General features: G+C 63.6%; 54 protein-coding genes (2 of these 54 cut by a window edge). 25 read left to right on the top strand and 29 right to left on the bottom strand.

What is annotated here, in order from left to right:
* On the bottom strand, positions 1 to 187 hold the 5' end (the start) of the coding sequence (locus APH28_RS02460; protein WP_060507457.1) for a UDP-glucose/GDP-mannose dehydrogenase family protein. It extends 1,151 nt beyond the left edge of the window; the window shows 187 of its 1,338 coding nt (coding positions 1-187); the start codon lies at positions 185 to 187; the stop codon falls past the left edge of the window.
* A 285-nt stretch (positions 188 to 472) separates the two neighbouring features.
* On the opposite strand from APH28_RS02460, the gene APH28_RS02455 reads away from it, so the two are divergent.
* Positions 473 to 1,519: a class I SAM-dependent methyltransferase gene (locus APH28_RS02455; RefSeq protein WP_060507456.1), complete on the top strand. Its 1,047-nt coding sequence runs from the start codon at positions 473 to 475 to the stop codon at positions 1,517 to 1,519.
* Between the two features lie 161 nt (positions 1,520 to 1,680).
* Here APH28_RS02455 and APH28_RS02450 read toward each other — a convergent pair whose 3' ends face one another.
* The 8 genes from APH28_RS02450 to APH28_RS02415 all read right to left on the bottom strand — a co-directional run bounded on the left by APH28_RS02450 (position 1,681) and on the right by APH28_RS02415 (position 11,376).
* Positions 1,681 to 2,925, bottom strand: coding sequence for a saccharopine dehydrogenase family protein (locus tag APH28_RS02450; protein WP_054887353.1), 1,245 nt, complete (start codon positions 2,923 to 2,925; stop codon positions 1,681 to 1,683).
* A gap of 33 nt (positions 2,926 to 2,958) precedes the next feature.
* Positions 2,959 to 4,056, bottom strand: coding sequence for a carboxynorspermidine decarboxylase (locus tag APH28_RS02445; protein ID WP_060507455.1), 1,098 nt, complete (start codon positions 4,054 to 4,056; stop codon positions 2,959 to 2,961).
* A 178-nt stretch (positions 4,057 to 4,234) separates the two neighbouring features.
* Positions 4,235 to 5,152 (bottom strand): pyridoxal-phosphate dependent enzyme, encoded by a 918-nt coding sequence (locus APH28_RS02440; protein ID WP_060507454.1) that lies wholly within the window; start codon positions 5,150 to 5,152, stop codon positions 4,235 to 4,237.
* Complete coding sequence (locus tag APH28_RS02435) at positions 5,149 to 5,820, bottom strand: transcriptional regulator (protein WP_060507453.1); 672 nt, start codon at positions 5,818 to 5,820, stop codon at positions 5,149 to 5,151. The genes APH28_RS02440 and APH28_RS02435 overlap by 4 nt, the downstream gene beginning before the upstream one ends.
* Before the next feature lie 104 nt (positions 5,821 to 5,924).
* Positions 5,925 to 7,628, bottom strand: a complete 1,704-nt coding sequence (locus tag APH28_RS02430) for an amidase (protein ID WP_060507452.1) — start codon at positions 7,626 to 7,628, stop codon at positions 5,925 to 5,927.
* A 137-nt stretch (positions 7,629 to 7,765) separates the two neighbouring features.
* Positions 7,766 to 8,605 (bottom strand): glutathione-dependent disulfide-bond oxidoreductase, encoded by an 840-nt coding sequence (gene yghU / locus APH28_RS02425; RefSeq protein WP_060507451.1) that lies wholly within the window; start codon positions 8,603 to 8,605, stop codon positions 7,766 to 7,768.
* Positions 8,606 to 8,781: 176 nt separating this feature from the next.
* On the bottom strand, positions 8,782 to 9,384 hold the full coding sequence (locus tag APH28_RS02420; protein ID WP_060507450.1) for a helix-turn-helix domain-containing protein: 603 nt from the start codon (positions 9,382 to 9,384) through the stop codon (positions 8,782 to 8,784).
* Positions 9,385 to 9,423: 39 nt separating this feature from the next.
* Positions 9,424 to 11,376 (bottom strand): FAD-dependent oxidoreductase, encoded by a 1,953-nt coding sequence (locus APH28_RS02415; RefSeq protein ID WP_060507449.1) that lies wholly within the window; start codon positions 11,374 to 11,376, stop codon positions 9,424 to 9,426.
* Positions 11,377 to 11,563: 187 nt separating this feature from the next.
* Between APH28_RS02415 and APH28_RS02410 the strand changes: the two genes are divergently transcribed.
* Together APH28_RS02410 and APH28_RS02405 are read left to right on the top strand one after the other, a co-directional pair.
* Positions 11,564 to 12,607, top strand: a complete 1,044-nt coding sequence (locus tag APH28_RS02410; RefSeq protein WP_060507448.1) for an ABC transporter substrate-binding protein — start codon at positions 11,564 to 11,566, stop codon at positions 12,605 to 12,607.
* 52 nt (positions 12,608 to 12,659) lie between these two features.
* Positions 12,660 to 13,415 (top strand): class II aldolase/adducin family protein, encoded by a 756-nt coding sequence (locus APH28_RS02405; protein WP_060507447.1) that lies wholly within the window; start codon positions 12,660 to 12,662, stop codon positions 13,413 to 13,415.
* 65 nt (positions 13,416 to 13,480) lie between these two features.
* Here the strand turns inward: APH28_RS02405 and APH28_RS02400 are convergent, their stop codons facing one another.
* Positions 13,481 to 14,878, bottom strand: coding sequence for a cytosine permease (locus tag APH28_RS02400; protein WP_060507446.1), 1,398 nt, complete (start codon positions 14,876 to 14,878; stop codon positions 13,481 to 13,483).
* Between the two features lie 234 nt (positions 14,879 to 15,112).
* Here APH28_RS02400 and APH28_RS02395 point away from each other — a divergent pair, with 234 nt between their 5' ends.
* From APH28_RS02395 to APH28_RS02380, 4 genes are all read left to right on the top strand, one after another.
* A complete protein-coding gene (locus tag APH28_RS02395; protein WP_060507445.1) occupies positions 15,113 to 16,000 on the top strand; it encodes an EamA family transporter in 888 nt (295 codons plus the stop codon).
* Positions 16,001 to 16,058: 58 nt separating this feature from the next.
* The gene (locus APH28_RS02390; protein ID WP_060507444.1) at positions 16,059 to 16,379 is read left to right on the top strand and encodes a YbjQ family protein; all 321 of its coding nucleotides are present in this window, start codon (positions 16,059 to 16,061) and stop codon (positions 16,377 to 16,379) included.
* 136 nt (positions 16,380 to 16,515) lie between these two features.
* Entirely contained in the window at positions 16,516 to 16,704 is a 189-nt protein-coding gene (locus tag APH28_RS02385) for a hypothetical protein (protein WP_060507443.1), read from the top strand.
* Between the two features lie 160 nt (positions 16,705 to 16,864).
* Positions 16,865 to 17,161: a hypothetical protein gene (locus tag APH28_RS02380; protein ID WP_060507442.1), complete on the top strand. Its 297-nt coding sequence runs from the start codon at positions 16,865 to 16,867 to the stop codon at positions 17,159 to 17,161.
* 47 nt (positions 17,162 to 17,208) lie between these two features.
* Here the strand turns inward: APH28_RS02380 and APH28_RS02375 are convergent, their stop codons facing one another.
* Positions 17,209 to 17,541: a hypothetical protein gene (locus APH28_RS02375; RefSeq protein WP_027916800.1), complete on the bottom strand. Its 333-nt coding sequence runs from the start codon at positions 17,539 to 17,541 to the stop codon at positions 17,209 to 17,211.
* Positions 17,542 to 17,836: 295 nt separating this feature from the next.
* A complete protein-coding gene (gene ampC, locus APH28_RS02370; RefSeq protein WP_060507441.1) occupies positions 17,837 to 18,973 on the bottom strand; it encodes a class C beta-lactamase in 1,137 nt (378 codons plus the stop codon).
* A gap of 118 nt (positions 18,974 to 19,091) precedes the next feature.
* Between ampC and APH28_RS02365 the strand changes: the two genes are divergently transcribed.
* Entirely contained in the window at positions 19,092 to 20,084 is a 993-nt protein-coding gene (locus APH28_RS02365) for a bile acid:sodium symporter family protein (protein ID WP_371263059.1), read from the top strand.
* An 80-nt stretch (positions 20,085 to 20,164) separates the two neighbouring features.
* Here the strand turns inward: APH28_RS02365 and APH28_RS02360 are convergent, their stop codons facing one another.
* The gene (locus tag APH28_RS02360; protein WP_060507440.1) at positions 20,165 to 20,758 is read right to left on the bottom strand and encodes a DUF4157 domain-containing protein; all 594 of its coding nucleotides are present in this window, start codon (positions 20,756 to 20,758) and stop codon (positions 20,165 to 20,167) included.
* Positions 20,745 to 21,308, bottom strand: coding sequence for a TetR/AcrR family transcriptional regulator (locus tag APH28_RS02355; RefSeq protein WP_060507439.1), 564 nt, complete (start codon positions 21,306 to 21,308; stop codon positions 20,745 to 20,747). Before APH28_RS02355 ends, APH28_RS02360 begins: the two co-directional genes overlap by 14 nt.
* Before the next feature lie 87 nt (positions 21,309 to 21,395).
* Here APH28_RS02355 and APH28_RS02350 point away from each other — a divergent pair, with 87 nt between their 5' ends.
* Entirely contained in the window at positions 21,396 to 22,127 is a 732-nt protein-coding gene (locus APH28_RS02350; protein ID WP_060507438.1) for an SDR family oxidoreductase, read from the top strand.
* 26 nt (positions 22,128 to 22,153) lie between these two features.
* Entirely contained in the window at positions 22,154 to 22,747 is a 594-nt protein-coding gene (locus APH28_RS02345; protein ID WP_060507437.1) for a 2-hydroxychromene-2-carboxylate isomerase, read from the top strand.
* A gap of 37 nt (positions 22,748 to 22,784) precedes the next feature.
* On the opposite strand, the gene APH28_RS02340 is transcribed toward APH28_RS02345, so the two are convergent.
* From APH28_RS02340 to APH28_RS02325, 4 genes are all read right to left on the bottom strand, one after another.
* Positions 22,785 to 23,330, bottom strand: coding sequence for a cupin domain-containing protein (locus APH28_RS02340; protein ID WP_060507436.1), 546 nt, complete (start codon positions 23,328 to 23,330; stop codon positions 22,785 to 22,787).
* Between the two features lie 79 nt (positions 23,331 to 23,409).
* Positions 23,410 to 24,615: an MFS transporter gene (locus APH28_RS02335; RefSeq protein ID WP_060507435.1), complete on the bottom strand. Its 1,206-nt coding sequence runs from the start codon at positions 24,613 to 24,615 to the stop codon at positions 23,410 to 23,412.
* Positions 24,616 to 24,729: 114 nt separating this feature from the next.
* Positions 24,730 to 25,236, bottom strand: coding sequence for a cytochrome b (locus APH28_RS02330; RefSeq protein WP_060507434.1), 507 nt, complete (start codon positions 25,234 to 25,236; stop codon positions 24,730 to 24,732).
* Positions 25,233 to 26,279, bottom strand: a complete 1,047-nt coding sequence (locus APH28_RS02325; protein WP_060507433.1) for a catalase family peroxidase — start codon at positions 26,277 to 26,279, stop codon at positions 25,233 to 25,235. The genes APH28_RS02330 and APH28_RS02325 overlap by 4 nt, the downstream gene beginning before the upstream one ends.
* Positions 26,280 to 26,409: 130 nt before the next feature.
* On the opposite strand from APH28_RS02325, the gene APH28_RS02320 reads away from it, so the two are divergent.
* Positions 26,410 to 26,931, top strand: a complete 522-nt coding sequence (locus tag APH28_RS02320; RefSeq protein ID WP_060507432.1) for a sigma-70 family RNA polymerase sigma factor — start codon at positions 26,410 to 26,412, stop codon at positions 26,929 to 26,931.
* Complete coding sequence (locus tag APH28_RS02315; RefSeq protein ID WP_060507431.1) at positions 26,928 to 27,680, top strand: anti-sigma factor; 753 nt, start codon at positions 26,928 to 26,930, stop codon at positions 27,678 to 27,680. The genes APH28_RS02320 and APH28_RS02315 overlap by 4 nt, the downstream gene beginning before the upstream one ends.
* Before the next feature lie 75 nt (positions 27,681 to 27,755).
* On the opposite strand, the gene xthA is transcribed toward APH28_RS02315, so the two are convergent.
* Positions 27,756 to 28,568 carry an exodeoxyribonuclease III gene (gene xthA / locus APH28_RS02310; RefSeq protein WP_060507430.1) on the bottom strand — a complete coding sequence of 271 codons (813 nt, stop codon included), beginning with the start codon at positions 28,566 to 28,568 and terminating at the stop codon, positions 27,756 to 27,758.
* A gap of 164 nt (positions 28,569 to 28,732) precedes the next feature.
* Here xthA and APH28_RS02305 point away from each other — a divergent pair, with 164 nt between their 5' ends.
* Genes APH28_RS02305 through APH28_RS02295 form a run of 3 tightly spaced genes read left to right on the top strand, consistent with a single transcriptional unit; the run spans position 28,733 to position 34,849 of the window.
* Entirely contained in the window at positions 28,733 to 29,383 is a 651-nt protein-coding gene (locus APH28_RS02305) for an N-acetyltransferase (RefSeq protein ID WP_060507429.1), read from the top strand.
* 52 nt (positions 29,384 to 29,435) lie between these two features.
* The gene (locus APH28_RS02300) at positions 29,436 to 31,178 is read left to right on the top strand and encodes an autotransporter assembly complex family protein (protein WP_060507516.1); all 1,743 of its coding nucleotides are present in this window, start codon (positions 29,436 to 29,438) and stop codon (positions 31,176 to 31,178) included.
* Positions 31,175 to 34,849 (top strand): translocation/assembly module TamB domain-containing protein, encoded by a 3,675-nt coding sequence (locus tag APH28_RS02295; protein ID WP_060507428.1) that lies wholly within the window; start codon positions 31,175 to 31,177, stop codon positions 34,847 to 34,849. The genes APH28_RS02300 and APH28_RS02295 overlap by 4 nt, the downstream gene beginning before the upstream one ends.
* Positions 34,850 to 34,856: 7 nt before the next feature.
* Here the strand turns inward: APH28_RS02295 and APH28_RS02290 are convergent, their stop codons facing one another.
* From APH28_RS02290 to APH28_RS02275, 4 genes are all read right to left on the bottom strand, one after another.
* Entirely contained in the window at positions 34,857 to 35,414 is a 558-nt protein-coding gene (locus APH28_RS02290) for a DUF2589 domain-containing protein (RefSeq protein ID WP_256248342.1), read from the bottom strand.
* A 74-nt stretch (positions 35,415 to 35,488) separates the two neighbouring features.
* Positions 35,489 to 36,145, bottom strand: a complete 657-nt coding sequence (locus APH28_RS02285) for a DUF2589 domain-containing protein (RefSeq protein ID WP_060507426.1) — start codon at positions 36,143 to 36,145, stop codon at positions 35,489 to 35,491.
* Positions 36,146 to 36,209: 64 nt separating this feature from the next.
* Positions 36,210 to 36,590 carry a Mor transcription activator family protein gene (locus APH28_RS02280; protein ID WP_060507425.1) on the bottom strand — a complete coding sequence of 127 codons (381 nt, stop codon included), beginning with the start codon at positions 36,588 to 36,590 and terminating at the stop codon, positions 36,210 to 36,212.
* 232 nt (positions 36,591 to 36,822) lie between these two features.
* On the bottom strand, positions 36,823 to 37,281 hold the full coding sequence (locus APH28_RS02275) for a hypothetical protein (RefSeq protein ID WP_060507424.1): 459 nt from the start codon (positions 37,279 to 37,281) through the stop codon (positions 36,823 to 36,825).
* 149 nt (positions 37,282 to 37,430) lie between these two features.
* On the opposite strand from APH28_RS02275, the gene APH28_RS02270 reads away from it, so the two are divergent.
* On the top strand, positions 37,431 to 37,619 hold the full coding sequence (locus APH28_RS02270) for a hypothetical protein (protein ID WP_003248064.1): 189 nt from the start codon (positions 37,431 to 37,433) through the stop codon (positions 37,617 to 37,619).
* Positions 37,620 to 37,663: 44 nt separating this feature from the next.
* Here APH28_RS02270 and APH28_RS02265 read toward each other — a convergent pair whose 3' ends face one another.
* Positions 37,664 to 38,029, bottom strand: coding sequence for a hypothetical protein (locus APH28_RS02265; RefSeq protein WP_060507423.1), 366 nt, complete (start codon positions 38,027 to 38,029; stop codon positions 37,664 to 37,666).
* 203 nt (positions 38,030 to 38,232) lie between these two features.
* Between APH28_RS02265 and APH28_RS02260 the strand changes: the two genes are divergently transcribed.
* Positions 38,233 to 40,548 (top strand): acylase, encoded by a 2,316-nt coding sequence (locus APH28_RS02260; RefSeq protein ID WP_060507422.1) that lies wholly within the window; start codon positions 38,233 to 38,235, stop codon positions 40,546 to 40,548.
* Positions 40,549 to 40,603: 55 nt separating this feature from the next.
* Here APH28_RS02260 and lpxH read toward each other — a convergent pair whose 3' ends face one another.
* Together lpxH and APH28_RS02250 are read right to left on the bottom strand one after the other, a co-directional pair.
* Complete coding sequence (lpxH, locus tag APH28_RS02255) at positions 40,604 to 41,326, bottom strand: UDP-2,3-diacylglucosamine diphosphatase (protein WP_060507421.1); 723 nt, start codon at positions 41,324 to 41,326, stop codon at positions 40,604 to 40,606.
* Positions 41,323 to 41,826 carry a peptidylprolyl isomerase gene (locus tag APH28_RS02250; RefSeq protein ID WP_060507420.1) on the bottom strand — a complete coding sequence of 168 codons (504 nt, stop codon included), beginning with the start codon at positions 41,824 to 41,826 and terminating at the stop codon, positions 41,323 to 41,325. Before APH28_RS02250 ends, lpxH begins: the two co-directional genes overlap by 4 nt.
* Before the next feature lie 248 nt (positions 41,827 to 42,074).
* Between APH28_RS02250 and APH28_RS02245 the strand changes: the two genes are divergently transcribed.
* Both APH28_RS02245 and cysS read left to right on the top strand, forming a co-directional pair.
* Positions 42,075 to 43,778 (top strand): glutamine--tRNA ligase/YqeY domain fusion protein, encoded by a 1,704-nt coding sequence (locus APH28_RS02245; protein WP_060507419.1) that lies wholly within the window; start codon positions 42,075 to 42,077, stop codon positions 43,776 to 43,778.
* 9 nt (positions 43,779 to 43,787) lie between these two features.
* Complete coding sequence (gene cysS / locus APH28_RS02240) at positions 43,788 to 45,170, top strand: cysteine--tRNA ligase (RefSeq protein ID WP_060507418.1); 1,383 nt, start codon at positions 43,788 to 43,790, stop codon at positions 45,168 to 45,170.
* 119 nt (positions 45,171 to 45,289) lie between these two features.
* On the opposite strand, the gene APH28_RS02235 is transcribed toward cysS, so the two are convergent.
* The 3 genes from APH28_RS02235 to APH28_RS02225 form a co-directional block, all read right to left on the bottom strand.
* Positions 45,290 to 46,681: a HAMP domain-containing sensor histidine kinase gene (locus APH28_RS02235; RefSeq protein WP_060507417.1), complete on the bottom strand. Its 1,392-nt coding sequence runs from the start codon at positions 46,679 to 46,681 to the stop codon at positions 45,290 to 45,292.
* The gene (locus APH28_RS02230; RefSeq protein WP_060507416.1) at positions 46,659 to 47,339 is read right to left on the bottom strand and encodes a response regulator transcription factor; all 681 of its coding nucleotides are present in this window, start codon (positions 47,337 to 47,339) and stop codon (positions 46,659 to 46,661) included. Before APH28_RS02230 ends, APH28_RS02235 begins: the two co-directional genes overlap by 23 nt.
* A 146-nt stretch (positions 47,340 to 47,485) precedes the next feature.
* Positions 47,486 to 48,505 (bottom strand): branched-chain amino acid aminotransferase, encoded by a 1,020-nt coding sequence (locus APH28_RS02225; RefSeq protein ID WP_060507415.1) that lies wholly within the window; start codon positions 48,503 to 48,505, stop codon positions 47,486 to 47,488.
* Between the two features lie 236 nt (positions 48,506 to 48,741).
* Between APH28_RS02225 and APH28_RS02220 the strand changes: the two genes are divergently transcribed.
* From APH28_RS02220 to ureE, 6 genes are all read left to right on the top strand, one after another.
* Positions 48,742 to 51,666: an RHS repeat-associated core domain-containing protein gene (locus APH28_RS02220; RefSeq protein WP_177334209.1), complete on the top strand. Its 2,925-nt coding sequence runs from the start codon at positions 48,742 to 48,744 to the stop codon at positions 51,664 to 51,666.
* A 221-nt stretch (positions 51,667 to 51,887) separates the two neighbouring features.
* The gene (locus APH28_RS02215; RefSeq protein ID WP_060507413.1) at positions 51,888 to 52,721 is read left to right on the top strand and encodes an urease accessory protein UreD; all 834 of its coding nucleotides are present in this window, start codon (positions 51,888 to 51,890) and stop codon (positions 52,719 to 52,721) included.
* A 9-nt stretch (positions 52,722 to 52,730) separates the two neighbouring features.
* A complete protein-coding gene (locus tag APH28_RS02210) occupies positions 52,731 to 53,033 on the top strand; it encodes an urease subunit gamma (RefSeq protein WP_060507412.1) in 303 nt (100 codons plus the stop codon).
* Positions 53,034 to 53,052: 19 nt separating this feature from the next.
* On the top strand, positions 53,053 to 53,370 hold the full coding sequence (locus APH28_RS02205; protein ID WP_060507411.1) for an urease subunit beta: 318 nt from the start codon (positions 53,053 to 53,055) through the stop codon (positions 53,368 to 53,370).
* Positions 53,367 to 55,070, top strand: coding sequence for an urease subunit alpha (gene ureC, locus APH28_RS02200; protein ID WP_060507410.1), 1,704 nt, complete (start codon positions 53,367 to 53,369; stop codon positions 55,068 to 55,070). Before APH28_RS02205 ends, ureC begins: the two co-directional genes overlap by 4 nt.
* Before the next feature lie 10 nt (positions 55,071 to 55,080).
* Positions 55,081 to 55,466 carry the 5' portion of an urease accessory protein UreE gene (gene ureE, locus APH28_RS02195; RefSeq protein ID WP_060507409.1) on the top strand. 106 nt of this gene lie beyond the right edge of the window, so the window shows 386 of its 492 coding nt (coding positions 1-386); its start codon is at positions 55,081 to 55,083; its stop codon lies off the right edge, out of view.

Genomic DNA, 55,466 nt, shown 5'->3' with positions numbered 1-55,466 from the left:
GGCCGCAGGCCAGGCTCTTTTCCAACAGCGGCGCAAGGCCAGGCTCGAAGATCGGGCAATGTCCCGCGCTGAGCGCTGCGACCCGTTCGGCATTGATATCCATGCACAACACCGAGTGCCCCACCTGGGCCAGGCAGACTGCCTGGGTCAGGCCGACATAGCCGGTACCGAAAACCGTAACCTTCATTCAACAGCCCCATGGTTTGAATCTGGACAGGCAGAAACCAACACGCCAGGAGATGTACGGGGATCCCGACCTATCCTTGGCAAGAAAGCTGAAAAAAAATGTCACATTGTTGTTTAGGAATTGTTACTTGAACGTCTGCCCGCAGGTACTCGGTCAGGTGGGGCTTTTGCTTCTAAACTTACTGGCGGGTTCGATGTTGCGAGCCGACACCATTCAATCGACCACCGCCTCCCCGGAGCGGATGTCCCTCGCTGGCGATGGCCTTCTTCCAGAGGAGGGCAGGTCATGGACGAGGCAAGGCTTCATGAATTCATGGGCAAGCTGGTGGGTGACATGGGCGCTGCGGCGACCCTGGCCAATGTGATTCTTGGCGACGAACTGGGGCTGTACCGGGCCATGGCCGACAGCCAGCCGACCAGCCCCGAGGCGCTGGCGGCGAAGACCGGTTGCCACCCGCGGCTGGTGCGCGAGTGGCTCAACGCCCAGGCGGCTTCCGGCTACATGGTGCATGACAACGGCACCTTCGTATTGCCTGAGGAACAGGCCATGACCCTGGCGCTGGAAGACTCGCCGGCCTACATGGCCGGCGGAGCGGCGGTGATCGCGGCGCTGTTCCATGACAAGGACAAACTGGTGGCGGCCATGCGCGGCGACGGCGGGCTGGCCTGGGGGGACCACCATCCGTGCATGTTCAGTGGCACCGAGCGCTTCTTCCGGCCTGGCTACCGCACCTTTCTGGTCGCGCAGTGGCTGCCGGCGCTCGAGGGTGTGGTGACCAAGCTGCAGGCCGGGGCCAAGGTGGCCGATGTCGGTTGCGGCCATGGCGCCTCGACCCTGGTCATGGCCCAGGCGTTTCCGGCTTCTACCTTCTCGGGCTACGACTACCATGCACCGTCCATTGCCACGGCCAGCGAACGGGCACGCGAGGCCGGGCTGACGGAGCGCGTGAGCTTCAAGCAGGCCTCGGCCAAGGACTACCCAGGCCATGACCACGACCTGGTGTGCTTCTTCGATTGCCTGCACGACATGGGCGACCCCGTGGGCGCGGCGAAGCATGCCTACCGGGCATTGAAGGCTGACGGTACGGTGATGCTGGTGGAGCCGTATGCCGAGGACTCGCTGGAGGGCAACCTGACGCCGGTCGGGCGCTTGTTCTATGCGGCGTCGACGTTTATCTGCACACCTAATTCGTTGTCCCAGGAAGTGGGGCTGGGGTTGGGTGCGCAGGCTGGGGAGGCGCGGTTGCGGGCAGTGTTCGAGGAGGCGGGGTTCAGGCAGTTCCGGCGGGCGACGCAGACACCGTTCAACCTGATCCTGGAGGCCCGGAAATAGGTGGCAGCTTGTGCCGGCCTCTTCGCGGGCTCGCCCGCTCCCACAGGTAATGCATAGTGTTCGAGGCCTGTGCGGTACCTGTGGGAGCGGGCGAGCCCGCGAAGAGGCAGGGCCTGGAAAAGCAGAAGGGGCGCCCTGTTGGCGCCCCTTCTGTTTACGGCTTAAGCTTCAGCGTCCCACGGACGATCGCCATTTTCATCTTTCACGCGGGTCGGCAGGCCCATCACGTCCAGCGCCTTGAGGAACGGCTCGGCTGGCAGCTCCTCGACGTTGACCATGCGCTTGGCATCCCACTCCCCACGGGCGACCAGCAGGGCTGCGGCCACTGGCGGTACGCCGGCAGTGTAGGAAATGCCCTGGCTGTCGGTCTCGGCGTAGGCTTCTTCGTGGTCGGCCACGTTGTAGATGAAGACTTCGCGCGGCTTGCCGTCCTTGGTGCCCTTGACCAGGTCACCGATGCAGGTCTTGCCCGTGTAGCCCGGGGCCAGCGAGGCCGGGTCTGGCAGCACGGCCTTGACCACTTTCAGTGGCACCACTTCCAGGCCTTCGGCAGTCTTCACCGGTTGCTCGGAGAGCAGGCCAAGGTTCTTCAGCACGGTGAACACATTGATGTAGTGTTCGCCGAAGCTCATCCAGAAACGCACGTTCGGCACGTTGAGGTTCTTCGAGATCGAATGAACTTCGTCGTGGCCGGTCAGGTACAGGTTCTGCGAACCCACCACTGGCAGGTCGTCGGTACGCTTGACTTCGAACATGGTGTTGCTGGTCCACTGGCTGTTCTGCCAGCTCCACACTTGCCCGGTAAACTCGCGGAAGTTGATTTCCGGGTCGAAGTTGGTGGCAAAGTACTTGCCGTGCGAACCGGCATTGACGTCGAGAATGTCGATCGAATCAATGCTGTCGAAGTATTGCTGCTGCGCAAGTTTTGCGTAGCTGTTCACCACACCCGGGTCGAAACCGACGCCGAGAATGGCGGTAATGTTCTTTTGTTGGCACTCTTCGAGGTGTTTCCACTCGTAGTTGCCGTACCACGGCGGGGTCTCGCAGATCTTGCCCGGCTCTTCGTGGATGGCGGTGTCCAGGTAGGCGACACCGGTATCGATGCAGGCACGCAGCACCGACATGTTGAGGAAGGCGGAACCGACGTTGATCACGATCTGCGATTCGGTCTCGCGGATCAGTGCCTTGGTCGCCTCGACATCGAGGGCGTTGAGCGAGAAGGCCTGGATGTCGGCGGGAACCTTGAGGCTACCCTTGGCCTTGACGCTGTCGATGATGGCCTGGCATTTGGAGATGTTCCGTGACGCGATAGCGATACGACCCAGTTCGTCGTTATGCTGCGCGCACTTGTGGGCCACCACCTTGGCGACACCTCCTGCACCAATGATAAGAACGTTCTTCTTCAATTTACCTGTTGCTCCTTACTTGGATAGCCGGTCTTACGACAGGCTGGAAACGTAGTCTTCGAAACCGAAATCGCGGACCACCTCGACGCTGCCGTCGAGTTGCTTGACCACGATCGATGGCATCTTCAAACCGTTGAACCAGTTTTTCTTGACCATGGTGTAACCGGCGGTGTCGATGAACGACAGGCGGTCGCCGATGGCCAGCGGACGATCGAATTGGTACTCGCCGAAGATGTCGCCGGCCAGGCACGACTTGCCGCAGACCATGTAGGTGTGCTCGCCGTCGTTGGGGGCCATCTTGGCGTTGAGGCGGTAGATCAGCAGGTCGAGCAGGTGTGCTTCGATCGAGCTGTCGACCACGGCCAGGTTTTTGCCGTTGAACAGGGTATCGAGCACGGTCACTTCCAGCGAGGCGCTGTTGGTGATGGCGGCTTCGCCCGGCTCCAGGTAGACCTGCACGCCGTATTTTTCCGAGAAGGCTTTCAGGCGCGCGCAGAAGGCGTCCAGCGCATAGCCTTCGCCGGTGAAGTGGATGCCGCCACCGAGGCTGACCCACTCGACCTTGTGCAGCAGGTGGCCGAAGCGTTCTTCGATGTGCGACAGCATCTTGTCGAACAGGCTGAAGTCGCCGTTCTCGCAATTGTTGTGGAACATGAAGCCGGAGATCTGTTCGATCACCTGCTCGATCTTGGCCGGGTCCCACTCGCCAAGGCGGCTGAACGGGCGGGCCGGGTCGGCCAGCAGGTAGTCGGAGCTGCTGACCTGCGGGTTGACGCGCAGGCCGCGGATTTTGCCTTCGGACTGTTCGGCGAAGCGCTGCAGCTGGCCGATCGAGTTGAAGATGATCTTGTCGCAGTTCTCGAGCATTTCCTCGATTTCGTCATCGGCCCAGGCCACGCTGTAGGCGTGGGTCTCGCCAGCGAACTTCTGGCGGCCGAGCTTGAGCTCGAACAGCGAGGACGAGGTGGTGCCATCCATGTACTGCTGCATCAGGTCGAATACCGACCAGGTGGCAAAGCACTTGAGGGCGAGCAGCGCCTTGGCACCGGAGTTTTCGCGCACGTAGGCGATTTTCTCCATGTTGCTCAGCAGCTTGGTTTTGTCGATGAGGTAGTACGGCGTCTTGATCATTTAAAGGCCCCCGGCCAGGCCGGCCAAAAAAAAGACCCGCATTGTGCCTTCACTTGCCGCAGATCGAAAGGGCGGATGGTGAATTGTTTCGGCAGTGGTAGGTTTAGAAGTACAGGGGTATGTGAACATACTGATGACAGGCTGACCAATGGCAAGCACCCGGCGCCCATACCGCCGTTCATTCCACCTGCTTCAACCACGCCTGAATCTGCTCCAACGTTGCAGTAGCTCCCCCACAAACCACCACCAGCACACGCTTGTAATTGGCCAGCGCAGCAGACTCATAAGCCAGCGCCAGCGCCGCTCCACACGCCGGCTCCACCAGCACCCGGTGGTCCAGCAGGAACCGCTCGCAGGCCTCCAGCGCTGCCCGGTCACTGACCAGGTGGCTGTGCACGGGATGCTGCCGGGTGCAGGCCAAGGCCTGTTCGGCCACGCGCTTGGCGCCCAGCGAGCTGGCCACCGAGGCGATGCGTTCGAGCGCCACCGTGTGCCCCGCCTGCATGGCCGCATGCAACGATGCGGCGCCTGCGGTTTCCACCGCCAGCACCGGCACATCGCCCCAGCCATTGCGCTGCAGGCCTGCGACCACGCCACTGAGCAACCCGCCGCCGCCCACCGACAGCACCACAGCATCCGGTTTGAACCCGGTCGCCGCGACTTCGTCGACCAGGCTGGCATGCCCGGCCCACAGCAGTGGGTCGTCGAACGGATGGATGAAGGCATCGCCTTCGCCGACCAAGGTCAATGCCAGTTCGTTGGCCTCTTGCCACGAGCTGCCATGCACCACTACCTTGGCGTCTTCCAGGCGCAGCAGCTCTTTGGCCCGTTCGGTGGTGGTCTCGGGCACCACCACGGTCACCGGCACGCCCAGCTTGCGCCCGGCATAGGCCACGGCCAGCCCGGCATTACCGCCTGACGACGAGACGAAATGGCCGGCGCCACGGGCGTGATGAACCTCGCAGGCATGGCCGACCCCGCGCAACTTGAACGAGCCACAGGGCTGCAGGGCGTCGAGCTTGAGCCAGACCGAACGGCCAGCGGCCAGCGACAGCGGGCGGGATTCGATCAGCGGTGTCTCGATGTGCAGGGTCATTGGCGGGCTCCTCGCAGTTGTTCCAGGTAGTTGTAAACGGTGTAGCGGGTCACACCCAGGGCGGCGGCGGCTTTCTCCACCCCGCCCTTGACGATGAACAGGCCGCGCTCCTGCATGACGCGTACGGCTTCGACCTTGGCTTGTTTGTTCATCCGGCCATGGCCGGTACGCAGCAGCGAGTCGGCAATGATCTCACTCATCAACATGGCCATGTCGGCGGGCTCGCTTGCCTCGGCAGGGGAGGCGCCGAGCGGCTGCAGCTGCTGGAGAAAACTCATGGCGGCGTCGAGACCGGTGACGTCGGTGTTGACGCAGAGGCTGGCGAATGGGTGGCCGCTGCTGTCGCGAAAGATGGCCGTGGCGCTGCGCAGGGTGCGGCCTTTGAGGGTGGTGGGGTAATCGGGCAATACCACGGGGGCAGAGCCTTGCTGATCGGCACTGGCCTGCATCAGGGCCTTGAAACCCTGGTCCTGCTCCGGTGCGGCAAGGATCGGGCTGCCGACCACGCGGCCGGAGAGGTGGCCGTTGACGATCGCCACCACGGAGTGTTCCGGATGGTCGAGGTCGTGCAGGAGGATTTCCATGTTGCGCGCGGCAACGCTGCCCAGGGCCTGGATGGCGGCCTTGAGGACGGTGAGGGTGAGTTGGCGTTCTTCGGCTGGAGACATGGGAAATCACAAAATTCAACGTGGCGTGTATTTTTACACGATTAGTTGAATTTTGCGATTGGCTTTTCCAGGCCCATTCGCGGGCATGCCCGCGAATGCCTTAATTAGCCCAGGGCTGGAGTGCGCGGCGGAATCATCCGGCGCGAACCGGTCGATTCAAAAGCCGCAGCAAAGCTCAGCAGCGCATTGTCGCTATAGGCCTTGCCGGCAAAGGTCAGCCCTACAGGCATGCCGATATCGGCCATCACACCCATCGGCACGGTTACGGTCGGTACGCCCAGGTGACGGATCGCCAGGTTACCGTTGGCCACCCAGATGCCGTTGCTCCAGGCAATGTCGGCCGAGGCCGGGTTAACGTCGGCATCGGCCGGGCCCACATCGGCCACGGTCGGGAACAGCACGGCGTCCAGGCCCTGCGCGTCCATCCAGTCTTCGAGGTCCATCTTGCGGGTCTGTTCCAGCCCGCGCAGGCCATCGGGCAGGGTCTCGATCTGGTCCCAGGTCTTCAGTCCGCGCTTGGCCATGTTGACGTATTCGTCCATGCCGGCGGCCAGGTCGTCCTCACGGTTGGGCAGGGTGCCGGGGTCGTGCGGGAAGATCTGCGGCCCATCGACATCGGCCAGGCGGTTCAGTTTCGGGTCATCGTTGGCCCGCAGGAAGTCGTCGAAGCCCCAGCCCGACAGTTCCCACAGTTCGTCATGGAGGAATTCCTTGCTGACGATGCCACGGTTGTAGACGGTCGGTGCGCCCGGGCGGTCGCCCTCGCAGTTGGACACCAGTGGGAAGTCGACTTCCAGCACTTCGGCGCCGGCCGCTTCCAGGGCCTGGCGCGCCTGTTTCCACAAGTCGATGACGCTGTCGCGGGTGTTGATGCGCTGGCCGGTCGGGCCACCGATGCCTGGCTTCTCGGAGGTGCCGGCTTCGGCGTCGGCGTTGATGTACATGCGCGGTACGCCAAAACGCTTGCCCTTTAGCGGGCTGGCATCGACGGCCAGCTCAAGGTAGGAGGCCGGGCGTACGGAGGAGGCGGCCGGGATCGGTACCCACGGCTGCAGGCGCCACAGGTCGCCGCGCTTGTCGGCATCGTCGGCAACCACCACGTCGAGGATTTCCAGCAGGTCGGCCATGGTCCGGGCGTACGGCACCACGACGTCCATGGTCGGGGTCAGCGGCCAGTTACCACGTACCGAGATCACGCCACGCGACGGGGTGTAGGCGCACAAGCCATTATTCGATGCCGGGCCGCGGCCGCTCGACCAGGTTTCCTCAGCCAGGCCGAAGGCGCTGAAGCTGGCCGCGGTGGCGGTACCGGCGCCGTTCGACGAGCCGGAGGCGAACGGTGCGGTCAGGTAGTTGGCGTTGTACGGGCTTTCGGCGCGGCCGTAGACGCCACGCTGCATGCCGCCATTGGCCATCGGTGGCATGTTGGTCTTGCCCAGGCACACGGCACCGGCAGCGCGCAGGCGTTCGATGGTGAAGGCGTCGCGCTGGGCGACCAGGTCCTTGAATGCCGGGCTGCCGGAGGCGGCGGTCAGGCCCTTGACCAGGTAGCTGTCCTTGGCGGTGTAGGGGATGCCGTCCAGCGGGCTGAGGGTTTGGCCCTTGGCGCGGCGGGCGTCGGAGGCCTCGGCTTCCTTGAGCGCTTCAGGGTTGCGCACGACCACGGCGTTCAGCGCGGTGGCGGTGTCGGCGCCGTCGTAGGCGTCGATGCGTGCCAGGTAGGCCTTGACCAGCTCGACCGCCGTCGTGCGGCCGGTTTCGAGCGCGTCGCGCAGCTCGGCAATGGAAACCTCGGTTACCTCGATCATGCTTTCACCAAAATTTGTGCAGGTTGGGGCTTAGTGCGAGGAGTGTACAAGAAGGGATCAGGGGAGGGAGGTTTGCGCCGCAGAAATGGTTTTTTGCATTGGGGCATTGTCGGGGCCGCGCTGCGGCCCCGCGGTCGTCAATCCAGGTCGGCCGCTGAATGCCGCTCGGGCACCTGGCTGGCTTCATCGCCCCAGGTACGGTTGACCCGAGTGCCGCGCTGCACGGCCGGGCGTTGGGCAATTTCCTCGGCCCAGCGCTGCACATGCGGGTACTCATCCACCGCCAGGAACTCGGCCGCGCCATACAGGTTGCCGCGCACCAATTGGCCGTACCACGGCCACACGGCGATATCGGCGATGCTGTATTCGTCGCCGCCCAGGTAGCGGCTGACCGCCAGGCGGCGCTCAAGCACGTCGAGTTGGCGCTTGGCTTCCATGGTGAAGCGGTTGATGGCGTACTCGAACTTTTCCGGTGCGTACACATAGAAGTGGCCGAAACCTCCGCCCAGATAAGGCGCGGCGCCCATCTGCCAGAACAGCCAGTTCAGGCTTTCGGTGCGTGCGGCCGGGGCCTTGGGTAAGAAAGCGCCGAACTTGTCCGCCAGGTGCAGCAGGATCGAACCGGACTCGAATACCCGCACCGGTGGCTCGACGCTGCGGTCGAGCAGGGCAGGGATCTTCGAGTTGGGGTTGACCTCGACGAAGCCGCTGGAGAACTGGTCGCCGTCACCGATGCGGATCAGCCAGGCGTCGTATTCGGCGCCGCTGTAGCCCTGGGCGAGCAGCTCTTCGAGGAGGATGGTGACCTTGACGCCATTGGGGGTGGCCAGGGAGTACAGCTGCAGCGGGTGCTTGCCGACCGGCAGGTCCTTGTCATGGGTCGGCCCGGCGATCGGCCGGTTGATGCTGGCGAACTGGCCGCCGGACGCGGCATCGTTGCGCCAGACCTTGGGCGGTACGTAGGGGGGCTTGCTCATGCAGAGGTTCTCCTTGGAAAGCGCGAAAGCGACCACTAAAGACGTGGACCTGCATCTATGCCACGGGTTCGGAGAAAAGCGCAAATGCATTGGGCGCGGGCGTCATCTGCAAGCCGTGCCGCGATGTAGGCCGTGATTGCAGGCAACGGTGTTACGAGGCCAGCTGGCAGGTCTTTTCAAAATGTTGGCGGGGTGATCACCCAGATCACCACGGCGTCCACTTCGCCCGGGTTGCCATAGCGGTGCGGCTCCTGGCTGGAGAAGCTGAAGCTGTCGCCTTCGCCCAGCAGGAAGTGACGCTCGCCCACCCACACCTCGAAACTGCCCGAGAGGACATAGCCCGCTTCGTCACCTTCATGGCTGTAGCTCTGCTGGCTGTAGGTGCCTGGCGGAAAGCGAGAATGCAGCATTTCCAGTTGGCGGTTGGGTTGCGGGGTGAGCAGCTGGTCGACGATGCCGTCCTCGTAATGCACGCTCAGCCGGCTGTTGCGCCGCACCACATAACCCTGGTCTTCAGGCGCGGTGGTGGCTTCGCTGGCGAAGAACCACTGGATGGTGACGCCGAGGCTGCGGGCGATGTTGAACAACGCCGGGATCGACGGGTACGACAGGTTGCGTTCCAGCTGGCTGATGTAGCCGGCGGTCAGCTCGCTGTGCGCCGCCAGCTCTGCCAGGGTCATGCCGCGACGCTTGCGCAGGCCGCGGATGCGGCCACCGAGGAACTGCGGCGCGGCACTGCCATCTTCGGCGGCGGGCGGGAACTGGGGTTGCTGGCTCATGCGCTTCGGTCCATCGGGAAAGCCGCAGTATGGCCAGGCTCAAAGCGCCCAGGCAACTGTCAGACCGTCGTGGATGGCCTCTTCGACCGTGCGTGGGGCTAGGCAGTCGCCAATGCGCCGTACTTCCACCAAACCGGACAGTTCCGCTGCCAGGGTGTCCTGAGGTTGGTGGCCGAGGCACAGCACCAGGGTGTCGATACCTTCGAAGATCATCGGCTCGCCGCTTGCGGTGTGCTGCAGATAAACGGTGTTGTCGTCGCTGCCGTACAGGCGGGCATAAGGCGTGATCGGGATGCCGAGGCGGTGCAGCTCGCCAGCCATCTGGTCGCGTACATACAGCGGTAGCGCTTCACCACAGTGGGTGCCGTTCACTGCCAGTTGCACCTGATGGCCGTCGCGAACCAGGCGTTCAGCGATGCCGGGGCCAATCCAGTCGCTGCGCCAGTCGATCACCAGCACGGAGCGGCCGAGGGTGGCCTCGTTGCGCAGCACCTGCCAGGCATCCACCACTTGCAGCTCGCCGCTGCGTTCGAAAGCTGGCCAGTAGGGCGTGGCGCCGGTCGCGGCAATGACCAGGTCGGGACGTTCGCGTTCGACCAGGGCGCGGTCAACGCGCGTATTACGTACTACGCGTACGCCGGCCAGTTCCATTTCCCGCTGCAGGTTGGTGCTGGCGCCGCCGAATTCGCTGCGCCGGGGCAGCAACTGGGCGAGCTGGATCTGCCCGCCCAGTTGTGTACTGGCTTCGTAAAGCGTGACGTCATGCCCACGGGCGGCAGCAACGGCTGCGGCTTTCATGCCGGCAGGGCCGCCACCGGCCACCAGGATGCGCTTGCGTGTTGTAGCGGGGGCAGGGGTTTCGTATTGCAACTCGCGTCCGGTTTCCGGGTGCTGGATACAGGAAATCGGCAGCCCGCGGTGGAAGTGGCCGATACAGGCCTGGTTGCAGGCGATGCAGGCGCGCACGTCCTCGACCTGGCCGCGCTCGGTCTTCGCCGGCATCTGCGGGTCGCAGATCAGCGCGCGGGTCATGCCGCAGACGTCGGCCTGGCCACGGGCTAGGATCAGTTCGGCTTCCTGCGGCTGGTTGATGCGCCCGGTGACGAACAGCGGGATGCTCAGGTGCTGCTTGAAGGTGCCGGCTTCGCGCGCAAGGTAAGCCGGGGCGATGGCCATGGGCGGCACGATATGCACGGCACCCCCCAGTGATGCCGAGGTGCCGGCAACGATGTGCAGATAGTCGACCTGGTCTTGCAGGGCCTGGGCGGCGGCGAGGGATTCGTCTTCGCTCAGGCCTTCGCTGTCGCGCTCGTCGGCGCTGACGCGCAGGCCGACGATGAACTGCTCGTCGGTGGCCGCCCTGACCGCTGCCAGCACTTCACGCAGGAAGCGCAGGCGCTGTTCCAGCTCGCCGTTGTAGCCGTCGTTGCGCTGGTTGACCCGCGGGTTGATGAACTGCGCCGGCAGGTAGCCATGGCTCGCCACCACCTCGACCCCGTCCAGGCCCGCCTGGTGCAAGCGCCTGGCTGCGCTGGCGTAACCCTGGACGATCTCGTCGATCATTGCCTGGTCCAGCGCGCGCGGCATCACCCGGAAGCGCTCGTTGGGCACCGACGAAGCCGAGTAGGCCACCGCCAACAGGCCGTCCGCCGATTCCATGATTTCCCGCCCTGGGTGAAACAGCTGCGACAACACCACCGTGTCATGGGCGTGGCAGGCCTCGGCCAGGCGCCGGTAACCGTCGATGCAGGCGTCGTCGGTGGCCATCAGCACGTGTGAGGTGTAGCGGGCACTGTCATGCACCCCGGCCACCTGCAGCACGATCAGGCCGGCACCGCCGGCGGCACGGGCGCGCTGGTAGGCGATGAGCTTGTCATTGACCAGGTTGTCGGTGGGCAGGCAGGTGTCGTGGCCGGTCGACATGATGCGGTTTTTCAGGCGTTTGCCACGGATCTGCAGGGGTTCGAACAGGTGGGCGAAAGCGGTTGTCATGAGGCAGCTCCGGTGCAGAGTCGTTCTTGTTTTTCTCATGAAAGTGTAGCTCCAGTAAAAAATCAACTTGTTTTTTTACTGGTGGCCGTCTAGCTTTTTCCCAGCCACGGCAGTGGCGCGTGACCTCACTACAACAAGAAACGGGCCTTCGAGCTGTGGCGCGAAGGTACCGACAGGAGGCAACTCGATGCAGGCATTTCCTCGCAGTACCAGCCTTTGCGCAGCGCTGCTGGCCTTGGGCCTGGGCAGTGCGCAAGCGGCGCCGCAGATGGTCGTGGTCGGCTATGGCGGCGCCGGTCAGAAAGCCCAGGATGTGGCGATCTTCCAGCCTTTCAGCGCCCAGGACGGCAGCAAGTTGATCCAGAGCGAATACAACGGCGAGATGGCGCGCATCCAGGTGATGGCCGATACCGGGAATGTCGACTGGGACGTGGTGCAGATCGAGGGGCCCGACCTGATGCGCGGCTGCGACGAGGGCGTCTACGAGCGCCTCGACTGGCAGCGCCTGGGGCATGCCGCGGAACTGATCCCCGATGCCGCGCAAGACTGCGGCTCAGCGGCATTGGTGTGGAGCGTGGCGATTGCCTACGACCGCGACAAGCTGGCCCAGGCGCCGACCTCGTGGGCCGATTTCTGGGACGTGCAGAAGTACCCGGGCAAACGCGGCCTGCGCAAGCGCGCGGTGTATAACCTGGAGTTCGCCTTGCTAGCCGACGGGGTCAAGGTCGATGACGTGTACAAGGTGCTTTCGACTCCGGCGGGTGTCGAGCGCGCCTTTGCCAAGCTCACCGAGCTCAAGCCGTACATTCAGTGGTGGGACGCTGGCGCGCAACCGGCGCAGTGGCTGACCGCGGGGGATGTGGTGATGACCTCGACCTACAGTGGCCGCATCGCCGTGGCGGCGCAGCAAGGCAGCCCGCTGGCGGTGGTCTGGCCTGGCAGCCTGTATGGCATGGACTACTGGGCGATCATCAAGGGCTCGAAGCATGTCGACCATGCCAAGCGCCTGATCAGCTATGCCAACCAGGCGGATACCCAGGTGCGTTATGTCGAGCAGATCCCTTATGGGCCGACCAATACCCAGGCAGCGGCCAAGCTTGACCCTTCGCTGGCCAGTTGGGTACCGACCTCACCGGAGAACCTGCAGGGGGCGTTGGCGATGAATGTGGCGTTCTGGGTCGACCATGGCGAGGAACTGGAACAGCGCTTCAATGCCTGGGCCAGTAAATGATGTAGCTTATCGGGGCCGCTTTGCGGCCCCAATTACAACAGGAAGAATAACAATGACCGCCACGGAACAGACCCTGCGCCAGCAACTGGCCGCCTGCTACCGCCTGATTGCCCACTTTCGTATGTCGGACCTGATTTTCACCCACATCTCGCTGCGTCTGCCGGGCCCCGAGCACCATTTCCTGATCAACCCCTACGGCTTGCTGTTCGAAGAGATCACGGCCTCGAGCCTGGTGAAGATCGACCTGCAGGGCCGCCCGGTTGAGCCCACCGAATACCCGGTCAACCCGGCCGGGTTCGTCATCCACAGCGCCATCCATGCCGCCCGCAAAGATGCCCAGTGCGTGCTGCACACCCACACCCGCGCCGGTTGCGCGGTGGCGGCGCTGGAGTGCGGGTTGCTGCCGGTCAACCAGATGTCGATGGAGTTCCATGGCAAGGTCGCCTACCACACCTATGAAGGCATCGCCCTGGACCTGGACGAGCAACAGCGGCTGGTGGCAGACCTGGGCGACAAACCGGTGATGATCCTGCGCAACCACGGCTTGCTGACCACCGGGCGCTCGGTGGCCGAGGCGTTCTTGCGCATGTATTACCTGGAGAAGGCTTGCGACATTCAGCTGGCGGCGCAGAGTGCCGGGCAGCTGGTGCTGCCGTCGGAGGCGGTGTGTGCGCATACCGAGCGGCAGTTCAACGAGCCGATGCGCGGGTTGAAGCAGGGCGAGCTGAATGACCCGGATGCAGTGCAACTGGCCTGGGGGGCTTTGTTGCGGATGCTGGAGCGGATTGCCCCTGACTATCGCGACTGACTCACTGGCCTCTTCGCGGGCGTACCCGCGAAGAGGCCAGTGCAGGAGCACTCAGCAAGCCGCCATCAGCGCGCCTGCGGCACGATCATGCTGGCCGGTGCCTCGGCGGCACGCCGGCGCGCCACGCAGTAGTACAACACGCTCGGCACCACCAGGCCGATCAGCCACGACACATCCACGCCCCCCAGGTGCGCGACCATGGGGCCGGTGTACAGCTTGGTGTCGATGAACGGCATCTGCACCAGTACGCCGAGGGTGTAGACACTGATACCAGGCCAGTTCCAGCGGCCGTAGCGGCCCTCCGGGTCGGCCAGGGCCGGGATGTCGTAACGTTCTTTGGTGATGAAGTAGTAATCCACCAGGTTGACCGCGCTCCAGGGCACGAAGAAGGTCAGCAGGAACAGGATGAACGACTTGAACGCACTGAGGAACGAATGCTGACCGAGCAGGGCCACCAGGGTGGCAGCGCCGACGATGGCCAGCACGAACACCAGGCGTTGCAGGCGGCTGATGGCCAGGTGGCCACGGAAGCCGCTGATGATGGTGGCAATGCACATGAAGCTGCCGTAGGAATTCAGCGTCGAGATGGTCACCTTGCCGAAGGCGATGCTGAAGTACAGCAGCGCAGCGGTGGTGCCGGCCCCGCCAAGGCCGACGATGTAGGCCACTTCACGCCCGCTGAACTGCCCGCCGGCGATGGCTGCGGCGAACACGCCGAGGATCATCGACGCTTGCGCACCTATGACCGAGCCCAGGCCGGCGGCGAAAAAGGTCTTCACCGGCGAGGTGCTGCTCGGCAGGTAGCGCGAATAATCCGCCACATAGGGGCCGAAGGCGATCTGCCACGAGGCCGCCAGCGACACCGCGAGCAGGAAGGTGGCCCAGCTGAAGTGGCGATTTTCCAGCAGTTGGCCGATGTCGGCGAGCATCAGGATGCGGCTGAACAGGTAGACGAAGGCAATGATGCCCAGCACGCTGGCAACCCGTCCAATCCAGTGGATCACCCGGTAGCCGGCGAGGGTGGCGAGCACGATCACCGAGGCGAAGATGAGGATGCCGGTGCTGTCGCTGACGCTCAGCAACTGGCCGATGGCCTGGCCAGACAACACCGTGCCGGTGGCGGTGAAACCCAGGTACATCAGGCACACCAGCACCATCGGGATGGCTGCGCCATACACGCCGAACTGCACCCGGCTCGAGATCATCTGCGGCAGGCCCAGGCGCGGGCCTTGAGCCGCATGCAAGGCCATGACTGCGCCGCCGATCAATTGACCCAGCAGCAAACCGATCAGCGACCAGAACACGTCGCCGCCGAGCACCACGGCGAGGGCGCCGGTGACGATGGCGGTAATCTGCAGGTTGGCACCGAGCCACAGGGTGAACTGGCTGTACAGCTTGCCATGGCGCTCGGCTTCGGGGATGTAGTCGATAGAGCGCCGTTCGAGCACGGATTTGCGAGACATTGAGGGCTCCACTTCATTGTTGTTGTGTGAGGGCGAGGGCCATCGCCGGCGCGTGGCGCGGATGGCGTCTGCCTGATGTGAGCATGTCTATACAAGTAAGGTCAAGTGAAGTCTGCAGGGCGTAACAGCTAATCTGTTCTATAAGGGTTGGCCGTAACTGTGCTGGTCCATGGTCGGAAAATGGCCTTATGCTGTTACGAAATATGTCTAGAACGCCTGAAGAAGGAAGTTGCAATGCCGCTCAAGGACCTGCTGATTGCCCTGGTGGTGATCGTCGCCTGGGGAATCAATTTCGTGGTCATCAAGGTCGGCCTCGATGGCTTGCCGCCGATGCTGCTGGGGGCATTGCGCTTTCTGCTGGTGGCGTTCCCGGCCGTACTTCTGGTCAAGCGGCCGAAGCTGCCGTGGCGCTGGCTGATTGCTTATGGTGCGACCATCTCCCTGGGCCAGTTCGCCTTTCTTTTTCAGGCCATGTACAGCGGCATGCCGCCGGGCCTGGCGTCGCTGGTGCTGCAGTCGCAGGCGTTCTTCACCCTCGGCTTTGCCGCGCTGTTTCTTGGTGAACGCCTGCGCCTGGCCAGCGTGCTCGGCCTGGTGGTGGCGGCCAGCGGCCTGGCGCTGATCGGCAGCGAGGACAGCGGCCATGTACCGCTGGTGGCACTGCTGCTGACCTTGTGTGGCGGGGCTATGTGGGGCATGGGCAACATCATTACCCGCCGCTTTGGTTCGGTGGACTTGGTGGCGCTGGTGATTTGGGGCGGGTTGATTCCGCCGCTGCCGTTCCTGGCTTTGTCGTGGTGGCTGGAAGGGCCGGAGCGGATCGGCCATGCGCTGGCCAATATCAGCTGGAGCTCGGTGCTGGCGCTGGCGTACCTGGCATTCGTTGCCACCATGCTCGGCTATAGCCTGTGGAGCAAACTGCTGTCGCGCCACCCTGCGGGCAAGGTGGCACCATTCTCGCTGCTGGTACCGGTGATCGGCCTGAGTTCGTCGGCGTGGTTGCTGGGTGAGCGGCTGACGGCGGTGCAGGGCTGGGGCGCGCTGCTGGTGATGCTCGGCCTGCTGGTCAATGTGTTTGGGTCGAAGCTGGGGCAGCGGTTGCGCGCGGCAAGCGCTCAATAGCGGAAGCGGCCGGCGCATTTGTTAGACTTGGCCTTTTTGCAAGGCCAAGGAGCTCTACATGATCATCTCCACCACCAGCCAGCTCGAAGGCCGCCCCATCGCCGAGTACCTTGGCGTGGTCAGCTCCGAATCGGTGCAGGGCATCAACTTCGTGCGCGATTTCTTCACACGTTTTCGTGACTTCTTCGGTGGCCGTTCACAGACCCTGGAAAGCGCGCTGCGCGAGGCCCGCGAGCAGGCCACCGAGGAACTCATGGCGCGGGCACGGCAGTTGCAAGCCGATGCCGTGGTAGGCGTGGACTTCGAAATCAGCATGCCGTCGATGCAAGGCGGCATGGTCGTAGTGTTCGCCACCGGTACTGCCGTGCGGCTGAAGTAGCCAAATGCCACTGGTCGGGTCTGCAGGTTTCGTCCGGGCAGTCCGCTTGTGACCGGCTAGTCTCACTGGCACAGGTCGCGTTTTTCAGGTCAGCCCATTGCTGGTCGACGCGGTCGCCACTGAACGGAGACAGGGCATGAGTGAGTCCTTTTTCGAAGACGCCAATGATGCATTCCCGATCAACAGCCAGGTGCGTTGTGGCCAGGCAGCTTTCCGCCTGGGTTTTGCCCACATGACCCTGGAAGAGTCGGAAGACCTCAAGCCCGTCTACCTGCAGCGCATCAAGAAGGGCCGCTTCACATTACGGGTGCCGGCCAGGAAATAGGCCTGCGAAAAAGTGAACCTGCGCACAGATCCCCGCCCAACGGCGGGGTTTTTGTTGGTGTTGCTTGATCCTGCTCATGGTAACCGCAGGTTGCCCTCGCGGTGGCGGAGCGGTTGTGGTTTTCTGGCGCTGCATCCAGGAAAGAGAGGATTGATTTTTCATGCGAGTCAGGGACGAGACCTATTGGCAGTGGGCCGATGCACAGTTGCATAGCCGCTGCCATGACGAAGTGCTCAGCGACGGCACTTCGCTGGATATCCAGGTGCGCCTGTCGCGGCTCGGCGCGACGCAGCTGTTCCTTGGGCTCTACGGCCAGGACGGCAGGGCACTGCTGGAGGAGTACTACCCGGCGCGGCCCGGCGAAACCATGACCCGCGCGCTGGTGTGGGGCGTGAACCGGGCGCGGGCGCTGGCCATCGGTGCGTTACCGATGCCGCAGCGTCAACGGCGGGCATGAAAAAGCCCGGCCTATGCAGGCCGGGCTCCATAAGTGGTGGCGAACCCTCAGTTCAGCGGTTCGATCACCTTGACTGCCTGCCGCTCACGGGCGGCGGGCCATTCTTGTTGCAGGGTCTGCAGGACGCGGCCGACAAACTCGGTATCGGCGGCGGCCTTTTTGCCGACGTAGCCTTGGCCACGGCGGTAGACCTTGAAGCGGGCGCGCATGCTGGGCAGGTGCGCTTCGAATTCATCTTCGACCGTGTTCGGCGGCAGGCGGTCGATGCGCACCTCGCCGGTCTGGCTGACCCACAGCAGGTGGTCGTCGAGGCTGTCCTTGCGTACCGCGAACAGCTGGGCCAATTGGTCGATTGTCGGATTGTTGTTCAAGTTCATCATAAAGCCCCCATCACCTATTTGTTGTTGATTGTCACAGTTGGCGCCACAGGATGTAGCGCACTACCAAGGCTGCTACAGCAGCATCGCAACAGGGGCTTTCTCACGCTGCCTTTTGGACAGATTCCCTCTCCACGGACGGCCTGCGTTACCGCGCAAACCGTCTGGAACACCCTTGCCACCGCTCCCGATCAGGGAGACGGCTTCATCATGCACAAGGCGGATGAAGGGCGTCAATGGTTTTGTAGTGAATATTTTTATGCACTACATCTTGTCTAACAATCCACTCAGCGGTGACTCAGCGGTCAAGGCTGGAAAGGATCTGGAAGGCCGCGCGCACGCGGGCTTCGTTGGGGTAATTGCGGTTGGCAAGCAGGGCGATGGCCTTGCCTTCTGCCGGAATGAAGGCGGCATAGACACCGAAACCGCTGGTGGAACCAGTCTTGTTGTACCAGGCCGCTGGCAAGGCAGGCAGAGGCGGGTTCAGGCGCTGGGTGGCCTGGGGTTCACGAATCAGGCGCGGGCTGTTGCCATCGACCAGCGTGTCCAGCGCGACCGGGTAAGGGTAGCGTTCCCAGCCCAGGCCCTGGGTCATGGCGCCAACCTTGAAGTAGCCGGCCTGGGTGATGGCGGTGGCCTTGCGCAGTGCCGGCAGCAGTTCCGCAGGCTGCATGTGCAGGCGCAGATAGCGCAGCAGGTCGCTGGCACTGGTCTTGATGCCATAGGCTTCGTCGGCGTAGGGGCCCGGGCTGACGCGCACCGGGCGATTCTGCGCGTCATAGCCTTGGGCATACAGGCCCTGCGCGCTCTGCGGTACCTGCAGGTACGTGTGTCGCAAGCCCATCTGCGCCAGCAGGTGTTGGGTCATGACCTCGGCGAAGGGGCGTTGTTGCGCTCGTGCTGCGAGGTCACCGAACAGGCCCAGACTCGGGTTGGAATAGCAACGCTGGGTGCCATGCTCGGTGCGCGGCTGCCAGTTGCGGAAGAACGCCAAGGTCTGCTCTGAGGTCTGGACCTCATCGGGGAACTGCAACGGCAGGCAATCGGCGCTGTAGGCACCGAACTCCAGCACGCTGGCATCGCCCAGTGGCGCGCCAGCCAGCGCGGGCTGGTAGCGCCGGGCAGGGGCCTCGAGGTCGAGCTTGCCTTCGGCGCTGGCCAGGGCGGCGAGGGTGGCAGTGTAGGTCTTGCTCAGTGAACCGATCTCGAACAGGGTGTCGGAGGTGACCGCCTTGCCGTTGGCCTTGCTGGCCACGCCATAGCTGAAGTAGTGGGCCTGGCCGTTGATGTAGACCGCCACGGCCATGCCGGCGATGTCCTGTTCTTTCATCAGAGGCCGGATGACCTCGTCCACCTGGGCCTGTAGCGGCTCGGCAGCGTGCGCCGTAGCGAGGCTGAAAATCATCAATAGTGGAGCAAGGCGTACGGGCGGCATGTAAGGTCCTTTTCGAGGGCGTGTCCGTTGAGCGACACCGATGGGGGTTCCGGCGTTAGCAGGGAAAAACCACAAACCTTATCGTCTGCCCTTGTACAACGACAAGATGGAAACTGTTATGAAGTATTTGCGCATGTTGTTCGACAACTTCACCCTGTGCCTGCTCGGGGTGGTGCTGATCGCCACCGTGCTGCCTTGCTCGGGCGACGGCGCGGTGTATTTCGGCTGGCTGACCAACCTGGCGATCGGCCTGCTGTTCTTCTTGCACGGTGCCAAGCTGTCGCGTGAGGCGATCATTGCCGGCGCTGGTCACTGGCGCCTTCACCTCCTGGTGTTCTCCTGCACCTTCGTGATGTTCCCGCTGCTGGGCCTGGCGTTCAAGCCGCTGTTCGTGCCCTTGGTCGGTAACGAGCTGTACCTCGGCGTGCTGTACCTGTGCGCGCTGCCCGCTACCGTGCAGTCGGCCATCGCCTTCACCTCACTGGCCCGCGGCAACGTGCCGGCGGCCATCTGCAGTGCGGCGGCTTCGAGCCTGATTGGTATCTTCCTCACCCCGTTGCTGGTGATGATGCTGCTGGGCGCCAGTGGCGATACCGGTTCAGGGCTGGACGCGGTGTTGAAGATCACCCTGCAATTGCTGGTGCCGTTCGTGGCCGGGCAGGTTGCACGTCGCTGGATCGGCGCCTGGGTCAAGAAGAATGCCCGCTGGCTGAAGGCCGTCGACCAGGGTTCGATCCTGCTGGTGGTCTACACCGCGTTCAGCGAGGCAGTGGTCACTGGCCTGTGGCACACCGTGTCGCCGCAGCACCTGGCCGGGCTCTTCGCCGTTTGTGGCATCTTGCTGGCAGTGGTGCTGTTCGGCACGCGCATGCTGGGCAAGGTGCTGGGCTTCAGCCTGGAAGACCGCATCACCATCCTGTTCGCCGGTTCCAAGAAGAGCCTGGCCACCGGGGTGCCGATGGCCCAGGTCTTGTTCGTGGGTAGCGGCATTGGCGCGATGATCCTGCCGCTGATGCTGTTCCACCAGATCCAGTTGATGGTGTGTGCGGTGCTGGCGCAGCGTTATGCCAGCCGCGAGCCGGTGGGTGAGGGCGCTACGGCTTCTTCCTGACAGCTGCATCTTGCTTGCACCGGCCTCTTCGCGGCGGTTCGGCGCCCCGACGCGCCCGCACCCACAGAGGCCGGTGCAGGCTATCGAGCCTGCCCGGAACTGCGCTCGCGCAATGCCTTCCCCACCTCGGCCTCGATCTTGTAGGCCGGCCCTTCCAGCGCTTCGTAATTGCGCGTATAGCGCCGGGCAAACTCACTCACCCCCAGCTGCTGATACTGCTGCACATGCTTCAGTTCATGGGCCCACAACGCCACGTTGTCCTCGGCATCGCTGGCATGGCGGAAAATGATGGTGTCGATCAGGGTTACCGCGTTCACGTCCGGGTTCTGGAGCATGGCGTTGGCCGCTGTGACCTGCTGCTCGTCACCGACCCGGTAGCGAGCCGCATCGAGCACGGCAAAATCGTACCAAGGCTCAAGTTGCGCGCGGATGTGCAAGGGGATCGGCTGACTGCCGCTGGCCGTGGCCTCGTCGCGCGCCTGTTGCAAGGCAAACGCCAGGCTGCTCGATGCCACGGTCTCGACATCCTTGAGGACCTGCCCGGCCTGGCCGGGGTCGATCGGCGCGCAGAAGCAGCCCATCAGGCACACCTGATACTGCCCGGGCGGGCAGGCCTGTTCAGCCAGGGCGGGCGCTGCCAGCAGCAGCCCCAACAGCAGGTTAATCCGCTTCATTCAAAGCCCTGACGACAAAGCCTTTGCTGGCATCGAGCAACTGCTGTTGCACCGTTTCACTGGCGAGCATGCGCCCGACCACCAGTGCGCCGACGCACTGGCTGATCAGCACCCAGGCCAGCGCCGGGTCTTCCAGGGTTTCGCTCCACGCTGCATGCAGGCTGACCAGCCAGTGCTCGGCTTCTTCGCGTACAGGCTGCTCGGCGCGGGCGATCTCCACCCCCAGCGGCGGCAGCGGGCAGCCGCCCTCGGCATTGTGCAGGTGCGCCAGGCTCAGGTACTGCTGCAGGCAGCGGGCCAGGCGTTCGCGGCTGGCACCCTGGGTGGCCAGGCGGGCCAGCGGGCTGTTGCACAACTCCTGGCGGACCACCTCGGTGAACAGGTCGTCCTTGGACGGGAAATGGTTGTAGAAGGCGCCGCCGGTCAGGCCGATGGCCTTCATCAGCCCGGCGACGCCGGTGCTGGAGAACCCGCCGCGCTTGGCCAGCGCGCCACTGCTGGCCAGCAGCCTGTCGCGGGTCTGCTGCTTGTGTTCGGTGGAGTAGCGCATGCACGACCTCTTCGCGCTGCTTGACGATGGGGGCGATCATAACATAGCGTTCGTTTACTAAACGATCATTCACCAATGGAGACAGGCATGGCAGAACAACAAAAAGTGGTGCTGGTGATCGGTGCCGGGGACGCCACCGGTGGCGCGATCGCCAAACGCTTTGCCCGCGAGGGCTACGTCGCCTGCGTGACCCGCCGTCAGGCCGACAAGCTACAGCCGCTGATCGATGAGATTCGCGCAGAAGGTGGCCAGGCCCATGGTTTCGGCTCGGATGCGCGCAAGGAAGAGGAGGTAGCCGAGCTCGTTGACACCATCGAGCGCGATATTGGCCCGATCGAAGCATTTGTCTTCAATATCGGCGCCAATGTGCCGTGCAGTATCCTTGAGGAGACGCCACGCAAATACTTCAAGATCTGGGAAATGGCTTGCTTCGCGGGCTTCCTCACGGCCCAGGCCGTGGCCCGGCGCATGGTCACCCGTGAGCGTGGCACCCTTCTTTTCACGGGGGCCACAGCAGGCACTCGCGGCGCTGCAGGATTCGCCGCCTTTGCCGGGGCCAAGCATGGCCTGCGCGCCTTGGCCCAGAGCATGGCGCGGGAGCTAGGCCCGCGGAACATACACGTTGCCCATGTGGTGGTGGATGGTGCCATCGACACGGCGTTCATCCGCGACACGTTCCCCGAACGCTATGCGCTGAAGGACCAGGACGGCATTCTCGACCCGGTACACATCGCCGACAGCTATTGGTTCCTGCATGCCCAGCCCCGTGACGCCTGGACCTTCGAACTGGACCTGCGCCCGTGGATGGAGCGCTGGTAAGCCTGACCGACCAAGGAGTGTGACGCATGAGCAAGACCGTGGAGTTCTATTTCGACCTGGGTAGCCCGGCCAGTTATCTGGCCTGGACCCAGTTGCCGGGACTATGTGCCCGACATGGCGCCACCCTGATTTACCGGCCCATGCTGCTGGGCGGGGTGTTCCAGGCCACCGGCAATGCATCGCCGGCGATGATCCCTGCCAAGGGCCGCTACATGTTCACCGACCTCGCCCGTTATGCCCGCCGCTATGGCGTGCCGTTCGGGCTGCCGCCGGGGTTCCCGGTGAATACGCTGACCCTGATGCGCGGCGCCATGGGCATTCAGCTCCGTGCCTCAGCGCAGTTCGAAGCGTTGTTGGCCGTACTGTTCAAGGGGCTGTGGGAACACCGGCGCAACTTGAGCGATGGCCAGGCACTGGATGAAACGCTCCGCCAGGCCGGCTTCGACCCTGAGGCATTCCATGCGCTGGCGGCGGATGGCGAGGTGAAGGCCGAACTCAAGCGGGTGACCGAGCAGGCGGTTGCGCGGGGTGTGTTCGGTGCGCCGACCTGCTTTGTCGACGGGGAGATGTTCTTCGGCCAGGATCGCCTGGATTTCGTCGAAGAAGCGCTGAGCCGTTGATGCGCGATGGCCTCGCCAAGGGGCGAGGCCAACTGACTCAGAAATTGGCCGGGGTGTTGGCGCTGATGATCTCAGCCTCGTCCTGGCCGATGTTCTTGAAACTGTGCGGCAGGGTAGTGGGGATGTAGTAGCCATCACCCGAGTTGAGGATGCTCACCTGGCCATCGACCCACAGTTCCACGGTGCCACGGGTGACCAGGCCACATTCCTCGCCTTCGGCATGTACGATCGGCTCGCCGGAATCGGCACCCGGGGCGTAAAGCTCGCGCAGCATACGCATCTGCCGGGCCTCGACGCTGGCGCCGACCAGCAGCATGCGCAGGCCGTTACGGCCCAGGTCTGGCTGCTCGCTGGCGCGGAATACGAAGCGCTCTTCGCGCACCGGCTCGTCGAAGCTGAAAAACTCGGCGAGGCTCATGGGGATCCCTTCGAGGAGCTTTTTCAGGGAGCTGACCGAAGGGCTGACACGGTTCTGTTCGATCTGCGAGATCGTCGAGTTGGTCAACCCGCTGCGGCGGGCCAGTTCCCGTTGGGAGAGGTTGTTGCGTTCACGCACCAGTTTGAGTCGCGTCCCCGTGTCCATAGCCGCCTTGTAATCAGAGGTGTTTAAAATAATTAGCGACGCATTAAAACACACTCTTCACGCTTGCGCGCTGTGCTTGTCAGGCCCGTTGCTCGCGCGGCAGCGGCCACAGCCCGACCAGCAGCAACAGCAGCGCAACTGCCAGGAAAGGCAAGCGTGGGTCCACGGCATAGACCAGCGTGCCGGCCAGTGGTCCGATCACCGCGCCCATGCCCTGGGCGGCGCCAATCGAGCCGGCGGTAGCACCTTGTTCCGAAGCCTGCATGGCATTGGCCGCCAGCGCGGAAAATGCCGGAAATACAAAGCCCATGCCGGCCGCAGCGACAAAGTAGCAACTCCATAGCCACGGCGCCGTGGTGGCCAGCGCGCCGCAGGCAAAACCCAGTGCCGACACACTGGCGCCCACCCGGATCATCTTCAGGGGCGGCCACTCCAGCTGGCGCAGCACGACCTGCGACAGGATCAACGCCACGCCAACGGTGGTCAGGGCGATGCCCGCCGCCTGGGCGGCATCGGTGGGTGCCAGCTGCAGGCGGTCGAGGGCGAAGAAGCCGACGACGATCTGCGATACCGTGACGCTGAGCATGGCGCTGAAGGCCACCAGCAGTGGCCTGCGCAGGCGCGGGTCGCTGAGCCGCACGGGGCTGGGCGCATGGCTTTGCGCAAGGGGCTGTGGCTTGAGCTTGAATAGCAGCACCAGGAAGGCGCTGGCCGGCAGCAGCGACATGACATGGAACGGCAAGCTCAGGCTGTGCTGTGCCAGCACAGCTGCCAGCGCCGGCCCCACCACCAGGCCGACGGCATTCGCCGCGCCCAGCGAGGCCATGGCCCGAGCCCGGCGCTGTGGCTCCACATGGTCGGCAATCAGTGCGTTGCAACCCACCGGGATGGCAGCGTAGAAAGCGCCGATGCACCCGCGTGCCAGCATCAGCCCGACGAACGCCAGGCCCGCCCCCGGCAGCCAGCGCAACGCCCCTTCGACGAACAGGCACAGCAGCCAGTAGGCCAGGGTGAAGCCGGCGCTGCCCAGCAACAGGATACGGCGGCGCCCCAGGCGGTCAGACAACCGTCCCCACGGACGCGCCAGCAGCACCCAGACCACGCCGGCCACGGTCACGGCCGCGCCGGCTTGCCAGGTGGCCATGCCCAGCAGGCGCGAGATCGGCCCGATCAGCGCGACGAAGGCCATCATCGACAGGGTGCAGGCCATGTTGGCCAGCAGCAGCGGACGCATGTCCAGCGTGTTGGCGGGTGACAGTAATGCAGGGTCCTTTGCAACGTTCATGAGGCAGTCCAGGGCAGGTCGACAACAAAGCTGCCGAGATTAATGAGAATAATTGCTGTTTGTCGAGCCCGCCCGGGCATCAGCCTGTCACTCGCTGCGCCGCATGGGGCCAGGTCACATGCTACGCAACACGCCGTCCCGGCGCACCAAGGCATGCATCAGTGCTGCCCCCAGATGCACCAGCACGGTGGCGAACAGCAGGTAACCGGCCCAGCCGTGGGCCTGGCGCAGCACGGCGTACAGCTGCAAGTCATGGGGGACAATCGCCGGCAGCTGCAGCGGGCGTGGATAGCCGCCCGCTGACAGCATCGCCCAGCCCAGCAGCGGCATCGCCAGCATCAGGCCGTAGAGCAGCAGGTGCGAGGCGCCAGCAGCGAAGCGCTGTAGCGCTGGCAGGTCGGCTGGCAACGGCGGATGTGGCAAGGTCAGGCGCAGGGCTATGCGCACGATCACCAGTACCAGCAAGGCCAGGCCCGTGGCCTTGTGCAGTTCGACCATTAGCGGGTGGCGCAGTGAGAGGTCGCCGACCATGCTCACGCCGATGAACAGCATGCAGATGATCAGGATCGCCATCAGCCAGTGAACCAGGCGTGCCCATGGGTGGAAGACTTCAGGTTTCATCGCTGTGCTCCTGCGCCGAGCGACTCGCGGCTGCGGCGGTTAAAAGATTCCGAATAGGCCGCCGAACGGGCGGCGAGGATCGGGTCGGCAGAAGGCTGTATGCCGCTGGGCAGGATCAAAGGGTCGAAGTTCAGGTCGCGGCAGGCGCCTTGCTCGGGGGCGTCGACCTGCTCGACCACCAAGGTGCCGGCATCGACGCTGCGTCGCTCGGCCGGCCATGGGCGGGCCGGGTCGTCCACGGCATCGCCCTGGTCGGCAAGGACCAGGCGCAGGGTCCAGCGCAGTGGCCCCTGGGCCAAACGCTGTTGCAGGTCGTGCTGGAGGAACTGCTTGTCGTCGACCTTGCCGGGCAATGCGCTGAAGGGGGTTTGCGGTTCGAGCTGCCAGCGCACCGGGTGCGCGGTGCCGCTGGCATCGATCAGGCGGAAGGCGTTGATGCTGTGGTACTGGGTGCTGGCAAAGCTGTCGCTGGGCTTGTAGCTCGCTGCCCACTGGCGAAACGCCGCGCTTTCCGGGTGGGCGGCGAAGAAGGCCTGCAACTTTGCCGGGTCCGGTTTGCCGGTGGCCGGGTCGGGCGCGCCTGCCAGCACCTGGTCGTAGAAGCCCTGAGGGGTGCTCACAGCCAGCACCGGTGGGTTGTTCATGCCGGTACGCCAGATCTGGCCGTCATCAGTGCTCAACTGGATTGCCAGGCTGCGCACAGGTACGCCGGTGTCCGGGGCGAACGGGTTGGCACCGCCAATGGCGAAACGGCCGATCACCGGCACCCGTGCCTGGCTGAAGGCCCGTGCAGTGGACAAGCTCGCGGCCTGGCCGCTGGGCTGGAAGTAGCCGCTGATGCACAGGCCCTTGGCGTGGTTCTTGCGATAGCCCGCGTAGTGGTCGGCCTGGGCCTCGAAGGTGTCGATGATGCGTTGCGGGGTCAGTTGCGGCCCGCCGATCCAGCCGGCCGCATAGGCGAAGCCGGCGCCCAGCGCCAGCATCACGGCGCCTATGCCGGCCAGGCGCAGCGCCTTGGCGGGGCCTTGCAAGGGTGAATTCATGGTCGTCATCCGGTTCAGTGAAGGTGCCAGTACGACGAGGCGGAGAAAAACTTATTCCATCGGCGGGAATAGATTTTCTCGCCAGGCGTCTGCCCCATACACTGACAACCCCAGCGCCCGGTACCTGACCATGCACGATCTGGACGAACAGCAGTGGCGTGAGCTGCTGCAGCGCTTGCGCCGCTTTGCCGTGTGGCTGACGCGCGAGCCCGGCAGCGCCGATGACCTGGTCCAGGCCACGGTCGAGCGCGCCTTGAGCCGCCGTGGCCAGCAACGCGAAGCCGAGGCCCTGCGTGCCTGGCTGTTCACCATCCTGTATCGGCTGTTTCTTGATGGTAAGCGCCGCGAGCGCTTGCACGCCCGCTGGCTGTCGTGGTTCGGCCGCGGCGCCGTGGAAGACGAAGCGGTCGGTGACAATACCGAGGACATCGTCCTGGCCCAGGCCGACCTGCAGGCCTTCGCCCACCTGTCGACCGAACAGCGGGCGTTACTGCTGCTGGTCAGCATCGAGGGGCTTAGCTACAAGGAAGCGGCTGCGGCTCTGGAAATCCCTATCGGTACGGTGATGTCGCGTCTGTCGCGCGCCCGTGCCGCCTTGCGAGAACTGACCGAGGGCAACCCCCAGCCGCCGGCCTTGCGGAGACTCAAATGACGCGCCTGATTCCCGGTGAAGACGAGCTGCACGCTTATATCGACGACCGCCTGGAACCGGCCCGGCGCGCCGAGGTGCACGCCTGGCTGGCGGCCAACCCGCAGCAAGCGGCGCGGGTCGAGGCCTGGCGCAATGACGCCAGGCGCCTGCGTGCGGCCTTGGCAGGGTTTGCCGAGCAGCCAGGGGCGGCCACCCTCGACCTGCGTCAGGTGCAGCAGCGGGTGCGCCAGCGGCGTCAGCGGCGGCTGGCTTCGGCGGCAGTGTTGCTGCTGGCGTTGGGTATCGGCGGGCTGGGTGGCTGGCAGGCACGGCAGGTGACCCTGGCCAGCAACGATTTGCCCATGGCCGATGCGGTGCAGGCCCATCGGCTGTTCGCAGGCAGCGAAGCGCTGGATATCCAGGCCAGTGACCCGGCGCAGCTACGTGACTGGCTGGGTCGGCATTTCAGCCGTGTGGGGCAGTTGCCGGACCTGGCAGGGTATGGTTTTCAGCCGGTCGGGGCGCGGTTGCTCAGCAACGAGCAGGGGCCGGCGGCGCTGCTGGTGTTCCAGGACCACAGTGGCCAGCGCATCAGCCTGTTCCTGCGTTCGCCGGGTGACCGCTATGAACGCATGCCGCAGGGACAACGGGTCGATGGGCAGCTGCAGGCGCGTTACTGGTCGCATGGAGCGTACAACTTTGCCTTGGTCAGTGCCGCGGACGATGGGCGTGGGGCGGGGGTAGGGGAGGCGTTGCGGTTGGGGTTGTAGCGGGTGTACCAAGCGCCGCGCGGGCGGCGCTCGATATCACAGGCGATACATCTCTTTCGGCATGCAACCGAGGTATCAGCTTAACTCCAGCCAGATCGGCGCATGGTCCGACGGCTTTTCCATCCCGCGCAGCTCATAGTCCACACCGGCTGCCTTGATCCGCGGCACCAGGGCCTGGGAGGCCATGATCAGGTCGATGCGCAGCCCGCGTTTGGGGTCGTCCTCGAACCCGCGGCTGCGGTAGTCGAACCAGCTGAAGCGGTCGGTCACTTCCGGGTACAGGTGGCGGAAGCTGTCCACCAGGCCCCACCCCTTGAGGCGCTCCATCCACTCGCGCTCTTCCGGCAGGAAGCTGCACTTACCGGTCTTCAGCCAGCGCTTGGCATTGTCCGGGCCGATGCCGATGTCACAGTCCTGGGGCGAGATGTTCATGTCGCCCATCACCAATACCGGCTGGTCGCTTTTGAACTGCCCGTCGAGCAATGCTTGCAGATCGCTGTAGAAGCGCTGCTTGGCAGGGAACTTGGTGGGGTGGTCGCGGCTTTCACCTTGCGGGAAGTAGCCGTTCATCACCGTGATCGGGTTGCCGTCGGCATCGGCGAAGGTGCCCCAGATAAAGCGGCGCTGGGCATCCTCTTCATCCGTGGCAAAGCCCTTGAACAGGCTCAGTGGCGCCTGGCGCGAGAGCAGGGCGACCCCGTAATGGCCCTTCTGGCCATGGTAGTGCACGTGATAACCCAAGGCCTGGATATCGGCCAAGGGGAACTGATCGTCGCTGACCTTGGTTTCCTGCAGGCCGATCACGTCCGGCTGGTGCTTTTCGATCAGCGCCGCCAGCTGGTGCGGGCGGGCCCGCAGGCCGTTGATGTTGAAACAGACGATCTTCATGGAAAGACAATCCTGGTAAAAGGCCGGATGCTAGCCGACATCGGCGTTCATCACCAGCGTGGCAGGCTCGTTCAGGCGCTGCTAACGTGCTGGTGGAGGTGAACGATACGCAGTGGAGCACCTCCAAGGCACTGATTACGCCCTTTCCAGGAGGACCGCCCGCCATGCCCGAAGCCACTGCCGCCCAGGCCCATGTCTGCACGCTCGATGACGGCTACAGCCGTGAGGCACGCTCACTGCTATACAACGCCTACCGGAACGAACCGACCTTTGCCTATATCTTCGAGGGCCAGCGCCCAGGCTATGAACGCCGGCTGAGGGTGATGGTGCGTGAGTGGGTGCGTCAGCATTTTTATCTGCAACTGCCGGCCATCGGCCTGTTGCTGGAAGACCGCCTGATTGCCCTGGCCCTGATCGTGCCGCCGCAACGCCGCTTGGGCGTGGCCGACAGCTGGGCCTGGCGTTTGCGCATGCTGCTGGGTACTGGCCAGCGCTGCACCCGGCGTTACATGGAATATCAGGCGGCACTCGCCAGCTGCCTGCCAACCGGGCAAGTGCACATGCTGCCGCTGCTGGGGGTGCATCCGCAATTTCGAGGCTGTCATTACGGCGAACAATTGTTACAGGCTGTTCATGACTGGTGCGCGGAAGACCCCAATACCCAGGGCGTGGTGCTGGACTCTGGCAATGAGCATTACCTGGCCTTTTATGCACGCCAGGGCTATGAAGAGATTGGGGAGGTGGCTGTAGGGCCAATCCGGGAGAGGGTGTTCTTTCACCCCAATCCAGTGTCATCCATGTCATCAATTGCTTGAAGTGGCCCCCAGGCGCCTCCCTTGAGCGCCTGGCTCTGGTAGCATGCGCCGCATGACGTATTCAGGAAGACTAACCTGGGGCCTGGTTTTCTGGGCCGCCAGTTTTGCAGCATGGGGCCAGAGCGAGTTGCTGGTGAAGGTAAAACCCGCCAACAAGGCGCTCAAGGCCAATGTCGAAGGCTATATCGGCAACCTTGGAGACCGCGATGAAGAAGCGCTGTTGCGTTTCAGTCGCGGGGCACAGGAGCAGGCGCGCAAGGCTGCGCAGGCACTTGGCTACTATCAGGCGCAGATCGACACCGAGGTCAAGCCGCCGGCCAAGGCCGATCAATCCCCCCAACTGATCATCAAGATCGACCCTGGTGAGCCGGTGCGCTTGCGCAATGTGACGGTGCGCATCGAAGGGCCGGCCAGCGAAATGAAGGCTTTTCGCGTGCCAGACAGCAGGGCGCTGCGCGCGGGTGAACCGCTTAATCATGGCCTGTACGAAGACGCCAAGCGGCTGATCCAGAACCAGGCTTCGCGCTATGGCTTCTTCAGTGGTCACTTCTCCCGCCAGCGCCTGGCCGTCGACCCACAGGCAGGCGTGGCCGACATCGAACTGGTGTACCAGAGCGGCCCGCGTTATCGCCTCGGGGCGGTGAAATTCAGTGGCGATACGCCGCTGGACGAAGACCTGCTGCAACGTATGGTCACGTTCAAGCCCGGTACGCCTTATGATTCCGAACTGATCGCCGGGCTCAACAACGACCTGCAGTCGAGTGGCTATTTCGAAGGTGTTCGGGTCGATGCCGCACCCACTGCGGCGGTCGGCGAAGACATCCCGGTGGATGTCCGCCTAGAAACCCGCAAGCCTCGTACCATGGGCCTTGGCCTGGGCTTCTCGACCGACGTCGGCCCACGTGGCAAGGCCAACTGGACGCGGCACTGGGTCAACCCGCAAGGCCACAGTTATGGCTGGGAAACCGAACTGTCGGCGCCGCGGCAGAACGTCGGCCTGTGGTATGACGTGCCCCTCGATCCCCCCTTGACCGACAAGCTGCGCTTCGCCGGCGGCTACCAGAACGAAGAAATCGCTGGCACCGACACCCTCAGCAAGCTGCTCACTGTCGGCCCTGAGTGGCATAGCAAGCTGCCCAGCGGCTGGCAGCGGGTGATATCGCTCAAGTACCAGCGCGAAGAGTATCGCCTGGGCGATGACTCGGGGCTGAGCACCCTGTTGATGCCGGGGGTGAGCTTTTCCTACCTGCGCAGTGACAACCGCATCGACCCGCACAATGGCTACCGCTTGCAGTTTGATACCCAGGTGGCCAAGGAAGGGCTGATGTCCGACACCAACCTGTTGCATGGCAACGTCCTGCTCAAGGGCCTGACGACCCTTGGCCACAACCACCGCTTCCTCGGCCGGGTGCAGTTCGGGGGCAGTGCCACCAACGGCTACAAGAACAACATCCCGCCGTCGCTGCGCTTCTTCGCCGGCGGCGACCAGAGCGTGCGCGGCTACGACTACCAGACGCTGTCGCCGAAGAACAGTGACGGCGACCGCATCGGCGGCCGCTACCTGGTCGCGGGCAGTGTCGAGTACCAGTACTCGCTGGCCGAGAAATGGCGGGTGGCAACCTTCATCGACCAAGGCAATGCGTTCAACACCCTGGAGCTGCCCAGCCTCAAGACCGGGGTCGGTATCGGCGTGCGCTGGGTGTCGCCGGTAGGGCCGCTGCGCCTGGACCTGGCCAAGGCGCTCGATGACGACGGCGGTATTCGCCTGCACTTCTCCATGGGGCCAGAGCTGTGATGCGTGTGTTGAAATTCATCCTGCTGGGCGTGCTCGGCAGTGTGTTGCTGGTGGCCCTGGCCCTAGGCCTTTTGCTGGGTACCGAAGGCGGCAGCCGCTGGGCGCTCGGCCGGGTTCCCGGGCTGACCATCGACGATTTCCAGGGCCGCCTCGTGGGCACCTGGCAGGCCAGCCATTTGAGCTGGGTCGATGGCGGCAACACTGTGCAAGTGGAGGCACCGCTGCTCAGCTGGTCACCAGCTTGCCTCCTGCGCGGCACGCTGTGCATCGATCAGTTGCATGCCCAGCGGATCGACATGGCCTTTGCGCCCAGTGACCAGCCGGCCGAATCGGGCCCGCTGCAATTGCCGGCATTGCGTTTGCCGGTGGCGATCGAAGTCGGTGAGGTCAAGGTGGGGCAGTTGCGCCTGGATGGCAGCGACCTGCTCGGCGACCTGCACCTGGCGGCCCACTGGACAGCGAGCGGCCTACGCATCGACAGCCTGCAGTTGCAACGTGACGATCTGCGCGTGGAGGTACAGGGCGATCTGCAGCCGGAGGGCGACTGGCCGCTGCAGTTGCAAGGGCAGGTGCAGTTGCCCGCCGTGGAAGGCAAGGCCTGGCAACTGGCGCTCAACGCCACGGGCGATCTGCAGAAGTCGCTCATCCTCGACGCCACCAGCAGCGGCTACCTGGATGCCCGCCTGAGCGGGGAGGTGCAGGCCCTTGCCGAGCATTTGCCGGCAAAATTGCAGATCCGAGCCGATGCCTTCAAGCCCACCGCTTCGCTGCCCGACACGTTGCAGTTCAACCAGCTCGTGCTGAACGCCCAAGGCGACCTGCTCAAGGGCTATCAACTGACCGGCAGCGCCAGCTTGCCAGCCGAACAGGCACCGATCGCCTTGGCGCTGACCGGCAAGGTGGACGCCAAGGGGGCCACGCTGGATGCCCTGGACCTGACCGCCAGCGACACCCAGCGCGTCAAGCTGCAGGCCAGTGCCGACTGGCAGCAGGGCTTGAAAGCTGACGCTCAACTCGACTGGCAGGATTTCCCATGGCTGCGCCTGTATCCGCTCGAGGCCCCGCCGCAGGTGACACTCAAGCGTTTCAATGCCCAGGTGCAGTACCGCGATGGCAACTACAACGGCACCTTCAAGGGTGACCTCGATGGCCCGGCAGGTGCGTTCACCCTGGCCAGTCCGTTCGAAGGGGATCTGGGCCAGGTGCGCTTGCCGCAGCTGGCCCTGACGGCTGGCCAGGGCAAGGCGGCGGGCAACGTCGCGCTGCGCTTTGCCGATACCTTGGCCTGGGACGTCGACCTGCAGTTGTCAGCCTTGGACCCTGCGTACTGGCTGGCCGAGCTGCCCGGCACCCTGGCCGGGCCGCTGCGCAGCAAGGGTGAAATGAAAGGCGAGCAGCTCAATCTTGACGCCCAGCTCGACCTCAAAGGGCGTTTGCGCGGGCAGCCGGCCGTGCTCAAGGTAGAAGCACAAGGGGCGGGGCAGAACTGGACCCTCGGCGCCCTGGCCGTGCAACTCGGGGATAACCGTATCAATGGCAGCGGCAGCCTGCAGCAGCGTCTGGCCGGGCGTGTCGACCTTGACCTGCCGCGGCTGGGGCAGCTGTGGCCGAGGCTGCAAGGGCAGGTCAAGGGGCGCCTGGATGTCAGCGGCACGCTGAACGCTCCGCAGGGCAACCTGACCTTGCAGGGCCAGCAGCTGGCGCAAGAAGAGAACCGCATCCAGCGGCTCGACCTGGAGGCGCGCCTGGACAGCGCCCAGCGTGGGGCGCTCGACCTCAAGGCCAATGGCATCCGCCTGGGCGACACGGTGCTGGGAACCTTGCAAGCCAACGGCAAGGGCGACATCCGCCAGCAGGCGCTCACCCTGGCCCTGGATGGCCCGCAACTCAAACTCGACTTGGGCCTGGACGGTCAGCTGGACAAAGGTGACTGGCGTGGCCGCCTCGCCAGCGGCAGAATCCAGGCCGGGGGCCAGGACTGGCAGTTGCAGGCTCCGGCCCGCCTGCAGCGGCTGGCCAGTGGCCAACTGGACTTTGGCGCCCACTGCTGGCGCTCCGGGCAAGCCAGCCTGTGCGGTGAAGACCAGCGCCTGGCGCCCGAGCCGCGCCTGCGCTACCACCTCAAGCAGTTCCCGCTGGAGAGCCTGGCGCAATGGCTGCCGAAGGACTTCGCCTGGCAAGGCATGCTCAATGCCGACGTGAACCTGGATATCCCGGCCAGTGGCCCGAAAGGCGCCATTCGCGTCGATGCCAGTGGTGGCACGTTGCGCGTGCGCGACAAGGGCCGCTGGATCGACTTCCCTTACCAGGCCTTGCGCCTGGACAGTACCCTGGCACCGCGCAGGGTCGATACGCGCCTGGACTTCCGCGGCGAGCGCCTGGGCGAGTTGAGCCTGAACACGCGTCTTGATCCGCTGGGCAAGAACAAGCCGCTGTCGGGTGACTTCCGCCTGGCCGGGTTGGACCTGTCGATCGCCCGTCCATTCGTGCCGATGGTCGAGCGACTGGCTGGGCAGTTGAACGGCAGCGGGCGCTTGACCGGCACCTTGTTGGCGCCACAGGTCAATGGCAGCCTGACGCTCAGCGATGGCGAGGTCAGTGGTGCCGAACTGCCGGTCAGCCTGCAGGATTTGTCGTTGCGGGCCTTGATCGCCGGCGAGCAGGTGCAGCTCAACGGTGACTGGCGCAGCGGCGATGCCGGGCGTGGTCAGCTCAGTGGCCACCTGACCTGGGGCCAGGCCTTGGGTATGGAGCTGCGCCTGCAGGGCCAGCAGTTGCCCGTGACCGTCGAGCCCTACGCCACGCTTGAGGTCGCGCCTGACCTCAACCTGCGCCTGATCGACGACAAGCTGGCGGTCACCGGCAAGGTAGTAGTACCCAAAGGCAAGATCACAGTGCGCGAGCTGCCGCCCTCGACCGTGAAGGTCTCGGACGACACAGTCATCGTCGGCCACCAGACCGAGGAGGGCAAGCCGCCCATGGCTATGGCCATGGACATCGATGTGGTCGTGGGGCAGGATAAGCTGTCGTTCAGTGGTTTCGGCCTGACCGCCAACCTGCTTGGCCATGTGCACATCGGTGACAACATGGACACCCGCGGTGAATTGAGCCTGGCCGATGGTCGCTACCGTGCCTACGGCCAGCGGCTGACCATTCGCCGCGCACGGTTGTTGTTCGCCGGGCCGATCGATCAGCCTTATCTGGATATCGAGGCCATCCGTACGGTCGACGATGTGATTGCCGGGATTCGCTTGAGTGGCAGTGCCGAGCAGCCGACCACCACGGTGTTCTCGGAGCCGGCCATGAGCCAGGAGCAGGCGTTGTCCTATCTGGTACTCGGGCGCCCGCTGGGGACTTCCGGGGAGGACAACAACATGCTTGCCGAGGCAGCGCTGGGCCTGGGCCTGGCGGGCAGCGCGGGGATTACCGGCAGCCTGGCCTCGGGGCTTGGGATCGATGACTTCCAGCTGGATACCGAAGGCTCCGGTAACAGCACCAGCGTGGTCGCCAGTGGCAACCTGACCGAGAAGCTCAGCTTGCGCTACGGGGTCGGGGTGTTCGAGCCGGCAAACACTATTGCGCTGCGTTACAAACTGAGCAAAAAGGTGTATCTGGAGGCCGCCAGCGGGCTGGCAAGCTCCCTTGACATTTTTTACAAGCGTGACTTCTGAGGGGGCGTCAGCGAACGGTGGCGGCCTCGATGAATTCGTTGGTTTCGGTGGGTACAGACGCCTCGGGCGTGCGTATGGGCGTGATCAGCTTGGTGTATTCCTCAATCAGGCGGTTGAGCGCCTCGGGTGGTTCACTGGCATGAAACTGCATGCGGATCTGCACTTCGTCAGGGTCCCGGGCTTCGCCCTGGCGGCCCTGCGCGCCGATCGTCACCTTGAAGCTGGCTGCGCTGGCCCGATCGCATTCCTCGCGTAAGGCCTGTAGACCCTCGGCGGCGTTGACCCGTACTGACAGGTCCACCTGCATGCGCTCCAAGGTCAGGCCTTTGGGCGCCACCAGGGCGAACAGTGGTACGCGCATCACGTGCCTGTCGTCCATCGCGACCTCGACCATCTTGGCCTTCATGGGGCTTCCCAGCGCTTGGGTGTCGCAGTCGAAGAACTGGTCGAACAGGTTGATGTACTGCTGGGCTATCAGGCTGTTGGTAGCCGCAGCGGCCTCCTGAAGGCCGCGGGTGATTTCCCGCAGGTCGATGGCGGTCATGGGGGGTGGTGGCATGTCCAAAGGCGCGGCTCCTTGAAAATACAAGGCGCCCCGCGCGCGTGGGCGGGGCGATCGGTCAAGAGAGGGTTGGCGAATCAGTCCGCTTTCTCTTCGCTGCTCTTCTCAGGTTCGGACTCCGGCTGCAAGACCCCAATCTTGGAGATCTCTTCCGTACTCTCCAGCGTGGAATTCTTGACCACGGTCGGCTTTGTGGCGGCTTCGGTGAGGAAGTCGATTACCCGCATCATGGCTTCCGGCGGATCCTGACGACGCATTGAGGTGCTGAACGCATAGCGCGCCCGGGTATCGCTCTTGCGAGTTTGCGTGGACTTGCTGCTGATGCTGCCTTTTACATCCAGTTTGAATGGGCCCCAGCCCAGTGAGGCCGCCAGGTCGCCGCTCTTGCTGGATTCGCTGAAGTCTTCTGCCATCTGGCTGATCGTCAGTTCGAACTCGACGTTACCTTCATCGAGGGTGATGTTCGGGTGAGTGATGGCCGCCAGCAATGGCACTTTCATGGATTTGCTGACGATACCTTTGTACTCGCCTTGTTCGTCAACGATGGTTTCGTCGTAGTCGAACTGGATGGCGACGGCCTTGCCATCTTGTACGCAGACCTGCATGAGGAAGTCTGCATAGGATTTGCTCGCGGTGACCTGCGCCTGGACCATGGCCTGCAGGGGGGCAGCGATCATGCGGTCCATGGGCAATGCATTGATGACCGAGCCGATGAGGCTGTTGTCGATGGACATGATTGTCTTCACTTCTTTTCACGTAAAAAATACGGCCGCTCCAGGCGGCCGAGGGTGAAAGCTGTTAGCGAGCGCATAGCTCCTGACGGCGAATATTGCCGATCTGACGCAGGCTAAGGCCGTACTTGTTGGCCAGCAGGCTGCGTGACAGGCCGTTGGCGCTTTCTTTCTGAATCTGCAGGTTGCGCAGTTGGCGCAGGAAGTGGTCTGCCTTGGGGATTTCCAGGGCCACGCCAGCAAAGCGTTTGATCAGGGCATCGAGCGCATCGGCCGGCAGTACGTCGGCGAGCTTGGTGCGCTCTCGATGTTTGGGTATGTACTTGGGCCTGCCGCCGTAAGCGCAGGTCAGCTGGTAGGCGTTTTCAAGGCCGATGCATTCGATCAGGGCCTGCAGCGAATGCGGTAACTGGCCGATGTCGATGAGTGTGAGATCTGGCAGTTCCATATGAGACTTCCTCGCGGTTGATGGGGCGCGATGCCTGTCGTTGGCATGGGGGAATTCTCGGTGAGCGACGGATGCTGTCGCTAGGCGCGAAGTTGGCTGGCAGTTGTAGTTTCGATGAGCAGGGCTTGCAGGCAACGTTGTCGCGCGATGTAGGAAGATGCCTTAGTGATGCCGTGCAGGCCCGATTTTTCGTTGCTTTGATTTTTCAGCGATCAGGTGGGTGGCACTTCCCTTATTGGCAGGGATAGCTGTTCAGTAGGCTTGTACCTTTGAGGTAGGCAACACTCTTTTTCGCGTGCGCTTCAGGCAAGGTTCGCCAGTCGATGACCAGGCAAATGCTGTTCAATGGCTGATCATCGAGCATGCCAATGACCCTGTCGGGAAAAGTACGCCGATAGCGGGCGAGGGTGATGTCCAGGGCCTCGACGTGATCTGCGTGTGCCAGTGTCTGGCGGGCCAGGTCTGGCAACTGCGGTTGTGGGATCGTGAAGTAGGGATGCCCGGGCTTGGCTTTCAGATGCCCCGCTGCACGGGTTCTTTGCCACAGTTGTTGCCATTGGCTGCTGCCAGCATGGGCAGCGAGCTGGCCACCCAGCTCGAGCAACTGCTCAGGTGGCGTCTGGCGGGTGTCCAGAGCGTGAGTGGTCAGCGAAGGGGTGAGCAATATGATGAATAGCGCGAACCTGCGCATGGTGCCTCCAGCATCGAGTGGGGAAACCCGATGCTTTCAGGCCTGGCTTGCCACACTAAGCAGGAAATGCAGCGCTGCAAGGTGTCAGCGTTGTATCATTGCTGCCGCTCCTCGTGAGCCAATACCCCCCGATGTTGAAGGAATTTTCGATGACACACGTGCAGCGCCTCAAATACTCGCTTCTCATCATCCTGGTGGTGCTGGGCCTCATGCTGGGCCTGTCGCATCTCCAGAAGCAAGGCACGATCAGTGAACAGACCTTCCAGATGCTGGCCATTGCCATTGCCGTGGTCGTGGTCGTGATCAACGGGATTCTGCGGCGCAAGGTCAAGCCCTGACGCCTGCCGGCCGGCCAGCCCAGGCCGGCCTCCAGTCAGCGCGGCTAGGGCTGTTCGAGCACGGCGCGCGATTCTGGCTTGAGGCTGTAGCATTTGTCGCTGCCAAGGCTGATCACCCCCTCCGCGCACAGCCGTTTGAGCACTTCACGCACACTCAGGAATGACAGCGGTATGTCCAATTGTTCCAGTTGCGCATGCACGCCGCGTACACCAATGCTGCGTCCGGTGCGGTCTGCGTTGTAGAGCGCATCGATCACCTTGAGGCGAATGAGGCTGGTACGCAGGCCGTAGCTGCGCAGCAGTTCGCGAATCTGTTCGTTGCCGGTACGCTCGTCCACGCAGGCGGCCGCTCCACTGGCCGCCTTGCCTGGGGCGCACCCGGTCTGCAATCGGGGTTGCGGGTTGTACATGTGAATGCTCCTTTTCGTGGACTGTCCCGAAATATTGGGTGCCTCACTGATTAGGACGAATGAGAAGGGCAAATCTGCAGCCTCTGCCTGAAAAAAGTTCTGTGCCGGTTCTCTTGAAGACGGTTCATGGCGCCAGTGTGCGTAAAATTTTCATCCAGCCATTCGTCTGATCGGGAATGACCCCCTGAATCCGAGGAGTGCCCGTGTTGCCAATTTCGCGTCCTTTGACCTGTGCCAGCCTGGCGGCTGCCCTGGTCGCCTCCAGCGTAGCCGTGCAGGCGCGGGAAACCGGCGCTGATGCCAGTGCGCAGATCCGCCGCACCAGTTTTGGCGTGCCACATATCGTCGCCAAGGACGAGCGCGGCTTGGGGTATGGCATTGGCTATGCCTATGCTCAGGACAACCTGTGCCTGTTGGCCAATGAAGTGCTGACGGTCAATGGTGAGCGCTCGCGCTACTTTGGTGCCCAAGGTGTGACCCTTGAACAGCGCGGCAACCTGGCCAGCGACCTGTTCTTTACCTGGCTCAACACGCCGACGGCTGTCAGTGGCTTCATGCAGGCTCAGCCTGCGCGCGTACGTGAACTGCTGGAGGGTTATGCCAGCGGTTTCAACCGCGCCCTGGCCGAGCGGCGTAGCCAAGGCCTGCCAGCGGAATGTGGCGATGGCCAGTGGGTACGCCCGATCACCAGCCAGGACCTGGTCAAACTGACCCGTCGGCTGCTGGCTGAAGGCGGCGTGGGCCAGTTCGCCGAAGCCGTGGCGGGCGCTCAGCCCCCGAAGCTGGCAGCCCAGCAAGCAGCCCCGGGCTTTGACGTGGCACTGGCACAGCAGCAGCGCTTTGCCTCCGAGCGTGGCAGCAACGCGGTGGCAGTGGGGGCGCAGCGCTCGGCCAATGGCCGTGGTCTGCTGCTGGCCAACCCGCACTTCCCGTGGAGGGGTGGGATGCGTTTCTACCAGATGCAGCTGACCATTCCTGGCAAGCTGGATGTGATGGGGGCGGCCTTGCCCGGGCTGCCGGTGGTGAACATCGGCTTCAACCGCCACCTGGCCTGGACCCACACGGTGGATACCTCGAAGCACTTCACCCTGTACCGCCTGCAACTTGATCCCAAGGACCCGACCCACTACCTGCAGGATGGTAAAACCGTACCGATGGCACAGCAGACCGTGAGCGTCACGGTCAAGGCCGCGGATGGCACGCTCAGCCAGGTTGACCGCCAGGTTTACAGCTCCAGTTTCGGGCCGGTGGTGCAATGGCCCGGGCGACTGGACTGGGATGCCCAGGCGGCGTACAGCCTGCGTGATGCCAACCTGGACAACACGCGTGTGCTGCAGCAGTGGTACAGCATCAACCGTGCCGACAGCGTGGCGTCGCTGAAAGGGTCGATCGAGCAACTGCAAGGCATCCCTTGGGTCAACACCCTGGCAGTGGATGCCGAAGGCAAGGCGCTGTACCTGAACCAGTCGGTGGTGCCCTATGTCGATCAGCAGCTGCTGAGCGAATGCAGCAACCCGGCGGCGCAAGGCCCGCTGGTGGTGCTGGACGGGTCGCGCAGCGCTTGCCAGTGGAAGGTTGATGCCCAGGCTGCGCAGCCTGGTATCTTCCCGGCGCGGATGTTGCCTAGCCTGGAGCGAAACGACTTTGTGCAGAACTCCAACGATCCGGCCTGGATGGCCAACCCGACCCAACCGTTGACCGGGTTCTCGCCGTTGATCAGCCGCAGTGACCAGCCGCTGAGCATGCGCGGGCGCTTCGCCCTCGAGCGCCTGCAGGGCCATGCCAAACTCGGTGTCGACGACCTGCAGCGTATGGTGCTGGATGACGACGTGTACCTGGCCAGCCTGGTGCTGCCCGACCTGCTGCAGTGGTGCAAAGGGGCTGAGGCCGACTTGCGGGCTGTGTGTGCCAGCCTCGCCGCCTGGAATGGCAAGGCCGATCTGAACAGCGGTGTCGGCCTGGTGCATTTCCAGAACATGGTCGAGGCCATGGCCGAGCACCCGCAGAGCTGGCGCGTGGCCTTTGACCCGACAGCCCCCCAGCACACCCCGCGAGGCCTTGCGATAGAGCAGGCGGCAGTGCGCAAGTTGTTGCGTGAAGCAGCGTTGGCGTCATTACAGCGAGTGGCCCAGGCGGGTGTGGAGGAGGGCAGCCGTTGGGGGCAGATCCAGCAGGCCGCCGATGGCACGCCGGTGCCGGGCGGGCCACAGCAATTGGGGGTCTACAACGCGATGTTCAGCGTGCCGCATGGGCCGGGCAAGCGCTTGGTGGTCAGCGGTACCAGCTATCTGCAGTTGGTGAGTTTCACCGAGCAGGGGCCACAGGCACGTGGGCTGCTGGCGTTTTCGCAGTCCAGCGAAGCTGGCTCGGCGCATTTCAGTGACCAGACCAAGGCATTCGCCGCCAAGCAGCTGGCTGTCATGCCGTTTACCGAAGCGCAAATCAAGGCGGACCCGGAGTATCGGCAGTATGTGATCAGTGAGCGGGACAAAGGCGCTGTGGCCAGCCGGCCTCGATGAGTAGCCTTTGATAGCCTCTTCGCGGGCGTGCCCGCGAAGGAGTCAACTTGATCTGTCAGGAAAACTCGAAAGGCTCCAGGGCAAAGCCTTGCCCATCGACCTGCAGGGTCCAGCCCCGCCTGTCCCAATCCCCCAGCACAATCCGCCGTGCCGGTTCACCCTCCACCACCAGCTTGTGAATTGCCGGCCGGTGGGTATGGCCATGCACCAGCGTGCGCACGCCGTACGCCGCCATCACCTTCGGCACTTCCTCCGGCGTGACATCGACGATCTCGGTAGCCTTCATGCGGGTCTGCGCACGGCTCTCGCTGCGCAGCTTGCGCGCCAGTTTCTGCCGAGTGGCCAGCGGCAGGTGCCGAAGGATCCACAGGCTCACCGGGTTGCGTAGGTAGCGGCGCATCTTCATGTAGGCCAGGTCGCGGGTGCACAGGGTGTCGCCATGCATGAGCAACACCTGTTCACCGCCCAGTTCGATCACGCTCGGGTCGGCCAACAGCGTGCAGCCAGCCTCTGCGCAGAAGTCCTGGCCAATCAGGAAGTCGCGGTTGCCGTGCATCAGGTAGATTGCCGTGCCGCTGTCGCTGAGCTGGCGCAAGGCCTGGCAGATCGACTGCTGGAACGGGGTCATGGCATCGTCGCCGATCCACGCTTCGAAGAAGTCGCCGAGGATGTATAACGCCCTGGCGTGACGGGCACGGCCGTCGAGCAGATCAAGAAACGCCCGGGTAATGTCCGGGCGTTCTTCTTGCAAGTGCAGATCAGAGATCAGCAGGATCACTCAATGATCTCGGCTTTCTCGATGATCACGTCCTCTTTTGGCACGTCCTGGTGGCCAGCTTTGGAGCCGGTGGCAACCTTCTCGATGGCGTCGACGACTTCACGGCCTTCGATCACTTCGCCGAATACGGCGTAGCCCCAACCCTGGGTGTTCTTGCCGCTGTGGTTGAGGAAGTCATTGTTGGAAGCATTGATGAAGAACTGCGCGGATGCGGAGTGCGGATCCATGGTGCGGGCCATGGCGATGGTGTACTTGTCGTTCTTCAGGCCATTGTCAGCTTCGTTCTGGATGCTGGCACGCTTGTCAGTCTTTTCTTTCATGCCTGGCTCGAAACCGCCGCCCTGGATCATGAAGCCCTTGATCACGCGGTGGAAGACGACGTTGCTGTAATGGCCGGCTTTGACGTACTCAATGAAGTTGGCCACGGTCAGCGGGGCTTTCTCGGCGTCCAGTTGCAGGACGATATCGCCGTGGTTGGTGGTCAGTTTGACTTTGGACATGCTGAAACTCGCTCTCTCAAGGCAATCGGAATTAGGGCGCGCCAGGCGCGGATTATCACCTGACGCTAGATCTGGCGGCCGCGGCACATGTGCTTGGTTCATGACGCGCAGCGGCCATTTTGCACGGATCGCGATAAATCGCGCCAGTTTGTCAGTGCCCGGCTGTCAGCAGCTTGACTGCTTCGGCTATGATAGGCCCTTTGATTCAATCGGCCTACCCAGGCCGGACACGTGCATTCAAGGATCCTATGAGCAAGCCCACTGCCGACAACGCGCCCAACGCCGCTGCCAAAGGCGCCCCCGCTGTCCCTGCGAACTTCCTGCGGCCGATCATCCAGGCCGACCTGGACTCGGGCAAGCACAGCAGCATCGTCACCCGTTTCCCGCCGGAGCCCAACGGCTACCTGCACATCGGCCATGCCAAGTCGATCTGCGTCAACTTCGGCTTGGCCAAGGAGTTCGGCGGCGTCTGCCACCTGCGCTTCGACGACACCAACCCGGCCAAGGAAGACCAGGAATACATCGACGCCATCCAGAGCGACGTCAAATGGCTGGGCTTCGACTGGGCCGGCGAGGTGCGTTATGCCTCAAACTACTTCGACCAGCTGCACGACTGGGCCGTTGAACTGATCAAGCGTGGCAAGGCCTATGTCTGCGACCTGACCCCTGATCAGGCCAAGGAATACCGCGGCAGCCTGACCGAACCCGGCAAGAACAGCCCGTTCCGCGAGCGCGGCGTCGAGGAAAACCTCGACCTGTTCGCCCGCATGAAGGCCGGCGAGTTCAAGGACGGCGAGCGCGTGCTGCGTGCCAAGATCGACATGGCCTCGCCGAACATGAACCTGCGCGACCCGATCCTGTACCGCATTCGCCATGCTCATCACCACCAGACCGGTGACAAGTGGTGCATCTACCCGAACTACGACTTCACCCACGGGCAGTCGGACGCCATCGAGGGCATCACCCACTCGATCTGCACCCTTGAGTTCGAAGGCCACCGCCCGCTGTACGACTGGTTCCTCGACAACCTGCCGGTACCGGCGCACCCGCGCCAGTACGAGTTCAGCCGCCTGAACCTGAACTACACCATCACCTCCAAGCGCAAGCTCAAGCAGCTGGTCGACGAAAAGCACGTCAGTGCCTGGGACGACCCACGCATGTCGACCCTGTCGGGTTTCCGCCGCCGCGGCTACACCCCAGCGTCGATCCGCAACTTCTGCGAAATGATCGGCACCAACCGTTCCGACGGCGTGGTCGACATGTCGATGCTCGAATTCAGCATCCGTGACGACCTCGACCGCACCGCGCCACGTGCCATGTGCGTGCTGCGCCCGCTGAAGGTGGTCATCACCAACTACCCGGAAGGCCAGGTCGAGCAACTCGAACTGCCGCGCCACCCAAAGGAAGACATGGGCGTGCGCGTGCTGCCGTTCGCTCGCGAGCTGTACATCGACCGCGACGACTTCATGGAAGAGCCGCCGAAGGGCTACAAGCGCCTGGAACCGGCCGGTGAAGTGCGCCTGCGCGGCAGCTATGTGATCCGCGCCGACGAGGCGATCAAGGATGCCGACGGCAACATCGTCGAACTGCGCTGCTCGTACGACCCGGACACCTTGGGCAAGAACCCGGAGGGCCGCAAGGTCAAGGGCGTGATTCACTGGGTGCCGGCCGAAGGCAGCGTCGAGTGCGAAGTGCGCCTGTACGACCGCCTGTTCCGCTCCGCCAACCCGGAAAAGACCGAAGACGGCGGCAGCTTCCTCGACAACATCAACCCGGATTCGCTGCAAGTGCTGACGGGTTGCCGCGCCGAGCCGTCGCTGGGCCAGGCACAGCCGGAAGACCGCTTCCAGTTCGAGCGCGAAGGCTACTTCTGCGCCGACCTCAAGGACAGCCAGCCGGGTCGCCCGGTGTTCAACCGCACCGTCACCCTGCGTGACTCCTGGGGCAGCTAAGGAACCGCCGTGCTTACCATCTACAACACGCTGAGCAAGACCAAGGAAGCCTTCAAGCCGCTGGACGGCAACAAGGTGCGCATGTACGTGTGCGGCATGACCGTGTACGACTACTGCCACCTTGGCCACGGCCGCAGCATGGTGGCGTTCGACCTGGTAACCCGTTGGCTGCGTAAAAGCGGCTACGACTTGACCTACGTGCGCAACATCACCGACATCGACGACAAGATCATCAATCGCGCCAACGAAAACGGCGAGGCGTTCGACGCCCTGACCGCGCGCATGATCGACGCGATGCACGAGGACGAGCGCCGCCTGAACATCCTCAAGCCGGACCTGGAACCGCGTGCCACCGACCATATCGTCGGCATGCATGCGATGATCCAGACCTTGATCGACAAAGGCTACGCCTACGCGCCGGGCAACGGCGACGTGTACTACCGGGTCGGCAAGTTCGTCGGCTACGGCAAGCTGTCACGCAAGAAGATCGAAGACCTGCGCATCGGTGCCCGCATCGAGGTCGACGAGGCCAAGCAGGATCCACTGGACTTCGTCCTGTGGAAAGGCGTCAAGCCGGGCGAGCCTTATTGGGATTCGCCGTGGGGTCCGGGCCGTCCGGGCTGGCACATCGAGTGCTCGGTGATGTCCACTTGCTGCTTGGGCGAGAGTTTCGACATCCACGGTGGCGGCAGCGACCTGGAGTTTCCGCACCACGAGAACGAGATTGCGCAGAGCGAGGCGGCCACTGGCAAGCAGTACGCCAACAGCTGGATGCACTGCGGCATGATCCGCATCAATGGCGAGAAGATGTCCAAGTCGTTGAACAACTTCTTCACCATCCGTGATGTGCTCGACAAGTACCACCCGGAGGTGGTGCGCTACCTGCTGGTGGCCAGCCACTACCGCAGCGCCATCAACTACTCCGAAGACAGCCTGCGCGATGCCAAGGGCGCCCTGGAGCGCTTCTACCACGCGCTGCGCGGCTTGCCGCGGGTTGCCGCCAAGGGTGGCGAGGCCTTCGTCGAGCGCTTCAGCGTGGCGATGAACGACGACTTTGGTACGCCGGAAGCCTGCGCCGTGCTATTCGACCTGGTGCGCGAAATCAACCGCCTACGTGACAGCGATGTCGACGCGGCGGCGGGCCTGGCCGGTCGCCTGCGCGAGCTGGGGGATGTGCTGGGTGTGTTGCAGCTGGAGGCCGATGATTTCCTGCGGGCAGGGGCCGAAGGCAAGGTCGATGCAGCTGAGGTGGAAGCCTTGATCCAGGCGCGCCTGCAGGCGCGTGCGGACAAGAACTGGGCTGAGTCCGACCGTATCCGTGACCAGATCACTGCCATGGGTGTGGTGCTGGAAGACAGCAAGGGTGCTACCACCTGGCGTCTGGCTGACTGATTGACGTAACTGGGGCTGCTTTGCAGCCCTTTCGCGACACAAGGCCGCTCCTACAGAGGAATGCGATCTCCTGTAGGAGCGGCCTTGTGTCGCGAAAGGGCCGCAAAGCGGCCCCAGCTTTATTTGGCCAAGCCGGCCAGTGGGCAGTGCAGCACCAGCTTCGCCCCACCCAGCTCGCTCTCGCCAATTTCAAGCCCGAACCCATGCAGGTCGACGATCGCCGCAACGATCGATAACCCCAGGCCGAACCCGGAATGGCGGTGGCCTTCCTCGCTGCGGTAGAACCGCTTCAACACCGCAGTCCGCTCTTCTTCAGGAATCCCCGGCCCGCTGTCTTCGATGGCAACGTGCACACCCAGCTCATCCTGAGTCGCCCTGATGGCAACGCGACCGTCTTCGGGTGTGAACTTGATGGCATTGCCCACCAGGTTGGCCAGCGCCTCGAACAGCAACTCGCGATCACCATGCAGCGCTGGCAATTGCGCAGGCTGATCAAGGTTCAGGCGAATACCGCCATCTTCGGCCAGCGGCAGGTAGAAATCGTGCAATTCCACCAGCAGATCATGCGGATCAAGCTCAACGAAACCGGCGCGACGCTGGCGGTCTTCCAATTCGCTGATGCGTAACAGGCCACGAAAGCGTGCCATCAACGTGTCGGTCTCGCCAATCGCCTGGTCCAGCGCCTCGGCTTGTGGCGAGTCGTGCGCACTCTGCTGACGAATACGGTACAGCTGCGCCCGCAGGCGGGTGAGGGGCGTGCGCAAGTCGTGGGCGATATTGTCGCAGACGCCTTTGACCTCATGCATCAGCCGCTCGATGCGGTCAAGCATGGCATTGACGATGTCTGCCAGCATGTCCAGCTCATCGCGGCGTGCCGACAGCGGCAAACGGTGGGTCAGGTCACCCGCGACGATCAGCTCGGCCTGGGCCTGGATAGCACGGATGCGCTTCAGCGGGCGACGGCGCAGCAGGTACCAGCCGGCAAAGCCCGGGATCAGGGTCAGTGAGATGCCCCACAGCAATGCATGCAGGATGATGCGGGTGACCACGAACAGCGAACCATTGTCGCGGAACAGCACCAGCCAGCGGCCATCCTGCACCTTGATCGCCACCGCATCGCAGCTGTCACGGGGCATGTGCGGATCATCGGCGTCCAGGCAGCGCTGGAGCTCGTGCACCTTGCCGTCCAGGCCCAGATCAGGGGGGATCGCGCGAATGCGCCCGCCCACCGGGTTGAACTGGGCGTCGAACAGGCCATAGGCATCGAAACTGCGTTCTTCGAAGGCCTGGCTGGCGACCAGGGCGTCGTCCAGCTGCTTGCCGCTCATGTGTGCGAACAGGTGCTGGCGCTGCAGCATGGAATGGCGGGTGAGCTTGTTCAGGTAGCTCGAGACCTCGAAGTACAGCACCCCCATGAGGATGCTGCTCCAGGCCACGAAGAGAAAGCTGTACAGCGCCAACAAGCGGCTGGTGGACGAACTCCAGCCCTTAGACGGGTTCAGCAATGGCATAGCCCGAGCCCCGTACCGTACGGATCAGTGGCGACTGGCCGGGGGAGTCGATCTTCTTGCGCAGGCGACCGATATGCACGTCGATCAGGTTGGTGCCCGGGTCGAAGTGGTAGCCCCAGACTTCCTCGAAGATCATCATCCGCGTGATCACCTGGCCGCTGTGGCGCATCAGGTATTCCAGCAGCTTGTACTCGGTAGGCAACAGGTTGAGGGTGTGCTCGCCGCGGCGAGCCTCGTGGCTGATCAGGTCCAGCTGCAGGTCGGCGACCTGCAGGCGGGTCTGGGTCATGGGTACGCTGTTGCGACGCAGCAACACCTCGACCCGTGCCGCCATCTCGTCGGAGGCGAACGGCTTGGTCAGGTAGTCGTCGCCACCGGCGCGCAAGCCGCGCACACGCTCGTCGACGTCAGACAGGGCGCTGATCATCAGGATCGGCGTGGCGATTTTGAGGTTGCGCAGGGTGGTGACGATCGTCAGGCCATCGACCTCGGGCAGCATGCGGTCGACGGTGATCAGGTCGTAACCGCCGGCAATGGCCTTGGCCAGGCCCTCGCGGCCGTTGTCGGCCCAATCCACATCCAGGCCATGGCTGGAGAGTTCGGCGACGATTTCCTGGCCGGTGACGGCGTCGTCTTCGATGGTCAGTACGCGTGGCATGCTCGTTCCTGGGCGTCTATTTGGAGACTTGATTGTGCCAAAGAATAGCCAAACGGCGATTTAAGAAAAATTCATCTACGCCGGGTAAAACAAAACGGGGCATGCCAGTGTCTGGCATGCCCCGTCGGTCAGCGTGGCGCAGCGGCTCAGGCGACCTTGACGATCCAGCCTGCTGGCGCTTCGACGTCGCCGCTCTGGATACCGGTCAGCTCGTTGTAGAGCTTCTGGGTGACCGGGCCGACTTTTTCCAGGTCGTGGAACACGTGTAGCTTGCCATTGTACTCGATGCCACCGATTGGGGTGATCACCGCGGCGGTGCCGCAAGCGCCGGCTTCGATGAAGCGGTCGAGCTTGCTGATCTCAACGTCGCCTTCGATCACGGTCAGGCCCAGGCGCGATTGCGCCAGTTCCATCAGCGACAGGCGGGTGATGCCTGGCAGAACCGAGGCCGACTTCGGGGTGACGAATTCGTTGTTGGCAGTGATGCCGAAGAAGTTGGCCGAACCGACTTCCTCGATCTTGGTGTGGGTCAGTGGATCGAGGTAGATGGCGTCGGCGAAGTTGGCCTTCTTGGCCTCAGCGCCTGGCTGCAGGCTGGCCGCGTAGTTGCCACCGACCTTGGCTGCGCCAGTGCCCTGAGGGGCGGCACGGTCGAAGCTGGAAATCTGGAAGTTGTGCGGCTTCATGCCGCCCTTGAAGTACGAGCCAACCGGGATGGCGAAGATCGAGAAGATGAACTCGGGGGCGGTGCGCACGCCAATGTTGTCACCGGTGCCAATCACGAACGGGCGCAGGTACAGGGCGCCTTTGCCGTGCGGCGGGACGAACTTCTCGTTGGCCTTGACCACTTGCTTGCACGCTTCGATGAACACATCGGTCGGCACCTGCGGCATCAGCAGGCGCGCGCAGCTGCGCTGCATGCGGGCGGCGTTCTGGTCTGGGCGGAACAGGTTGATCGAGCCATCCTTGCAACGGTAGGCCTTGAGGCCTTCGAAGCACTGCTGGCCATAGTGCAGGGCAGTGGAGCCTTCACTGATGTGCAGCACGTTGTCTTCGGTCAGGGTGCCTTTGTCCCACTCACCATTGCGCCATACGGACAGGTAGCGCTTGTCGGTCTTGATGTAGTCGAAACCCAGCTTGTCCCAGTTAATGCTTTCGTTACTCATGACACCCTCGATTGTCTTGCAAGTGCCCGATTGCTCGGGCTGCTGTTATATGCGCACCTCGCCACGATAATACATCCGTCGCGGATCGGGAACGGTCAGTGACGAATTGGGTGAGGGCTGGCAGACGCTGCACCTCTATCGGTTGGCCCCGTCGGAGCCTGTGCTGTTCCTTGTGAGGTGGTCAGTAGTGTCTAGGCTAAAAAGTCTGCAACGAGCAAATACCCAGGATGAACGGTATGAACAGGAACGCTCAGGCCCTCCATTGCGGCACGCCCGACGTGATGATCACTGATAACAGGGGGCTGGGTGTGCGCGAAATCGCTTACCACCGCCATCCACAAGCGATGGCCCAGACTGACCCGCGCATCACCCGCCATCGATTCAACGCGCTCGGGCAACGGCTGAACAGCGTCGACCCGCGTTTGCACGAGCACGCTCAGGGCGAGGACGAGGGGCTGGTCAATTGCTCGATGCGCTACTCATTCAGTGGGCGGCTGTCACGAACCGATTGCGTCGATGCCGGTACCGATATGTCCCTGGCCAGTATCGACGGCCGCGCGCTGCTGCAGGTTAATGGAATGGGCGTCACGCGTCGGCAGCACTATGAAGCAGTACCGCTGGCCGGTCGTTTGACCTATGTCAGCGAGCAGGTCAGCGCACAACCACGGGTTATCGTGGAGCGTTTCAACTGGGGGGATGCATCGACGGCGATCAAGGCGCGCAACCTGGCCGGGCTGTGCGTCCGTCACTACGACACGGCGGGTTGCCTCGGCCAGGACCGAGTGGGCATCACCGGGGTGGCGCTGGCGACCACCAGAAGGTTGCTCAAGCCCGGTAGCGAGGCCGATTGGCGAGGTGCAAGCGTGGAGCAGTGGGATCTGCTGTTGTCGCCGACGCCCTACACCACCTGCTATGCGGTGGACGCCATGGGCGCGTTGCGCGAGCAGATCGATGCGCAAGATCATGTGCAGCGGCACGCATACGATGTTGCAGGTTCACTCGCCAACAGTTGGCTGACCCTCGAGGGTGGCATCGAACGCATCGTGCTCAAGTCGCGGACCTATGCGGCCAGTGGCGAGACCTTGGGTGAAGTGCACGGCAACGGTGTCGTCACGCACTACAGCTATGAGCCGAGGACCCAGCGCCTTTGCGGCATGCGTATACAGCGACCTGCCGGGCATGCGTTCGGGCCAAGGTTGCTGCAGGCGCTGCATTACGCGTATGACCCCGTGGGCAATGTGGTTGGCGTGTACAGCGACGCCGAGGCGACGCGATTCTGGAATAACCAGAAGGTCATGCCCGCGCAGCATTGTGAATACGACACCCTCTATCAACTGGTCTCGGCCAGCGGTCGCGAAATGGCTGAAAACGCGCAACGTAATCCGGCCTTGCTCCCGCCTTCCATACCCCTGCGTGGCCAAGACGGCTCGCTGGTGAACTACGTCCGCCGCTATGCCTATGATCGTGGGGGCAATCTGAACCGCATCAGCCACGTATCACCCCTGGCCCGGGGCAGCTACACGCTGGCCATCACCGTGTCCGGGCGCAGCAACCGCGCCGTGTCGAGCGCATTAACCGAAGACCCGTTGCAAGTGGCTGCGCTGTTCGATGCGGCAGGTAATCAACGTTTGCTGCAGCCAGGTCAGGCGCTGTCGTGGACTTCTCGACAGGCCTTGCATGAGGTCGTGCTGGTGGCTGGCGATCACGGCCTGATGGAGGGAGAGTGCTACCGGTACGACGGCAATCGGCAGCGCACGGAAAAAATCTCGATTTACGCTTCCGGCAGCGAACACGTGCTGTATCTGCCCGCCCTCGAAATGCGCACCTGGCGTCATGGCCTGGATGTTACCCAGGCGTTGCAGGTGTTGCAGGTCGGTGGGGTGGGTAGGGTGCAGGTGCGGGTGCTGCATTGGCAGGTCGGACTGCCGGCAGGCATCGAGAACGGTGCATTGCGTTACTCATACGGCAATTTGACCGCAAGTGTCGGCCTGGAGCTGGACGGCAGCGGGCAGGTAATCAGCCGTGAGGACTATTACCCCTACGGCGGCACCGCCGTGTGGTCGACCCGCAACGAAGTGGAGGCAGGTTATAGAACACAGCGTTTTGCCGGCAAGGAGCGGGATGCGACGGGGTTGTATTACTTCGGCCAGCGCTATTACCAACCCTGGGTCGCACGCTGGTTGAGTGCCGACCCGGCAGGCTGGGTGGACGGCATGAATGTCTATCGAATGGTGCGCAACTCTCCGCTGACGTGGGGTGATGACGATGGATTGTCGGCAGAAAGGGATATCTACAGGAAGTACAAGGCGGTCAGGGAGGCCGGGGGCATTCTGCGGACGCTAAAGGAACGGAGTCGTGATTTTCTGGAATCGAAAAGGCGAACCACCACCTATGGTGCAGTCTTCTCTGGAATCAAGGCGGCCACGGTGTCGGCAGGCAGCTTTCTGGGTGCCGCAGTCGGCTCGGTGGTACCGGTGGTGGGTACGCATGCAGCAGGCGTGGTTGCAGGTCAAGTGACCTCAGTGATCATCCCGGACTATTTGCCTTCGCCGCAGGTCAAGGTGGCCGAAAAAATTGATCGCCTGTCAAAACCCGGATCCCTGCGTCAGGCCTTGGACGCTCTTGGCGTAGACGCGGGGGCGGTGAGTGAAGAGGTCGCTGGCAACGCCTTCGACCAAGCGGCGCAGCATACCCTGATGGAAGAGTTGGCCAGTGCAGTGCCACTGGTGCCCGTGGTTGCCATGGCCGAGATTCCCTGGAGGGTCGCCAAGGCAATCAGGTTATCCAAGGAAGACCTGGTGACGCAGCTTGAGGCCGAGCTGGATAAGGCAGAGTCGGTTCTCAACGGATTGATAGATCACATGAACAATGCGTTTGAAAATGATGGCCGTGACCTGGCGTTTTACCCACTGCCTTGGTCCCTGAAAAAAAGCCATGCCATCGGTTTGCGCGTACAGGGACGATCCTTGTTGTCGCCTGCAGTCGTGACGCAAAGCAGGTTCGACAGTCATGTCACTCACGTCAGGGAAGAAATCGGCGAACTGCGCGCACTGATTACAAGGCGAGGTCTGGGCATCCTGACAAGCCACCGTCCGATCTCACACCATTCCAACCCCAATCACCCTAGATGGGACCGCCACAAATCATTCGCCCACCGTTGATGACCCAAAGGGGGGCGGCGTGTCGCCCCCACACCGTGCATCATCCTGCGACCTGCCAAACAAAAGCCAAATATTTCATTTGCTTTCACCTGCGTACTTGGCCCGCAACCTGCTATATCCAGCCAGCGAAATTTGATCGAGTGGTCAGCCCGCCAGCGTCGTGCTGAATCGCGCGAGCCGCTCTGATATCTCGGCTGGCCACGGAATTCAGGGGCTGTAGGATGTTATTAGCAACGCAGGTGGAACAATCTGAACCAGATGCAGGCTGGAGCGCGCACCTGCAACTGCGCTTCATCGAGCGCAATGGGGTGACCCGCCTTGGTGCGCGCCGTCACTTTGGCCCGCTTTTGGTGCAGCGCCCGTTCTATCCGGAGGGCGCACCGTGCCACGTTTATGTACTGCACCCGCCAGGCGGCATCGTCGCGGGTGACCGCCTGGAACTGGACATCCACCTCGAGCCGGGCAGCCATGCGCTGCTGACCATGCCTGGCGCCAGCAAGTTCTACCGCAGCATTGGCCCTACCGCGTGGCTGGCCCAGCGCTTTCACCTTCAGGCCGGCAGCACCCTGGAATGGCTGCCGCAGGACAGCATCTTCTTCAACGGCGCCCGTGCCAGCCTCGACAGCCGCTTCACTTTGGAGCCGGGCGCGAAGTTGCTGGCCTGGGAGACCCTGTGCCTGGGCCGGCCGGTCATGAACGAGTGTTTCGAGCACGGCGCACTGGACAGCCGCCTGTCCATCGAGCTGCCCGGCGACACCGGCCTGCACGAGCGGCTGCGTATCGCCGGCGGGCAATTGGCCAAGGTCGGCGGTCACCCGCTGGTCGCCACGTTCTGCGCGGCGCCCGCGACCTCGGCTGTGCTGGAACAGGTGCGCGCGCTACTCGATGAACTCGACACCCCTGCAGGCGCGACCTTGCTTGGCTCGCTGCTGGTGATCCGCCTGCTCGATCACGATAACCAACACCTGCAACACACCCTGCAGCGCCTCTGGCATGCCCTGCGCCCGGCCGTTCTCGGCCTGGCCGCATGCCCGCCGCGCATCTGGGCCACTTGAGAGAGCGCCATGGAGCTGACCCCGAGAGAGAAAGACAAACTGCTGCTGTTCACCGCCGCGCTGCTGGCCGAACGGCGCCTGGCCCGTGGCCTGAAGCTCAACTACCCGGAGGCGGTGGCGCTGATCAGCGCGGCGGTGCTCGAAGGCGCCCGCGATGGCCGCACGGTGGCCGAGTTGATGAGCCTGGGCCGCGAAGTGATCGGCCGTGAGCAGGTCATGGAGGGCGTCCCGGAGATGCTGCATGACGTGCAGGTCGAAGCGACCTTCCCCGACGGTACCAAGTTGGTGACCGTGCACGACCCCATCGTCTGACCTGGCGCAGGAGCCCAGCATGATCCCAGGTGAAATTCAGGTCGCCGCTGGCGACATCGAACTCAACGTTGGCCGTGACACGGTCAGCGTCAGCGTGGCCAACCATGGCGACCGGCCGGTACAGGTCGGTTCGCACTACCACTTCTACGAGGTCAATGATGCGCTGGTATTCGAGCGCGCACCGACCCGTGGTTTTCGCCTCGATATCCCGGCTGGCACCGCCGTACGCTTCGAGCCGGGCCAGGCGCGCACCGTGCAGTTGGTGGCCTATGCCGGCAAGCGTGAAGTGTATGGCTTTCAGGGCAAGGTGAATGGCGCACTGGAGCGTGAAGCATGAGCCGTATTTCCCGTCGGGCCTACGCTGACATGTTCGGCCCCACTGTCGGCGACCGCGTGCGCCTGGCCGACACCGCACTGTGGGTTGAAGTCGAGAAGGACTTCACGGTCTACGGCGAAGAGGTCAAGTTCGGGGGTGGCAAGGTCATCCGCGACGGCATGGGCCAAGGCCAGATGCTCGCCGCCGAGGCCATGGACCTGGTGCTGACCAATGCCCTGATCATCGACCACTGGGGCATCGTCAAGGCCGATATCGGCGTCAAGCAAGGACGCATTGCTGCGATCGGCAAGGCCGGTAATCCCGACGTGCAGCCGGGTGTGACCGTGCCGGTAGGCCCGGGTACCGAAGTGATCGCCGCCGAAGGCAAAATCGTCACCGCCGGTGGCATCGACTCACACATCCACTTCATCTGCCCGCAGCAGGTGGAGGAGGCGCTGACCAGTGGCGTCACCACCTTCATTGGCGGCGGCACTGGCCCGGCCACCGGCACCAATGCCACCACCTGCACGCCGGGGCCCTGGTATCTGGCGAGGATGCTCCAGGCCGCCGATTGCTTGCCGATCAACATCGGCCTGCTGGGCAAAGGCAACGCCTCGCGCCCCGAAGCGCTGCGTGAGCAGATCGCCGCCGGCGCCGTGGGCCTGAAGCTGCACGAGGACTGGGGCTCGACCCCGGCCGCCATCGACTGCTGCCTGGGCGTGGCCGAAGAGATGGACATCCAGGTGGCGATCCATACCGACACCTTGAACGAATCGGGCTGTATCGAAGACACCCTGGCCGCCATTGGTGACCGCACCATCCATACTTTCCACACGGAGGGTGCTGGTGGCGGCCACGCACCGGACATCATCCGTGCGGCCGGGCAGGCCAACGTGCTGCCGTCCTCGACCAACCCGACCCTGCCGTACACGGTCAACACCGTGGATGAGCATCTGGACATGCTCATGGTCTGTCACCATCTGGACCCGAGCATCGCCGAGGACGTGGCCTTCGCCGAGTCGCGCATCCGCCGCGAGACCATCGCGGCCGAGGACATCCTCCACGACATGGGCGCCTTCGCCATGACCTCGTCCGATTCCCAGGCCATGGGCCGGGTCGGCGAAGTGGTGCTGCGCACCTGGCAGGTGGCGCACCAGATGAAGCTGCGCCGCGGGCCGCTGGCGCCGGACACCGGCTACAGCGACAACTTCCGGGTCAAGCGCTACATCGCCAAGTACACCCTCAACCCGGCGCTGACCCATGGCATTGCCCATGAAGTCGGCTCGGTGGAGGTGGGCAAGTTGGCTGACCTGGTGCTCTGGTCGCCGGCCTTCTTTGCAGTCAAGCCGGCCCTGGTGATCAAGGGCGGGATGATCGCCACCGCGCCGATGGGTGACATCAACGGCTCGATTCCGACCCCGCAGCCGGTGCATTACCGGCCGATGTTCGGCGCCATGGGCGCAGCCCGCCACGCCACGCGCATGACCTTCCTGCCCCAGGCCGCCATGGACCGTGGCCTGCATCAGCAATTGGGGCTGCAGAGCCTGATCGGTGTAGCCCACGGCTGCCGCCGGGTGCGCAAGGCCGACATGGTCCACAACACCTTGCAGCCAGTGATCGAAGTCGATTCGCAAACCTACCAGGTGCGTGCCGACGGCGAGTTGCTGGTGTGCGAGCCGGCCAGCGAACTGCCGCTGGCCCAGCGCTATTTCCTGTTCTGAAGGAGTGAAGATGATTGTCCTGACCCGCCGGATCGAGGCATCCGAGACCGTCACCGGTACCGTGACACTGGACGTCGACAGCCGCATCAAGAGCCGCCTGCGCGTGGCCCTCGACGATGGCCGCGAAGCGGGCCTGATGCTCGAACGTGGCCACCTGCTGCGCGGCGGCGAGTTGCTCGCCGATGCGTCCGGAGCCCATGTGATCCGGGTACTGGCAGCCCCCGAAACGGTTTCCACCGTGCGCTGCGATGACCCGCACCTGCTGGCCCGCGCCGCCTATCACCTGGGCAACCGCCATGTGCCGCTGCAGATCGAGCCTGGCCTGCTGCGTTACCAGCACGATTATGTGCTCGACGACATGCTGCGCGGCCTGGGCCTGACGGTGGAGGCCGAGCA

Source organism: Pseudomonas sp. NBRC 111124 (genome assembly GCF_001320245.1).
GTDB lineage: Bacteria > Pseudomonadota > Gammaproteobacteria > Pseudomonadales > Pseudomonadaceae > Aquipseudomonas.
Note: the sequence above shows the minus strand (reverse complement) of the source record. Positions and strands in the feature narration are given on the sequence as shown.

Excerpts from the sequence above, each read along its gene's own strand:
- ureC (WP_060507410.1), top strand. The coding sequence starts at position 53,367 with ATGAGCCGTATTTCCCGTCGGGCCTACGCTGACATGTTCGGCCCCACT.
- APH28_RS02345 (WP_060507437.1), top strand. The coding sequence starts at position 22,154 with ATGAGCAAGACCGTGGAGTTCTATTTCGACCTGGGTAGCCCGGCCAGT.
- APH28_RS02350 (WP_060507438.1), top strand. The coding sequence starts at position 21,396 with ATGGCAGAACAACAAAAAGTGGTGCTGGTGATCGGTGCCGGGGACGCC.
- APH28_RS02235 (WP_060507417.1), bottom strand. The coding sequence starts at position 46,681 with ATGCCATTGCTGAACCCGTCTAAGGGCTGGAGTTCGTCCACCAGCCGC.
- APH28_RS02280 (WP_060507425.1), bottom strand. The coding sequence starts at position 36,590 with ATGGAACTGCCAGATCTCACACTCATCGACATCGGCCAGTTACCGCAT.
- APH28_RS02375 (WP_027916800.1), bottom strand. The coding sequence starts at position 17,541 with ATGATGAACTTGAACAACAATCCGACAATCGACCAATTGGCCCAGCTG.
- APH28_RS02430 (WP_060507452.1), bottom strand. The coding sequence starts at position 7,628 with ATGATCGAGGTAACCGAGGTTTCCATTGCCGAGCTGCGCGACGCGCTC.
- APH28_RS02210 (WP_060507412.1), top strand. The coding sequence starts at position 52,731 with ATGGAGCTGACCCCGAGAGAGAAAGACAAACTGCTGCTGTTCACCGCC.
- APH28_RS02305 (WP_060507429.1), top strand. The coding sequence starts at position 28,733 with ATGCCCGAAGCCACTGCCGCCCAGGCCCATGTCTGCACGCTCGATGAC.
- APH28_RS02335 (WP_060507435.1), bottom strand. The coding sequence starts at position 24,615 with ATGAACGTTGCAAAGGACCCTGCATTACTGTCACCCGCCAACACGCTG.
- APH28_RS02390 (WP_060507444.1), top strand. The coding sequence starts at position 16,059 with ATGATCATCTCCACCACCAGCCAGCTCGAAGGCCGCCCCATCGCCGAG.
- APH28_RS02245 (WP_060507419.1), top strand. The coding sequence starts at position 42,075 with ATGAGCAAGCCCACTGCCGACAACGCGCCCAACGCCGCTGCCAAAGGC.
- APH28_RS02330 (WP_060507434.1), bottom strand. The coding sequence starts at position 25,236 with ATGAAACCTGAAGTCTTCCACCCATGGGCACGCCTGGTTCACTGGCTG.
- APH28_RS02325 (WP_060507433.1), bottom strand. The coding sequence starts at position 26,279 with ATGAATTCACCCTTGCAAGGCCCCGCCAAGGCGCTGCGCCTGGCCGGC.
- APH28_RS02435 (WP_060507453.1), bottom strand. The coding sequence starts at position 5,820 with ATGTCTCCAGCCGAAGAACGCCAACTCACCCTCACCGTCCTCAAGGCC.
- APH28_RS02355 (WP_060507439.1), bottom strand. The coding sequence starts at position 21,308 with ATGCGCTACTCCACCGAACACAAGCAGCAGACCCGCGACAGGCTGCTG.
- APH28_RS02340 (WP_060507436.1), bottom strand. The coding sequence starts at position 23,330 with ATGGACACGGGGACGCGACTCAAACTGGTGCGTGAACGCAACAACCTC.
- APH28_RS02445 (WP_060507455.1), bottom strand. The coding sequence starts at position 4,056 with ATGATCAAGACGCCGTACTACCTCATCGACAAAACCAAGCTGCTGAGC.
- APH28_RS02400 (WP_060507446.1), bottom strand. The coding sequence starts at position 14,878 with ATGTCTCGCAAATCCGTGCTCGAACGGCGCTCTATCGACTACATCCCC.
- APH28_RS02315 (WP_060507431.1), top strand. The coding sequence starts at position 26,928 with ATGACGCGCCTGATTCCCGGTGAAGACGAGCTGCACGCTTATATCGAC.
- ampC (WP_060507441.1), bottom strand. The coding sequence starts at position 18,973 with ATGCCGCCCGTACGCCTTGCTCCACTATTGATGATTTTCAGCCTCGCT.
- APH28_RS02395 (WP_060507445.1), top strand. The coding sequence starts at position 15,113 with ATGCCGCTCAAGGACCTGCTGATTGCCCTGGTGGTGATCGTCGCCTGG.
- APH28_RS02270 (WP_003248064.1), top strand. The coding sequence starts at position 37,431 with ATGACACACGTGCAGCGCCTCAAATACTCGCTTCTCATCATCCTGGTG.
- xthA (WP_060507430.1), bottom strand. The coding sequence starts at position 28,568 with ATGAAGATCGTCTGTTTCAACATCAACGGCCTGCGGGCCCGCCCGCAC.
- APH28_RS02415 (WP_060507449.1), bottom strand. The coding sequence starts at position 11,376 with ATGACAACCGCTTTCGCCCACCTGTTCGAACCCCTGCAGATCCGTGGC.
- APH28_RS02455 (WP_060507456.1), top strand. The coding sequence starts at position 473 with ATGGACGAGGCAAGGCTTCATGAATTCATGGGCAAGCTGGTGGGTGAC.
- APH28_RS02220 (WP_177334209.1), top strand. The coding sequence starts at position 48,742 with ATGAACAGGAACGCTCAGGCCCTCCATTGCGGCACGCCCGACGTGATG.
- APH28_RS02360 (WP_060507440.1), bottom strand. The coding sequence starts at position 20,758 with ATGAAGCGGATTAACCTGCTGTTGGGGCTGCTGCTGGCAGCGCCCGCC.
- APH28_RS02285 (WP_060507426.1), bottom strand. The coding sequence starts at position 36,145 with ATGTCCATCGACAACAGCCTCATCGGCTCGGTCATCAATGCATTGCCC.
- APH28_RS02440 (WP_060507454.1), bottom strand. The coding sequence starts at position 5,152 with ATGACCCTGCACATCGAGACACCGCTGATCGAATCCCGCCCGCTGTCG.
- APH28_RS02250 (WP_060507420.1), bottom strand. The coding sequence starts at position 41,826 with ATGTCCAAAGTCAAACTGACCACCAACCACGGCGATATCGTCCTGCAA.
- APH28_RS02230 (WP_060507416.1), bottom strand. The coding sequence starts at position 47,339 with ATGCCACGCGTACTGACCATCGAAGACGACGCCGTCACCGGCCAGGAA.
- APH28_RS02405 (WP_060507447.1), top strand. The coding sequence starts at position 12,660 with ATGACCGCCACGGAACAGACCCTGCGCCAGCAACTGGCCGCCTGCTAC.
- APH28_RS02215 (WP_060507413.1), top strand. The coding sequence starts at position 51,888 with ATGTTATTAGCAACGCAGGTGGAACAATCTGAACCAGATGCAGGCTGG.
- APH28_RS02365 (WP_371263059.1), top strand. The coding sequence starts at position 19,092 with ATGAAGTATTTGCGCATGTTGTTCGACAACTTCACCCTGTGCCTGCTC.
- APH28_RS02300 (WP_060507516.1), top strand. The coding sequence starts at position 29,436 with ATGACGTATTCAGGAAGACTAACCTGGGGCCTGGTTTTCTGGGCCGCC.
- APH28_RS02420 (WP_060507450.1), bottom strand. The coding sequence starts at position 9,384 with ATGAGCCAGCAACCCCAGTTCCCGCCCGCCGCCGAAGATGGCAGTGCC.
- APH28_RS02410 (WP_060507448.1), top strand. The coding sequence starts at position 11,564 with ATGCAGGCATTTCCTCGCAGTACCAGCCTTTGCGCAGCGCTGCTGGCC.
- yghU (WP_060507451.1), bottom strand. The coding sequence starts at position 8,605 with ATGAGCAAGCCCCCCTACGTACCGCCCAAGGTCTGGCGCAACGATGCC.
- APH28_RS02275 (WP_060507424.1), bottom strand. The coding sequence starts at position 37,281 with ATGCGCAGGTTCGCGCTATTCATCATATTGCTCACCCCTTCGCTGACC.
- APH28_RS02265 (WP_060507423.1), bottom strand. The coding sequence starts at position 38,029 with ATGTACAACCCGCAACCCCGATTGCAGACCGGGTGCGCCCCAGGCAAG.
- APH28_RS02205 (WP_060507411.1), top strand. The coding sequence starts at position 53,053 with ATGATCCCAGGTGAAATTCAGGTCGCCGCTGGCGACATCGAACTCAAC.
- APH28_RS02385 (WP_060507443.1), top strand. The coding sequence starts at position 16,516 with ATGAGTGAGTCCTTTTTCGAAGACGCCAATGATGCATTCCCGATCAAC.
- APH28_RS02225 (WP_060507415.1), bottom strand. The coding sequence starts at position 48,505 with ATGAGTAACGAAAGCATTAACTGGGACAAGCTGGGTTTCGACTACATC.
- APH28_RS02380 (WP_060507442.1), top strand. The coding sequence starts at position 16,865 with ATGCGAGTCAGGGACGAGACCTATTGGCAGTGGGCCGATGCACAGTTG.
- APH28_RS02320 (WP_060507432.1), top strand. The coding sequence starts at position 26,410 with ATGCACGATCTGGACGAACAGCAGTGGCGTGAGCTGCTGCAGCGCTTG.